The sequence below is a fragment of the Vibrio sp. 704 genome (assembly GCF_033339295.1).
In genome coordinates this window covers 576,713-634,383 of sequence record NZ_JAWOUH010000001.1, presented here as the reverse complement: position 1 = coordinate 634,383, position 57,671 = coordinate 576,713, and the positions used below count along the sequence as shown (strand labels likewise).

Genomic DNA, 57,671 nt, shown 5'->3' with positions numbered 1-57,671 from the left:
ACGTGCACAAGCCTTAGACGCGCTATCTTCGATGGCTAATATCGCTGGTTATCGTGCAGTGGTTGAGGCAGCTCATGAGTTTGGTCGTTTCTTTACAGGTCAAATTACGGCTGCCGGTAAAGTACCTCCAGCGAAAGTATTGGTTGCGGGTGCTGGCGTCGCTGGCTTGGCGGCTATCGGTGCTGCAGGTAGCTTAGGTGCCATTGTCCGTGCGTTTGACGTCCGCCCAGAAGTAAAAGAGCAAGTTGAATCGATGGGCGCTGAGTTCCTGACCGTTGACTTTCAAGAAGAGTCAGGCTCTGGGGATGGCTACGCAAAAGAAATGTCTGATGACTTCAACAAAAAAGCGGCAGAGTTATACGCAGAGCAAGCTAAAGATGTTGATATCATTATTACGACCGCGCTCATCCCTGGTAAACCTGCGCCGAAGTTGATCACCAAAGAAATGGTCGACAGCATGAAAGCGGGCAGTGTAATTGTCGACTTGGCAGCTGCTAATGGCGGTAACTGTGAATATACAGTGAAAGACCAAGTTATCATGACGGATAACGGCGTAAAAATTGTTGGTTACACTGACATGGTTGGTCGTTTGCCAACACAATCTTCTCAGCTTTACGCGACAAACCTTGTCAACCTTCTAAAACTGCTGTGTAAAGAGAAAGATGGCAACATCAATATTGATTTTGAAGATGTTGTTATCCGTGGCGTTACCGTGGTGAAAGCAGGTGAAGTTACTTGGCCAGCGCCACCAATTCAGGTTTCAGCTCAGCCGCAAGTGAAACAAGAACAGCCTGTAAAGCCAGAGCCTAAAGTAGAAGAACCTACGTCTCCAACGAAGAAAATTATTGGTGTGGCAGCGGCTGTTGGAGCCTTTGCATGGGTTGCATCGGTTGCTCCAGCAGCGTTTCTTTCTCACTTTACTGTATTTGTTCTAGCGTGTGTTGTCGGATACTACGTAGTATGGAATGTTACCCATGCACTTCATACTCCACTAATGTCAGTAACGAATGCCATCTCTGGCATTATTGTCGTTGGTGCATTACTGCAAATTGGACAAGGTAATGGCGTCGTTTCATTCCTATCTTTTATTGCCGTATTGATCGCGAGTATCAATATCTTCGGTGGTTTCACCGTCACCAAGCGTATGCTTGAAATGTTCCGCAAAGATAAATAGGAGTCACAATGTCTGCAGGATTAGTACAAGCAGCTTACATTGTTGCTGCATTATTTTTCATCATGAGTTTGGCGGGGCTTTCAAAGCAAGAGTCTGCTCGTAATGGTAACTACTACGGTATCGCTGGTATGACGATCGCGCTGATAGCGACGATCTTTAGCCCAGATGCGCAAGGTTTTGGTTGGATCATTATCGCGATGGCGATAGGTGGTGCGATCGGTATTTTCTATGCGAAGAAAGTAGAAATGACCGAGATGCCAGAACTGGTTGCGATTCTACACAGCTTTGTAGGTTTAGCTGCGGTTTTAGTTGGCTACAACAGCTACCTAGATGCGCCAGAAGCAGCAACACATGCTGAGCATGTTATCCACCTTGTAGAAGTATTCTTGGGTGTGTTCATCGGTGCCGTAACTTTCACCGGTTCAATTGTCGCATTTGGTAAGCTGCGTGGTGTGATTTCTTCGTCGCCACTTAACCTGCCTCATAAGCACAAAATGAACCTCGCAGCGGTTGTTATTTCTACGCTTCTTATGATCTACTTCGTAAAAGCAGATGGCAGCATGTTCGCTCTTATTTTGATGACTTTGATCGCGTTCGCATTCGGCTACCATTTAGTCGCTTCAATCGGTGGTGCAGATATGCCAGTTGTTGTCTCTATGTTGAACTCATACTCAGGTTGGGCAGCAGCGGCAGCAGGTTTCATGCTAGCAAATGATCTATTGATTGTAACAGGTGCTTTGGTAGGTTCATCAGGTGCGATTCTTTCTTACATCATGTGTAAAGCAATGAACCGTTCGTTTATCAGTGTTATTGCCGGTGGTTTTGGTCAAGAGATAGTGATTTCAGGTGACGAAGAGCAGGGCGAATATCGTGAAACAACGGCTGAAGAAGTTGCAGAGATGTTGAAGAACTCAAAATCAGTAATCATCACTCCAGGATATGGCATGGCAGTAGCTCAGGCACAATACCCTGTTCATGAAATTACTGATGTACTTCGTTCACAAGGTATTGAAGTTCGCTTTGGGATTCACCCAGTAGCGGGTCGTCTACCGGGGCATATGAATGTGTTACTCGCTGAAGCAAAAGTACCGTATGATATCGTTCTTGAAATGGATGAAATCAATGATGACTTTGCAGAAACCGATACCGTATTGGTTATCGGTGCTAACGATACGGTCAACCCAGCCGCACTGGAAGATCCGAACAGCCCAATCGCTGGTATGCCCGTATTGGAGGTATGGAACGCGAAAAACGTAGTGGTATTCAAGCGCTCAATGAATACTGGTTACGCAGGAGTACAGAACCCACTGTTCTTCAAAGAAAATACATTAATGCTATTTGGTGATGCGAAAGAAAGTGTTGAGTCTATTTTTAAAGCACTTTAACCATTCTTGATTTAAAACTATACAGGGTCAGCAATCGCTGGCCCTTTTTTGTTCCGTTTCAATGTTATAGTAATGCAAATCCTTCTGTTAGCAGATGTCAATTGCTTGTAGATTGATGTATAGTTTTGGCTAATGTAACAAGTGACGGTAACAGTTTGATTAAAAAGTTTTTGCTCGGTTTTGCAACTGTATTGCCGCTTTTTTCGGCACCTGCATTTTCCGATTCACTACCAGAAAGAATAGATACGTTTACAGAGCTATTTAACTATGAAGTAGCTCTTAAGTCGTACGATATTCGTATTCTGCAATCAAATTATCCTACCAAGTTACTTGCGCCAGATTCGCTTCTGCCGCAAACGTCTGACTATCCGTTAAAAGATATCCAACAGCTTTACAGCTTGGCGAATACTTGTCGTGGCAAATTACCATTAAGTCCTTTAATTACTGAGCCTTTAGTATTTACAAGGGCGATTTGTAAAGGGACGCAGCTGACACCTCGTTGGTTCTCGCGTAGTGGTCTCATTCACCCTGGTGGTGGGACGTATGCGGCACGTTATGTGGATAAGTATCCAGAACTCAAACCCAAACTATCTCAGTACATGCATATAAAAGAGCGTGATAACGAGGAAGGGGATGAGTTGCTAGAAAGCTTGAAAAACATGGATGACGACGCCATTAATGCTTTGATTGCAGGCGCGAGCATGTTTATTGAAGGTAACGAACTTTGGTTAAGACGTGGTGACCGTTACTTTGTTTTCGAGAAAGATATCTGGCAAGAGAACGTAGCGAATGCGGGTCTGTCATACGCTCTAGCGTCTCAAAGCAAAAGTTGCTTTGTTAAACGAGGCAATATTTGTTGGGATGTAGAAGATCACTCGCAAGTTTTGCGGATCAGTATGATCATACTGGTAATCGCCAATATTCTTTTGGTGATTGGTTGGGCGGTGTACCGTTGGAATAGCAAGCGAGAAGAACTACGTAGTAGAATGCTCGTGTTGCAAATTTTAACGCATGAGCTCAGAACACCGATTGCATCTCTGTCACTAACGGTTGAGGGCTTTCGTCGAGAGTTCGAGCATTTGCCTGAAAGTGTGTATGACGAATTCCGCAGATTGTGTGAAGATACGCGCCGCCTGCGTCAATTGGCAGAAGCGAGTAAAGATTATTTGCAATCTGATAACCAAATGCTTGCAACAGACTGGGTACCATCCGTTGCAGATTGGTTAGAATTTAAGATCGAAGAAGAATTTGATAGTGCCGTGCTTTTTAACATCAATGAAGATGTGGCTGCTAAAGTTAATGTGTACTGGTTAGGAACTTGTATCGATAACTTGCTTCGTAATGCGCTTAAGTACGGTGTCGCACCGGTTGAATTGGATGTCTCAACTAGTGAAGAAAAAATAGTATTCCAAGTCCGAGATGCAGGAGGCCTAACGGCTAAAGATTGGGCAAATTTGAAGAAACCGTTCGTAAGTAAGAGCGGGTTAGGACTTGGATTAACAATCGTTGAATCTATGGTAGGCCGCATGGGCGGAAAAATGTCCTTAATGGGACCACCTACAACTTTTATATTGGAGATACCTTGTGAAACAGACACTGCTTCTCGTTGAGGACGATAAAAACTTGGCTGACGGCCTGTTAGTAAGCCTGGAACAAGCAGGATATGAGTGTTTACATGTGGAGCGTATTGCAGACGTAGAGCCACAATGGAAAAAAGCTGACTTGGTAATTCTCGATCGCCAACTCCCAGATGGTGACTCTGTACAATGTCTCCCAGAATGGAAACAGATTAAAGACGTACCAGTTATCTTGTTAACGGCACTTGTTACCGTAAAAGATAAAGTTGCAGGCCTTGATTCCGGCGCGAACGACTACTTAACAAAGCCTTTTGCTGAAGCGGAGCTTTTTGCGAGAATCCGTGCACAGCTACGAGCACCGGATTCAGCAGAACAAAGCAACGCTGATAAAGTGATTACAAAAGACTTAGAGATTGACCGCTCGACTCGTGAAGTGACTTATAAAGACGAGCTAATTACGCTTACTCGAACAGAGTTTGATTTGCTGCTATTTTTGGCGTCAAACTTAGGTCGCGTGTTTACTCGTGATGAGCTACTTGACCACGTTTGGGGTTACAATCATTTCCCGACAACACGTACGGTTGATACACATGTACTACAGCTTCGTCAAAAACTGCCAGGACTGGAAATTGAAACACTTCGTGGTGTTGGCTACAAGATGAAAGCATAAGTCGTAATGAAAATACTACTCCCTGTAGTTGTCTCATTAGCGTTAGTGAAACCAGTCCATGCGATGGACTGGTTTCAAACTAACACGCCTTTAACACAGGCACATCAACACTTACTTGAAGATGATCTTGCGGGTATGTTCAACTCTCTTGTTGAACTCTGGCAAACGGAACCAAGTAAAGATTTGACTCCTCACCTTAATGATCTTCTTGGTCAGTCACTATCTAAAAATTGTGGCAAGGCTCTCACTGGTGTAACGCTGCCTGATTGGATAAGTGGTGTGAACGTTATTCGTCAGACTATTCAAAGCCCTGGGCGAGATACATTTAGATTGGTAATCAAGCTAAGAGCTACAACTGACATCGAAAATATTTCATTTAATCGATGGGTGGATGATTCTATATCCGCGGACAGTTCATTCAGCTATGAACAACAGCCGAGCGGGACAGAACTTGCCAACGAGCGTAGCTACTCGAAACGCTATAACTTAACAGGTAAACTTGAAGCTGGTTTATATCACTTAACCGTTGTTTCTACTGATAAACAAGAGTATCGAACTTGGGTAATACTTGGAGATTCAAACTCTTCTCAATATGTTCGTTGGACATCTAAAGAGAATTGGAAAGTAGAAAAGAGCGCACTTCGTAATCCCCATTGTCCATTACCGCAACTTGAAGTCGGTTTGTATGACTACATTGATGGCCAGTACGAGCAAATGTGGAAAAAGACTTACGAGTCTAACTATCCAAATTCATTGGAGCTAGCGGGTGTCCCAAACGATAGATACGTATTGGCGGTAAGTATCAATAGTCGCCGTTGGCAGGGCGATATAATTGTTGAGCAGGCTCAAACTATTAGCCGAACCTATGATCTTTCCCAGGAAGAATAGTTAAAGAAATACTACTTGTGCCGATAAAGGTTCAGGACGAACTAAAATCACAAGTGTAGTATGAAAAACAAATATAAAATTCTTGCCACTTCTGTTGCTACTATTCTTTTCGCTAATGCTGCTTCTGCTGCTACTTATGCGATAGAGGCTCGTAGTGATGCAATGGGGGGCGTTGGTACCGTATCAGCAACTTATCTAACTGCGCCTTTTTTCAACCCCGCTCTTACTGCGATTTATCGCCGAAATGACGATGCAGGAATGATCGTGCCAAGTTTTGGTGGCAGCTACGATGATCAATATGATCTAGTTGATGAAATCGAACGCATCAGCAAATTGACAGACGTCGATGAAATCAAAAAATCGATGGATGCTATCGATGGGAAAAAGACAGACTTTGATCTTGGTGGTGTCGTTGCCATTGGTATCCCCAACAAATTCTTATCTGCAACTGCATACGGTAAGCTATACACTGAATCATTCGTACAACCAAATGTTGATACCTCAGGTACTAATCCATTAGATGATAGCTATGTACAAGGTGTTTCTATTGGCGTGGCTGAAGCTGGTATTTCACTTGCTAAATACACTAATTTCATGAACCAACACCTTTCTTTTGGTGTTACTCCTAAACTTCAGCGTATATACACATACTCATACGCCACGAGTTTTCAGAATTTTGATACTAAAGACTTACGTGAAAATGAGACCGCGGAAACGATGTTTAACTTAGACGCAGGCGCACTTTGGTTCTTTGGCCCATATCGTCTCGGTATTTCAGCGAAAAATTTGATCGGAAGAGACGTTAAAACAAAATCATTCCAATATGGCAGCGATACGATAAAATCATACGAATATAGCATGCGTCCTGTATACACCGTTGGGGCAGGGATTGTTGCCGATTACTTTACGATGAGTGTTGACTACGATCTTAACGAAGAAAAACGTTTTTCATCCTTTGATGATAATACGCAAATGATTCGAGCTGGTATTGAATTTGATATTTTGCGTCAAATGGCATTACGAGCAGGGTATATGAAGAACTTAGCTCGAAGTAAGGACGAAGGAACCATTACTGCTGGTATCGGGTTGTCTCCACTTAAGTTGTTCGAATTGGATATCGCAGCTCAGTACACAAACGAGAACGCTATGGGTGCATCCATTAATTTCCTTGCTACCTATTAATTGAATCGTTATAGTCAGCTCCTCAAAATGAGGAGCTTTTTATGTTTGACGATTTACCCCCTCTATCTCACCAAGAGCAACAACAAGCTGTAGAGAGAATTCAAGAATTGATGGCGAAGGGCACAAGTACTGCAGAAGCTATCAAAATTGTTGCCGAACGGATTCGTTCTGAGTACGCAGAAAAACAACAGCAACAAAACTAATCAATTCATGGACAGGGCATACGCCCTGTTTTTTTTGCCTTTCTATTTTCAATTCCTTTACATTCCCAAACACCACCCTAGTTACGCTGTAACTACAATTTACTAAACCTCTATGATTTTAATCTTGTTCAATTGCCTTTAAGACTAAATAGCGAGTTAGTAAAATTTTACCTAATCGTGTTAACCTTAGTTTTCGTAGCACAGGTAATTAGGCATTTTTTAAAGAACTCATAAATTAAACTCAATAATATCAATTCTTTACCTCGGGCATTTAATCTGCCGACCATATTGGTTGCGATTAATCTTGTAATTTAATTACAAAGTGCGAGAGGACTTCGTTCCCAGGTAGAGGATTATGCTGAAAAAAGAAAAAAGATACACCGTAACTTATAACGGTAATTAAACTAGACTTATTAAATACGCGATATAAGAACAGTAAGCACTCGCAGACATATGTAATAGATGAATCGGAAGTTCATCTTATTTAGCTGCTTTTTTAGCCGAAATACGTCTCCTGGATTTGAGCGGAGCATTACATATTGAACACGCTTAACCTAAAGTAGTTTTACTAAACTAGACGACGTTGAAGTGGGTAATATGAAACCTCAAGAGTAGTAGAAATCAAGAGCAGTAACGCCTATTACAACGTAACGTTTCCTGACGTCCTTCCTGTTAAATAGTCCGATAATTAGAGAAGAAATTGGAAAAACATCGTTGATCTTTGGATGAGAGGAAGCAACAAGGTTGCAATGAAAACTATTTGCCTGTTTTACACTAAACTCCTTTAACTATCATGTAGCAGTAGTTTTGATGTTGTGTTCGCTCTATGTGGACTAGACTTAATATGAGAACAAAAACTAACCAAGGGAGGAATGATGGGTTACAAGCACGTTTTGGTTGCTGTCGACTTATCTAAATCTAGCCAAGCCGTTATCGAAAAAGCAATAATGCAAGCGGATAACTCAAGCAGCAAACTCTCATTTGTTTACGTAGATGTTGATCGCATAGTCATGGAAGCGAAGGAAGAGCAAGAATTGGAAAGAAGGCTGCAAGAGCTCGCTGATAAATGCTTATGCCCAGTAAACGAGACCATGGTAGTAATCGGCGATCTTCATATAAAACTATCGGGAATCGTCAAAAAAGAGGGGATAGATTTAGTTGTCTGTGGTCATCATCACAACTTATTGAGTCGCTTTTTTTCATCGATACCAAAGGTTGTGAACGAAGTTGAAGCTGATTTATTAATCGTCTATTTAGACGAGTGATCGACAACTCTTGTTCGCACTCATCATTTTTTGTCACTAAAAAGCCGAACTTTTATGTTCGGCTTGGTGTATCGGTGATAATAAAAGTTTTTAGCCAGGAATGATTGATGCCTCATGAGATAAAACAGATGCAGACTCCGCGTTTGACTGCAGATCAAAATGTACGTTAACTTGCACGCCTTCTCGCTCAAAAGTGACATCATCAAAATCGGTCATAGCGATTTTGAATCCATTTCTAGCAAAAAAGCCAGTCACCATAGTTCGCTGCTTAATTTCTAATGCAGACGCGAGTAGCTTATCCATGGCATTCTCCTTGGTTATTGTGGGGATATGGGTAGAAGATACACACAGATTGGTATGAAATCAATTTTATATAAAGTTGCTTTTGATGAAAATTTTAATGTAAGTCAATCTATCGTTTACCCCACGTGATTTATTCCACGCAAAACCTTGATAACAAGACGGCAGAGCATCTCACATTGTGATAGCAAGCATAAAGATGGGGGTGTTAATAAATACCGCTGAAACAATATGTTACAAAGATTAGCGTTAGGCCTAGTTGAGTAGACAACGCAAAATTCTAAATCTGAACAACCGCCCTAAAATGACTCACTCTTCAATACTTGTGATAACTCAGACCTAATAAAAGTAGATATCTCGGCTAGCTTTCTTGGCAAAGGGTTTTGATAAGGGTAGGCAATATACATGGAACGTTCTATATCAAAAGTTTGCGATATTCGGATGTTTTTGTCTATATAGTTACTTTTAACAAGATAGTTTGGAATGACACCAACCCCAACTCCCTCAGAAACAAAGTTTATTAAAATAGAGGTGTTATCAACTTCGATAACATCAGTATATTGACTTTTAATTGATTCCTTATTCGAATGATGTTTGTAGATTAATAGTGTTTTGTGGTTGGCATTACTTACCCTAGATATCAAAACATCACTATAATCACCAAGTTTATGTGCAATAAGAGTGTCATCAATAACATTATTAAGCCTAATCGCTAAATCTACATTGCTTTCTAATAAATTTTCTACATTGTTACTTGACGATATTTCAAAATCAACTTTTGGATATCGTTCTTTTAAGTCTTTAAGAACAGAACCAAAAATAGAAGAGGCTATAGAGTTGGGCATTGTGATTTTAAACTTTCCATCAATGCATTCACTCAACGAGCTAGCTCTGTAATTTAACTCGTGCAAACTCTCTAGCGTCTTGATAGCAAGCTCTCTAATGCTTTCGCCATGATCAGTTAAAACGAGTTTCCTTGTTGTTCTGTGGACGAGTGTTACGCCAAGTTGTTTATCTAATGCTGCTAGCTGCCTGCTGACTTGAGCTTTAGACTTTCCAAGTTCTTTTGATGCATCTGTAAGAGAGAGGCGTTTACAAATGGCTGCAAAGCAGATCAGCTCATTGTTCATCAATTCCATGATTGTTACCTTTTTGCAACTCTGAGTCACATTGTCTTTTAACTGGTGGGAAAGTATAACTTGCATCATCGGAGGGGGACAATGATATTTAAAAGCCGCCATGAAATAATGGCAGACTACTATCTTAATAAAACCATATTGGATATTAAGTTAAACCGATATCCTGAAGGAATTAACTCAATCGGATTAAATATAGAAAATAAAGATTTAAAAATAGAAAGTTTGTCTCGTGAAATTACTAAGTTGGATTCGGGTGATTTAATTGTTGATTGTGCATCATTGATAATGACTCATTACATATCGGAAAAAGTAATAATAAAAGTTGAAATTGATTTTTTAAATTATAAAGTTAAGCGTGTAAGGATATTAAAATATGAAGACTGCAATACAAAATTCGAAAAGATCTGTTTATCAGAAAGATACATTGTATAGAATAATAAATAATATTAGTACTTTGTATACCAAATCACTAGTAAAATTATTTGGTGAAGAGCTGAGAATCCATCATTGCAAACATAAGATTAATGTAAGAACCACTAACGAGTTGAGTGAGCATATGAAGAAAGATCTAGGTATAGATTGAAAAGTAGAGAGTTTACACCTGTTAGATTCCTTGTTCCTATAAAGATAATCTAGTACTTACACGTTAGGGTCAAGCAAACGCGTATCCATGTTGATTTATATTGAATGAGCAAGATGCAAAACCAACGTGCATGGTGTCGGACGTAACCAAAGATACAGTTCAAGTTGTCGCTGTGGTGAAATCGAAGTTCACGGTCCATACAAGACAGCTGATGAGGCTTGCAAAGCAGCAACAGCCAAATACGGTGTAACTAAACTGACTTCACCAATGCTAATCTTCTAACTCTTAAGTTCGTATTATGTATATTATGTTAAATCACATATAGCCGTACGCTAAATGTTGTCTGAGTATGCTCCTATTCCCCTGCAGATTTTAAATTTAAGGGCCTTACGGTGAGCATTAAACATAATGGTTATTTACCATAAAATAGCTAATATCGATCTATCAATCTACGATTGCTTGCTCTTCAATTAGCAACTTATAAAAAATGGCGTCTATTTCTTTAGACGCCATTTTTGTTTACTGGAAATATTAAATTAGCCACCGGCTAATTTGACTGTCATGCCTTTCTTTTCAAGATGTGCCTTGATCTTGTCTCTAGCATCACCTTGAATCTCGATATTGCCATCTTTTACAGAGCCACCACAGCCACAGACTTTTTTGAGTTCTGCCGCTAATAACTTTAAAGGTGCATCATCCAAGTCTAAACCTGTAACAATGCATACGCCTTTACCTTTACGGCCTTTCGTTTGGCGCTGAATCCGAACAACACCATCGCCTTTAGGGCGAGATACTTTTTCTTCTTCCGGTTTAATTCGACCGGTTTCTGTTGAATATACCAGAGTCATTCTATTGTTTCTTTTGTTGTTGAGCTTGCATCGCTTTTTGCTTTGCAACCAAATAAGCTTCGATATGGCGTTGAATAGCGGCTTTACTGCCCTTAATCAGTTTACCATTAAACATACAGTACCAAGAGTTAGGTTGGCCTGTATCATTTTGAATAGTATAGCCGTTAAAGACCTCTGATTTTGCAACACCTGTTTGCTGCACTCTCTGTCCGAGTGAAGCAAACTCTTTGGGATCAATAATCGATGCGGTGTCACACCACCAATCAATGCTTTTCTTTACCGCCGTCAAACTTCCCTGTAAGACGTGGTTCTTGATTTTAACCTTCCAAACACTGCCATCTGATCCGACTGACTGCAGGTTAAAACCTCTATAATTTGAAATCGCCATACCACTGAGTCATCTGTTTAATGCGTTGATATAATCATAATTGCTACTGAGCAATATTCAAATACGGCTTGAATAAACCTTGCTCTAGAAAACAACTTGTATCATAAAACGCGTCTCGATAACGTTAATCACTTTGCACTGTTTATACAATCTTCCAAGAACTCATGAAATTTGTGCCCGTTGTTTTGAAGCATTTTAGGGAACATTGAGATCGGAGTCATTCCTGGAAATGTGTTTACTTCGTTTAAGTAAATCTCATCATCTTCCGTTAGGAAAAAGTCGATACGAGATAAATGACGAAGATTCATTTGTTTAAATACCGTCTCAGACGCGTGTTGGATGGAATCTAATTGTATTTGAGTTAGATTCTTCGCCTCAACTTCTGTGAGCGAGTGACTTGAACTGCTGTACTTTTCATCGTACGAGTAAAAAGCACCATCAGGCGCGATGACCTCGCCTGGCTTAGTGATATGTAGTTGGCCATTCATCTCATATGCAGCAACTTCAAGTTCTCGAGGTTTTACTGCTTTCTCAACCAACACTTGGTCAGAAAACCCAAAAGCATCATTTACTGCATTAGAAAGCTTGTCTTTTTCTGTGACACTGTAACAGCCAACGGAAGAGCCTTGGCGAGCGGCTTTAACAAAAACTTTTCCCCACTTTTCAAAGGCTTTATGAGCTTGAACGTGAGCTTCTTCATCGTTTCGCGTTAAGAATAAGTATGGCGTATTGGGTATGCCGATAGCGTCGTACCAAAGCTTAGATGTGATTTTATTGAAACTATTGCTACTCGCTTCTGGCCCGCAGCCAAGATAAGGAATACCTGCGATTTCAAACAGAGATTGAATGTCGCCTGTTTCGCCAGGAAAACCATGTATACAAGGCACGATGAAATCAATGGTTTGATTAGATTCACTTGAGCACAACTGCTTGGTATTGAGATCCAAGTAAACCAACTCACCTTGGTTGGTCATCCAACCTTCGTTTTTTATTTCTACGCGTGTAACGTGAACGTCTTCAATAAGATTTAGTTGTTGTTCGACAAAATTTGCAGACAATAATGAAATCTCGTGCTCAGAAGAGCCACCGCCGCATAGTAAAAGAATATTTTTAATCATGAATCCATCTTTCCGTGACCTACAAAAGATACTATTTATTATGATAAACCTTTGAAGTGTGACGTACAGTAATTTTAATGTGAGGAATGTTGTTCGAATAGGATTTGAGCAAATAAATAAGGGAGCTATTCGCTCCCTTATTTGATATGTTAATTTAATTTGTTAAGCGTTGGGTAAGCTGAGTTTTTGATTGCATCAATGCTTTTAACAAATGGCCTTAACTGCTGAAATTGAGCTGGCAAAGTCGAAATCGCTTGCTTGGCTTCTGCGCTTGTTGCGTAGTCTCCGTACAAAACTGAGAACCACTTAGTACCGTTTACAACTTTGTAGTTTTCCCAAATTGGCTGACCGTTCTGTGGCAGCTTATTTGCAAACTGATCGACTTTCGCTTGGCTACCCACAGCTGCGACTTGAATGGTATAGCCGAATCGTTGAATGCCAGCTTGCTTTTTACTTGGTGGTACGATCTTAACTGGCTTCGCCTGCTCTTTTGGCGTTAGCTTGACTACTTTCTTCTCTTCAGGCTTTGCCGTCATTTTCACAACAGTTGGTTGTACGTCTTTTTCTACTACAGCGTTTTCAGACGCCATAATTGGTTTAGAGATACGATCTGATTTGTAGTCCTCTCGGTAACTTTCTGAGGTCACATCCGTGATGTAAGTTTCAGATGCACAAGCAGAAAGCAGAACTGACAAGCCGATGATTGCGATTTTTTTCATGAAGTAACAAATGCTCTGGATAAATATTACGATAAATCATGCCGATAGCAGGGCCGTTTATCAAGCATCAAATACAATAATCTGTGATTTTGATGTGATGAATAACACAAACTCCATAAGCATCGTACACATTTTCTGCAATGTCTGGTCTGAAGATGTTTTATCAGTAAATTATTCGTTTATGATTGATATGAAACCGAGAAGCCAACGTGACTTACAAACGGCCAGGAGTCAGCATGAATAAATTACATAAACTCTTTAAACCCAACTCTGTGGCCGTTATTGGGGCATCTCAAAAAGCATTGCGAGCAGGACATGTTGTGATACGCAACCTTCTACAAAGTGGATTTGGTGGCGCGATTATGCCAGTAACGCCGCGATATAAAGCCGTATCTGGCGTGATCGCTTACCCTGATGTAGCTTCCCTGCCCTATACGCCAGATATTGCAATTTTGTGTACGAACGTTTCACGTAACGAGCAATTGCTTAAAGAGCTAGATGAGAGAGGCACACCGTTTGCGATTGTTATCTCTGATGACCCTAATCCTTTAGATATCTCATCATTGAACATTCGAGTCTTAGGCCCAAACAGCTTAGGTATCATCCTTCCTTGGCACAATTTTAACTGCACGTTTTCCCCTGTTGCAGCTAAACCCGGAAAAATTGCTTTCATCTCACAATCCGCGGCGGTTTGTACCACGGTTTTAGACTGGGCAAATGATAAGAACATTGGTTTTTCTTCGTTCATTTCGATTGGGCGCGGACAAGATATCGATTTTGCAGATTTGCTCGACTATTTGAGTATGGATGGAAACACTGAAGCTATTCTGCTTTATGTTGATAATATCCAAGACGCTCGCCGATTTATGTCTGCTGCGCGCGCCGCTTCACGTAACCGACGTATATTGGTGCTAAAAGCGGGCCGCTCTAAAGAGATGAATACTTTTGAGCAGCAAGACGGAGATACACTTGACGTAATTTACGATTCTGCTATTCGCAGAACTGGTATGTTACGAGTCAGCAATACGCATGAGCTTTTTGCCGCGGTAGAAACACTCACGCATTCTGTGCCACTTCGTGGAGAGCGTTTAGCGATCATCACCAATGGCGGCGGCCCTGCTGTTATGTCCGTTGATACTTTGATTGAACGTGGTGGCCAACTCGCAACGCTTGATGACGCTTCCATTGAGCAATTACAAGCAGTACTTCCATCCAACTGGCGTGCTCGAAATCCAATTGATCTGTCTGGTGACGCAACCCAAAAACGCTATATTGATACCATTAACGCACTGATGAATAACGACTGTGCAGATGCGATATTGATTATGCATAGTCCTTCTGCTGTTTCTGATCCTCTTGAAACTGCTCAAGTCGTTATTAATGCCATCAAATCTCACCCTCGGCATAAGCATTTTAATATCTTGACCAACTGGTCAGGAGAACAAACGTCGAGAGAAGCGCGACTGGCCTTTACTCAAGCAGGCATTCCAACCTATAGAACACCTGAAAGTGCGGTTGTAGCATACATGCACTTGGTCGAATACAGACGAAACCAGAAACAACTAATGGAAACGCCAACGACGGCAGAGCCATTACATTCTGGAAGTGTGAGTTCAGCAAAAGAATGGGTAAACGAACGACTACTGGATAAAAACACAGTTACCTTGGATACGCATCAAACCAGCCCATTATTTAAGCTGTTCGGGTTTAACGTTTTGCCTACGTGGATTGCATCTGACGACATTGAAGCCGTTCATATGGCAGAAAATATTGGATATCCTGTTGCGGTTAAATTGCGTTCTCCAGACATTCCTCATAAATCGGATGTTCACGGTGTCGCTCTAAATTTAAGAAACAGTCGAGAAGTTTCCAACGCAGCGCTATCCATTTTAGATACCGTAAAGCTCAGCTACCCTTCCGCCAATGTACATGGGCTGTTGGTACAAGGGATGGCAAAGCTCGGCAGCGCTGAAGAGCTACGGATTAGTATTGCAGTAGATAAAGTCTTTGGACCAGTGATCTTGCTTGGTCAAGGCGGCTCTGAGTGGAATATCGCCCAAGATGCCGTCGCTGCACTTCCTCCTTTGAACATGACGCTTGCGCGCTACCTTGTCGTTGTTGCCCTAAAGTCTGGAAAGATTCGCCTGCAGAAACACAAAGATGCGCTCGATATTACTGAGTTGTCGAAGTTCTTGGTTCGTATCTCCCAAATGGCAGTTGAGTTACCAGAAATACAAAAACTGGATATCCATCCAGTGCTAGTGTCCGGAAGCGATTTAACTATCCTTGATGCAGATGTCACACTGTGTAAATACGAAGGAGACGCCCAAAAACGGCTAGCGATTCGCCCTTTCCCGGCAGAGTTTGTCGAAACTGTAACGCTTCGAGATGGCCAACCTATCCTGCTTCGCCCTATCTTGCCTGAGGATGAGCCGCTGCATGCTCAATTCATTAATAGCGTATCGAAAGAAGATCTCTATAAACGTTTCTTTTCTGAAGTTGGAGAGTTCAACCATGAGGCTTTGGCAAACTTTACTCAAATCGACTACGACCGCGAAATGGCGTTTGTTGCGGTAGCGTTTAATACTGACGGACCGTCTATCATAGGGGTAGCCCGCGCATTGATTACACCAGACAATAGTGACGCTGAGTTTGCTATTTTGGTTCGTTCAGATTTGAAAGGAAAAGGTTTAGGCAAAGTGCTGATGCAGAAAATAATCAGCTATTGCAAAATTAAAGGCACAAAGCAAATGTCTGGAATGACCATGCCAACAAACAGAGGAATGTTGATGTTGGCTCAGAACTTGGGGTTTGAGATCGATGTCCAGTTTGCAGACGGTACGGCAGATATGGTGCTCCCTTTAAATTGAAAAGCGCAGCATTAGCGATGACTTTTACTTCTTACATTCGATAATCAATGGGAATCTAAGAAGTAAAAGTTACGTTGTTACTTTAGTTTCCAATTCTTTTTTAAGTACTGAATACACCAGGATTTTGCCTCACCCATAGTGTTCCGGCGCCATGCCAAAATAATATCCATCGGCTGTTCTTCAGTGCCTTCGATTCGTTTCAATACACCACTATCAATAAGAGGTTGTGCAATTTGGCTTGGTAATGTACCAATGCCTAAACCTGCAGTTAGCGCTTCTACTTTTGCCGTAAAGTTGGTGACGGTCAAGCGAGGCTGTTTTTGAATAATATTAATTGAGAGCGCGGGTTGCTCACGTGCGGTATCTGCAATAGCAATGATCCGATACTTTTCTCGCGCTGCTTCATCAAACTTACCACTACGCTTGTGAACATAGTGATCAGCGGAAGCTACCCAATACATACTCATTTTACCAATTTTTTCTGACTTAACTTCTTGAGGAAGCGTATCCAGTGATGGGCAAATCAGTAAATCAGCTCTCCCCGTATTCAACGACTCCCAGCTACCAGCCAGAATCTCCTCTTGCAGCCTGACTCGAGTTGAGCTGACCTCGGCCAGCGCATCAACCATCGGGAAAAAGTTGGATATAGGAATAATGCCATCGAAGGCAATGGTAATATCCAGTTCCCAGCCATTCGCCAATAACGTTGCATCGTTCACTAACTTTTCACTGGCTTGTAAAATGGCTCTTCCTCTTTCAAGAATAAGCTTACCTGCTTCAGTAAAATGGGCTTTGTGACCAGAGCGATCGAAGATAATAATGTCTAAGTCTTGCTCGAGTTTCTGGATTTGATAGCTCAGCGATGACGGGGCTCTGTCTAACTCATTCGCAGCAGCAGCAAAACTCCCTCTTCGATCAATAGCATCTAGAATATGGAGTGCTTCTAACGTAATTGGACTCTGCACATGGCCTCTCTTAATGTGACATTTATCACATTCGTTGTATTTGGATGAACTTATCAAGAACTAACGACAAATTATATAACATATTGATAACTAAAGACTAGGAATGCTAATAGCCTAAGAAGAAGATTCAATACAAATCAATAAATGACAATGGTAATGATAGTAATTACCATTTAGATCCATTAATATCCGCGTGTTGTTACCTATTATGGATCTAAGGTATTGAAGCCAATGTATAAAAAATCAATTTTGTCAGCCTCCATTTTAGTTGCCCTTTCCCATACTGCTTATGCGGAAGAAGCTTCTAAGTTTGAAGAAGTCGTTGTGTCGGCCACCCGTACCAACCAAACCATAAACACTGTTGCTGCTTCTGTTGCTGTTGTATCAGAGAAAGACATCGAAGAAAACATGGTAAAGGACTTGAATGATCTATTCGAGTATACGCCAGGTGTTACTGTTAATGGCACTCAACGCCAAGGCGTCCAAAGTATTAACATTCGCGGGATGGAAGGTAAACGAGTTAAAATCTTAATAGACGGTGCATCTCAACCAGGTGTATTCAGCGGTGGACCATATTCGTTTATCAATTCTAGTGCCGTTACTGTCGACCCCGATATGCTAAAGAGTGTCGAAATTGTTAAAGGAGCAGCTTCTAGCCTACATGGTAGTGATGCAATTGGCGGTGTTGTCGCATTCGAAACAAAAGATCCGAAGGATTTCCTCAAAGATGGCAAAGACTTTGGTGGTCAAGCTAAACTCTCTTATTCATCGGAAGATAACTCTTTTAGTGAGCATGTAGCTTTAGCAAAGCGTTTCGGTAGTACAGAAGCACTTGTAGCCTTTACACGCCGTGATGGTGCAGAGCTACAAAATTTCTCTAAGGCGCCTTACGATAACTATTCTGTGGACAACCAAGATTATTACAAAAACGATCTATTGGTAAAACTTCAATCTCAATTGAATGACGCTCATCGCTTGGAGTTCTTGGGAGAAGTTATTTACAACGAGACTGACTCAGAGATAGCACATAAAAGTTACAAAAACTTCAACGCTGAAGACATAACCAAGCAAAATCGCATTGGGCTCAAGCACATTTGGTTTGCAGATGCAGCTATCTCGGATACGATCACGTCCAAGCTTACATGGATTGGTAAAGAAGAAAACGGCGTCTCTAATCGCTTTATCGAAGCCAGCCCTGGTTACCCACCTTACGTACCGCCTAGTGGTGACAACCAACAGAAAAAAGATTACGAATATACTGAAGACAAATTTGAATTCGAAACTCAGTTAGATAAAGAGATTCAAAATCACTATATTGTTTACGGAATATCGTACAAACATAGTGACATCAGTAATACCAATCGCGAGTTTAATTCCGATCCTGGCACGCCAGATACTGTTTACGTTTACACACCGGATGCAAAAGAAGAAAGCTTTGGTTTATTCTTGCAAGATGAAATTTCGCTTCTTAATGACAAGCTAATTCTGACTCCAGGTGTGCGTTACGATTACTTCTCTACTAATCCTTCAAATACTTCTGAAGAGTCATTCGAGAAGTTTAGCGACTCTGCATTAACTGGTCGTTTAGGAGCAACTTACTCTATATCGCAACCAGGCACGATCTTCGCGCAAGTGAGCCAAGGGTTCCGAGCGCCATCGTTCGACGAGCTTTACTACACCTACGATAATCCGGCTCATGGCTATACCAACCGCCCTAACCCAAATTTGGGATCTGAAAAGAGTTTGTCTTATGAGCTTGGTTACCGTCATAACACTGCAGCGTCGGCAACTGAAGTAGCGTTCTACTACAGTGATTACAGTGACTTTATTGAGCAAACGTCATCAAACAATGGTGGTTTAACTGAATTCACAAATATCAATATTAGTGAAGCAAACATTAAAGGGGTTGAGCTCTCTAACCGTCTTGATTGGCATGCTATTGCCGGTCTTCCATCAGGCGTAACAACTCGCTTTGTTGCAGCATACACAGAAGGTGAAGATGGTGATGGTAATCCTTTGAACAGTGTAAACCCATGGAATGCCGTGGCTGCTGTAAATTACGATTCACCAAATGCACTTTGGGGGACAAGCCTAAAAGTAAACTACACAGCTAAGAAATCGAACAGTGATATCAACTCTGATGGTGATAAAGGCGGAATCAAAGACCAAGTTGCTTTGCCGTCTGCGACAATCGTTGACTTAACGGCGTACTACAAACCAATGAAAGATATAACCATTCGTGCTGGTGTTATGAATCTAACGAATGAAGAATACCATCTTTGGAACGATGTTCGCGGTAAGACTGAGTTAAGTCGAGACAAAACGCAAGCTGAGCGTAATTACAACATTAGTGTTAAATACGAGTTCTAAACCTTAAAAACACAAAAGCCAGCGTAATGCTGGCTTTGCTTTTATGGCTTTCATTTCAAAAATGTAAAGAAAAGTATGAAAAATGAAAGTTTACTGTTTTGCCATCTCTTTTTTCACCATTACTGCTGCTGCAATGATGAAAGTGATGATCAGACCGAGTTCCATGAACTACCCCAATAGCTATGAGAAAATTTATAACCCAAATTAAGAGTCGGGCATAGTTTAACAGCTCTATATATACTTGCTACCTTTTAACCAGTAATTTACGATTTTTTCCGATTTGGATCAAAAAAGACGCAATCACGCGCCTTTTTGTTACTATTATGTAAATTAAAGATTAGGCGTCTGGATAACCTTGAGGGTTAGTAGACTGCCAGCGCCATGTATCGCCAGTCATTTCTTCTAGAGTGCGAGTTGCTTTCCAACCTAACTCATTCATCGCTTTTGATGGATCCGCCCAACACTCTGCAATATCACCTGGACGACGCTCAACAAGTTGGTATGGGACATCTTTACCACTTGCGGCTTCAAATGCTTTCACCATGTCCAGTACACTGTAGCCGTTACCAGTACCGAGGTTATAGATATGAAGGCCAGCTTTGCTACCTACTTTTTCTAATGCAGCAACGTGACCATCGGATAAGTCCATTACATGAATATAATCACGTACGCCTGTGCCATCTTTGGTCGGATAATCACTACCAAACACAGAAAGGAACTCTCTTCGCCCTACCGCAACTTGAGAAACAAACGGCATTAAGTTGTTTGGAATACCTTGAGGATCTTCACCTAGCTCGCCTGTTGGATGTGAACCTACCGGGTTAAAGTAACGAAGAAGTGTAATGCTCCAGTCAGGGTTCGCATTTTGGAAGTCGGTTAAACACTCTTCCACCATTAACTTGCTGCGACCATATGGGTTAGTTGCGCTAGTTGGAAAGTCCTCAGTGATGGGTACAGATGCAGGATCACCGTATACAGTCGCTGATGAACTAAATACCAACGATTTAACTCCGGCTTCGCGCATTGCATCAACCAATACTAAAGTGCCATTAACGTTGTTGTCGTAATACTCTAGAGGTTTTGCTACAGACTCACCGACGGCCTTTAAACCTGCAAAATGGATAACAGCTTCAATATTGTGCGACTTTAGTGCTTCTACCATCGCTAATTTGTCTCTGATATCGGCTTGAATGAAGGTTGGCTTTACACCACATACCTTTTCAATTCGATCTAATACCGTAGATTTACTGTTGTACAGGTTGTCTAGAATTACTGGCGTCATGCCAGCTTCGATCATTTGAATACACGTATGACTACCGATATAACCCATACCACCCGTAACGAGTACTTTCATTTTATTATTCCTTCTGACGCGAATCGGGTTAGTTTAAAGCTTTGACGTTACGATTTAAACTGTCTCTTGTAATTCGCATCCCATTAATATTGCTTGGCCTTTCCCGGCTTTCTTTGCTTGATACATTGCCGTATCCGCACTTTTTAAAACTCGAGTAGCATCGCGCTCATTTACGCCGACTAATTTTACGCCGATACTAACGCCAACTTTGAGTAAGTGACCTTTGTACTCAATTGGAGCACATATGCTCTCGAGCAACTGTTCTGCTATTCGGGTGACCACTTTTTGATTGGCGGGATTAACCAACATGACAAATTCATCACCAGAAAGTCTTGCGATTAAATCACTATGTCTCGTCGCAGATGTTAGACGCTCGGAAACTTTTTTCAAAACTTCATCACCTGCATCATGACCGTAGGTATCGTTAACTTCTTTAAATCCATCCAGATCGAGGTACAAAACTGCAAATTCGTCACGCAAGTATCCAGAGCGTTGTACTAGTTGTTCCAACTCTAAATGGAACTTAGATCGATTTGCTAACCCCGTTAAAGCATCGTGATGAGCTAAATGCTCCAATCGTTCCATCTCTTTTGCGCCGGAAAGGTCGGTAAGAACAATAACCAGATCATAGAAACCATAGTCTTCACACTTAACGATACGATTGACTCGAGCAAACATCGGTACAAACTGACCAATATGGTTCTTCTCGATAACTTCACCTTGCCAAACGCCATAATTTTCTATCGACTCGATGATACTAGGCATCATTTCCTGTAACTTGCGCCACTTTAGCGTTTGGATGAATGACTTCCCAATAAGCTGATCCACCTCTAAGCCGACTAACTTAGTGACGGCAGGGTTTGCCATCGTAATGACACCGCGATGATTAAGAACAATGAGACCATCTTGGCTGCTTTCAAAAACACGTCCCGCAACACGTTGCCGGTTTATGGCTTCTTCAATTTCGGTGATATCTTGAATCGAAAACAGTAAGTATTCATGTGTCGAGAGGCGACGACTGGTTAGGCTCAACTGCTGTTCGTTATCTGCATTTTTGAGGTGAATATCATCGCACTCTAGGCCTCGACTCAGGATCTGACTCAGCTCATTCGGTGTTTTGGTTTTAATTAGATCACGAATATTGGCGTATTTAAGCTCATCTAATTTTTTTTGAAATATTTGCTGGGTCGCCGTATTACAATGAATAACACGTCCGGAATTGTCGGTAATAACTAATGCATGCTGAACAGATTCGATAACCTCTTCTGAAAATGCGCGCTTTTGTTCTAGTGTGTCTAGTGAATGTTGCCGCTGCTTCTCACGTACTGTTAACCTGTTCATCATTTGATTGAAAGATCTCGCGAGCTCTCCAATTTCATCGTTGGCGTAATAGCGTGCTTGATTTTCCGTGCTTCGTCCGTGTGTCACATTCTCTATTACGCGGCTAAGCTCCATAACGGGCTTGAGAACAAGCCTCTCGATACTTATGTAAAAAACAGTGCCACCAGCGATCAGAAACAGAAGAAGTAAAGCGCCATCTTGAAGTAAAGATTGTATGGCTTCTACAATTGGGCGATGAGAAAGCGTAACTCTCATGCTACCAATGACATAGCCATCATGGATAATCGGCTCTAGAACATAAAGAAATTTGGTTGATAAGGCATAGCCTAGAGCGTGCAACCTACTTCTTTCGGTTTGACTTGGAACGGGTGCTAGTGCCCCACTTATCTCCATAACAGCGAATGGTTGGTCATCTTGGTCATAAAGTTTGACCCGCGTTACATTTGGCTGGTTTAAAAAGTTGGCGAGAATAGTTTGAGCTTTTTGCTTGTCCTTTGTTGTCAGCGCATCTTTAATTGAGAAAGAAACATTGTTAATCAGCTTTCTTGTCTGCTCGACCAGTTCATGCTTAGACGATTGGTATACAGTATACGAGGTGCAACCTTTTGAGATAACAAAGATAGCCGTTAAAAAGACCAGAAGAGGCCAAATAAGCTTCGCTCGTAATGACATATATATTCCTGTCGCAGACAACCACAAAAATGACAGAAGAACCATTATGCAATCTATCACCCATGAAGGGCGACAAGATTAACACGATGCTAATGCAAAATAACCTTAAATTCTCAAAAATTGGATGGAAAAGAAACGAAATACCTTAAAATTCGGATCAACTCAAATAACGGCAACATCTTTATGGACTAACGTGATCTTTTTCGTCAGCTATCTGCTCAAAAAGCTTCGTTTTCATGATAGAAGAATGAAGTGAGTCACTGAACCTAGATGCATTTTCCTGCATCGTAAACCCATTGCTTGTGTAGAAATAAAACGTATGACATTGAATAAACAGCAACTTACATTGAACTGTGATATGGGCGAGAGCTTTGGCTCTTGGAGTATGGGCGCAGATGAAGACGTGATGCCCCATGTTGATATGGCGAACATCGCGTGTGGTTTTCATGCCTCCGACCCTAATGTCATGCACGACACTATCACCCTAGCGAATGACAACGATGTTGATATTGGCGCACATCCAGGTTACGCCGACCTACAAGGCTTTGGCAGACGAAGCATAAGCATGACGGGTGATGAAATTACGAACATGGTTATATATCAGGTTGGTGCTTTACAAGCATTATGCCGGGCGCAATACACAGACATCAGTTACATAAAACCTCATGGCGCTCTATACAACGACATGATGAAAAGTGATGCGATATTTAGAGCGGTAGTAAAGGCGGCAGCACTGTTCAAAGTACCGTTAATGATCCTAGCTTCACAGGAAAACGAAAAATACTTAGAAATCGCAGACGATTATGATGTTCCCTTGCTATTTGAAGCATTTGCAGATCGTTTATACCAAGATGACGGCTTACTGACTCCTAGAACACAGCACAATGCCGTGTTAAAAAGCGAGCACGCGATACTTGAGCAAGTCCGGACCTTAGCTGACTCAGGGCGTGTCAAAACCGCTTCAGGCGGTTACATATTATTGGAAGCCGACACAATTTGTGTTCATGGTGACAATGAAGAGTCGATCGCGCTGATCCAAAAGATCCGCCAAAGCCTATACGCTGGAGGAAATTAATGCATAAAGAGAAATTTAATATCTCTTTGATCTCCGAGTGCAGTATTTTCATTAAGTTTGATGAGAGTATTTCTGAAAATGCAGTCGGAGAGCTTGCTCGCAGCATAAGAGAAACTTTCGCTTCAATTGTTATGAACGTTGTCCCCTCCTATCAAACTATTCTCATTGATTACTTACCTTTTCGAATCAACGAAAAGAACTTAGCCAATGAGCTGCAACAAATCGTGAGCCAGTTTGATACTCAATCACTTAAGCTTTCCCAGCCGAATCACATTACTATCCCTGTATATTACTCTGAAGAAACCGCGTTAGATCTATCTCGTTTTAAAAAGCGAGGTCTGTCATTAGACGATCTTATTACCCTGCATACGAAAACCGAGTACGCGGTTTCTGCAATTGGCTTTGCTCCAGGCTTTGCATTTCTCTCGGACGTTGATACTCAATTGCACATGGCAAGGCTTGCCACACCAAGAACTCAAGTGCCGGCCGGAAGTGTAGGAATCGCAGACTCTAAAACGGCCGTCTATCCATCAGATAGTCCTGGCGGATGGAACATTATTGGTAAAAGCCCGCTTGCGCTCTTCTCCGACTCTCCTCCTTTTATACCGTTTGAAGTGGGTGACAAGGTCACCTTTAATGCTATTTCAAAACAAGAGTTTATCGATTTAGGAGGCGTACTATGAGTTACGGTGGATTACTGGTGGAAAAGCCAGGACCGCTCTCTTTAGTTCAAGACTTTGGTCGTTTTGGCTTAGCGCATGTCGGTGTGACTCAAGGTGGCCCGGTCGACGACTATGCTTACAGTTGGGCCAACCATTTGCTTGGTAACGTAGTCAATTGCGTTGCGATTGAAATTACTCTGGGTAACGCTTGTTTTATTGCATTGCATAACTGCCACCTTGCTATATGTGGCGGTGATTTAAATGCAAAAATAGATGGTGAACCTATTTCAAATTGGTCTGACTTTACGTTGAAAAAAGGACAGAAGCTTCAGTTCGGAGTCGCAAGGAATGGACTTCGCTCCTACCTAGCGGTTAAAGGTGGATTCAATGTTGCTCAGCACTTAGGAAGCGCATCGACCGTCTTGCGAGAATCTCTAGGTGGTTATGATTCAAATGGTGGCGCTTTGAAAGCTGGTGATATTCTTCCCTTTGTCCCTCATAACTTACCGAAACGTAAACCAAGGCAAATGACGTTTCGCTTTAAGCCAGATTACAACTTACCCATTAAGCTGAGAGTGATTGAAGGCTATCAGAACGAGGACTTTGATGAAGACGCTCGCCAAGCATTTTATAACAAAGCATTCATCATCTCCCCCAATTCGAATCGCATGGGCTACCGTCTTGAGGGCAATAACATTCGTCCACCTTACGAAGGCGTACTATCAGAGGGAATTGCGTTAGGTTCAATTCAAATACCTAGCGATGGTAACCCTATTGTGCTGCTCAACGATCACCAGACTATTGGCGGGTATCCTAAATTTGGCTGCGTAGCTCGTATTGACTTACCTAGACTGGCACAGGCGAAACCCGGACAAAAAGTCAATTTTGTGAAAGGAGATAGAATAGGCTTGCAAGAAGTATGGTGCCAATGGGCTCAGTTTTTTGGGTATTAATACAACCACTGAGCCCAAACACAGCCGATTATGCAGGCATACCATAACGCACTGCTAAAGCTTGTGGATAGCCTCGCTCTTGAGTGAGTTTAATCGCGTACTGCTCGACCTCTTGTTCAGACCACTTTACAGCGACCGGATGCTGTGTTTCCACATTTTGGTTAGGATCGATGTCAAACCAGAATTGAAGCATTTTTTGCGCTGCGAGTAGTGTCGATGACGCTTTTACCACCTCTATTCTCGCGTAGTGGTTATCTTCAAAAGTCACATCTGCCGCTCTGAGTACTGGATCTGTGCCGGGAATTTGCTGAGCGCCAAATAATGCTTTTCCTCCTTTTACAGCAGAGTGATAGTCGGGAATGAACTGTGCCATGTGTTTGATGGCGTTGTTCGTTCGCTCTTCTAACACTTCTTCTCTCCAGCCGTTACGGATCTTCGAGAGTAAAGGCATAGGCAGTTCAGGTTGAGCAGATGAGTTCGTGCTCTCCACTAAACCATCTTCAAACAGCGTGATTCCTTTTGTCATACCATGAAGTTGAAAGTAACCATCGCCATAAGGCGTCAATTGAGCCATTCCTTTATCGGTTCCACGCGGGCCATGAAAAATAACTTCTGGCCATTGTTGTTGACAGTCTGCCCACCTCGTAACGTAAGCGGCTTTAAACTCCACCAACCTGTCTCGCTTGGCACCAACTGTGTTGTCAATTGAGCCTGTTTCAAAGCCACACGCGTTAACCAAGTAGTCGCATGTCATAAGGTAATCGATACCTTCACGTTCATAGCCAAGTTGCCAGTGTTCCCCCATCCAATCGGCTTGCTTAAACGTTGCTTGTGTGAAGACCGAAGCATTAGGAAGCGTATCTAGTGTTAAGTTGGCAATTGCAGCGAGGCGAAAAACACTCCAACCATATTCTTGAACTGCGACAACAGGATACTTTAGCGCTTCAAGATCAGCATGTTGAGCAAAAGGAATACACCACTCATCGAAGTTTGTAGGATGACTTGGTTGAGTACGTTGCGCGAGAGCTTCTAGCTCCGCTTTTGAATACAGTTTGTAGTATTCGCTTGGTTCGCCGAGCACTTTATTACTCTCATCTTTATCAACGAGCGTTTGATAAGCACTTTTCACAACCTCTAATCGCGGAATTAGTGTGGATGGGTCTCCACCATCGGAATGAGGAACCGCGATGATTGTCGGACGAATATTCAGTGAAAGCGGATACAGGCGAACAGTATCAATAGATTGTGCTAACAAGTCTAAGCATTGTCGCTCGGAAATCTCTCGATATAAATTACCACCAGCATGCAAATGACAAATGGGTGGACCATTTACTAGTGATACGCCCTTCTCTATTACGGAAACTTTAAAACCCAGCTCCGCAAAATGAATTGCTGCTGTTGCACCTGCTACACCGCCACCAACAACAGCGATATGCTTATCTTTATAACTTGGAAACTCAGACTTCATTGCTTCACTAAAAATTTTATAAGGAAAATTCTTTACTAACGGTGAATTCTACTCGTGTTTGGACTTGATTAAAATCACAAAAAGTTCATGGGTTTGCGAAATATCCAACAGCGCCTGTAAAGTGCATTAAAGTAGAAAAAATTTGCGAAAAAGTACTTGACGACATGGTTAAGAAGACACTTTTTTGTGTCTATGTGAATAAGAATTTCACTGTAAGACCCATGGCGCAAAGCCTGCAGAAACACCCCACTTTTTACCCCATTTAGTTATCCCAAAAGTTATCCACTGTTTTTGTGGATAACTAAAATAAAAGTGTCATGGAGTGTTCCAAACTTGATAACACTCGCTGCGATTAAGTGTTTACTGGCGTTAACAATCTTTTCAACAAACTCATCACTACAAGTGCCAACGTAACAAATGTTGCAAGCGGTAAAGCTATCCACAATTCGGGGTGAATTTGTACATTGAGATCGAATCCATATGTCATGACTGCGGCCACACAAACTTCCGCAGCGAATACCGCAACACCACTAGCAATCAACGCCATAATTCCGTACTCGGCCCACAGGGTTGTGTTGATCCGTTTCTTACTTGAACCTAATGTGCGATACAAACGAATCTCTTGTTGGCGTTGGGACAAGCTTAACCTCAGTAGCGTAAAGATGAGCAGCAGACCAGCAACAACGCCTAAAAGAGCAAGGATGGTGATTGCTGATACGATTTGCTGAATCAAAGCCTGAATTTTCTCGCCCATAGTTCGGATATCTAAAACAGAGACCGTTGGGTGAGCACGTGACATTGACGTCAACAACGCTTCATTTCCTTCTTCAATCCTATAACTGATGAGGTAAGAACCAGGTAAATTAGCCATCACGTCAGATGAGAAAATAAAATAAAAGTTAGGCTTCATGTCACGCCATTCGACATAACGGATGGTATCTACTACTGCATCGTAATTCTGACTGTTTATTACAAAGCGCAGCGTATCACCGAGTTTGATGCCTAAGTCATTTGCTACATCCGCTTCTACAGATACACTCCCTTTGTTTGTCCATTCACCCGAAAGCACATCATTATATTCTGGTAGGCTATCTCCCCATGTCAGGTTTAGCTCTCGACGTATCGCGTCAGAACCTTCTCCTTCGTAATCAATCTCCTTGACGTTTTGACCGTTGATCTCTGTTAGTCGTCCACGAATTATTGGATAAGCTTGTGACCGCGTAACTCCATTTTTATCTAGGGTTTCTAGGTAGTTATCGAGTTCATAATCACCAATGTTCAATGCGAACACATTTGGCGCATCTGCAGGTAAGGTTCTCTCCCAATCAGCGAGAATATCGCTGCGCACAAGCCAAATGATAGACAGCAACATTAAAGATAATGCCAAAGCACCAAACTGTAGACCGCTGGTTACTGGCGTCCGGTTGATACGACTCAACGCAAGCTTCATTGCAGGATGGGTTGAAACACGTGCAAACAGCTTTGTGAGTATGACGCTAACTGCTGCGAGTACCACAAACAGTACCGCTATACCAGTGAGCACGATCCAAACTAAGGTGTTATCTGCATACAGTAAAAGCAGTGGAACAACGGGAACTAGAACAAGTAACATTCGCTTCCAAGAACGTTGCGCTTTACCCTGCTGTAGCACTTCTAACGCGGGAGTTTTAATCAAGCCTAACAATGGTATACCGAGAGCAGGCACCGTAATCAAGACTGCTGAGATAAATGCCACCAAAAATGGTGTGACACCGTAACCAGGGAGTGGATCGGGTAATAAGTCTTTGAGTGGAATGCGTAATAAATATTCCAGCCCGCTCCCTAACAATAGACCGACGACACTGGCACTAATGAGAAGGATTGTGACTTGAATAAATAACCACTTTTCAATCCATCGGCGGCTCGCACCAAGACTTTTCAACATCGCAATAGTTTGTGTCCGGCTGTTCACGTAATTTTGACAAGTAAGAACCAATGTTGTCGCCGCCATAATGATGACAATCGCTACGGTCAAAGACAGATACTGCGTCGTGCGTTCAAAAACCTCATTACTACGACTGGCAGTATCTTGCGTGCGCCAGCGATCGCTCGGAGAAAGCTGCGTATCATCTTGTAAGCTCTTTAGTATTTTATCATCGGCTTGTAAAAACAGACGGTATTGAACTCGGCTCCCAACTTGAATTGCTCCTGTTTTATCTACGTCACTTTGATGAATGTATGCAGAAGGCATTTGCCGAAATGGATTAAAGCTCAAGCCAGGTTCCATCAATACTGCGCCTGATACAGTAAACTCGGCATCGCCTATCGTGACACTGTCACCTGGCTTTACGTTTAGTTGAGTCATAATCCGCTCATCAAGCCAGAGTTGGTTCTCTTTAACGCGACCGGCCGGATTATTTTCGAGAACGAGCTCTCCCATTAAAGGGTAATTATCATCCACCGCCCTTACCGAAATAAGCTGCATACCATTATCGCTAAATGCCATAGTGGCAAATCGCGTCATCATCGAACGTTCAAGGCTTTCAGTCGAGGCTAACAACGTGTCCGGAATGGGATTAGCAGACACAAACACCGCATCTGCCGTTAATGCGTCCTTCCCTTGCTTGACGATCACCTGCTCCATTCGTTCTGCTAATGCAGAAAGCGCAAAGATACTCGCAATCACGAGAATAAGAGCAACGCTAATAGGCCAAAGGTTCCCCTGCCTTATTTCGCCGAAACTCCAACGTATCAAACTTTTATTCGGCGAGTGCTGTGTTGTACTGTTTTGTTCTGTGGATGTTGCTTCACTTGATGATACTGCAGACATTATATCTCCTCCTTAAGCTCACCCGCCTCCATACGATAGATACGGTCACATCGGCTTGCTAGATGACCATCGTGTGTTACTAAAATCAGAGTTGTCCCGTGCTGTTCATTAAGATCGAATAGCAGCTCAATCACTTTGTCTGCGGTTTGATGGTCAAGATTGCCGGTAGGCTCGTCTGCGAACAACAGCTCAGGCTGTGTCATAAATGCACGCGCTAGCGCAACTCGCTGTTGTTCACCACCAGATAACTGGCTTGGTAGATGGTCGACACGTTTTTCTAACCCAACAGCAGCTAACAATTCCGCTGCTCTTGCTTCATCTTCGGCTTCACCACGTAAAAGACAAGGAAGCGTGACATTACGTAATGCACTCAAACTCGGGATTAACAGGAAACTTTGGAAAACGAAACCTAAAGAGTCAGCCCGAATTTTCGCACGTGCTTCATCGTCCAGTTTTGATAATTCATGACCTAATAAAGTAATTTCGCCTGATGTCGGCGTATCAAGACCAGCTAGCAACGTCATCAATGTTGACTTACCTGCACCGGAAGTTCCGACGATGGCGATTTTTTCTCCTTTTCGGATGTCAACATTTACGTCTTTGAGGATTGTTAATTGTTCTTGATTAGTAGAGACTTGTTTAGAAACCAAATTGGCTTGAACAATAGGTGCATTAAGTACAGGTGTTTGCATGATTCGTATACTTTCCTTAGTTCTATTTTTTTGTTTTTCCGCTACTTCACATGCGAGCGAAAAGCTACTTGTCTTGGGTGATAGCTTGAGTGCAGGCTATCAGATGCCGATCGAAGAGAGTTGGCCTAGCTTACTCCCTGATGCGTTGTCAGAACATGGTCAAGATGTAACAGTTATTAATGCCAGCATTTCTGGCGATACAACCGGCAATGGCTTAGCACGGTTACCTCAGTTGCTAACTCAGCATAGCCCTGACATGGTACTTATTGAGTTAGGTGCCAACGATGGCCTAAGAGGCTTCCCTCCTAAACTTATTACGTCGAATCTTTCAAAAATGATTACCATGATAAAAGATTCTGGTGCGGACGTTGTCATGATGCAAATTCGGGTTCCACCTAATTATGGTAAGCGCTATAGCGATATGTTTTACGATATCTACCCTAAGCTTGCACAGCATCAACAAGTTGCCTTGATGCCATTCTTCTTAGAGCATGTTGTCACCAAACCAGAATGGATGATGGATGATGGCCTTCACCCAAAACCAGATGCACAACCTTGGATCGCTGATTTCGTTGCTCAAGAATTAATTAAACATCTCTAATTTTAATGGTCTAGCTCAATAAGTTTTACGTAACTTTACGTTAATCTATTTTCAATTCCACTCATCGAGGATAGATAACAACATGCGAATAGAACCGTTAATTCAAGGTGTTGTTGCTCGCTCTGCGCACCCCAAAGGGTGTCATGCATCTATTAAAGAGCAAATTGAATACGTAAAGCACGCCCCACAGATCAAAAAAGGCCCAAAACGGGTTTTGATTATTGGTGCCTCCTCTGGTTTCGGCCTAGCGGCACGAATAGCCCTAACGTTCGGTGGCGCTAACGCCGATACCATTGGCGTCTCATTTGAGCGTGGCCCTTCAGAGAAAGGGGTTGGGAGTGCGGGTTGGTATAACAACGTCTTTTTTAAGCAAGAAGCAAATCAAGCCGGGCGTACCGCAATAAATATTGTTGGCGATGCATTCTCTGGTTCGGTGCGCAATCAAGTGATTGAAGCCATTGAAACGTACTTTGAGGGTGAAGTTGACTTAGTCATCTATAGCTTGGCAACCGGTGTTCGACCTAAACCTGAATCTGATGAGTTTTGGCGCAGTGTCATTAAACCTATTGGTGAACCTGTCACTGGCGCTTCTATCATGCTGGAGAACGATAAGTGGATAGAAACCACCTTAACGCCTGCAACAGAAGAGGAAGCCAATGCCACCATTAAAGTAATGGGAGGCGAAGACTGGGAAAGCTGGATTGACACACTCATCAATAACGACTCTATCGCAAACGGCTGCAAAACCATCGCCTTTTCTTACATGGGCCCTGACATTACGCACCCAATTTATCTCGATGGTACGTTAGGTCGAGCGAAAATCGATTTACACCAAACCAGTCATTCATTAAACCTCAAACTCGCCAACTTTGACGGCGGTGCTTACGCAACCGTGTGTAAGGCGTTGGTGACGAAAGCCAGTGTATTCATCCCTGCGCTAAGTCCCTACCTGTTAGCGCTTTATAGAGTGATGAAGGAAAAAGGTACTCACGAACGCTGTATTGAACAAATGCAGCGGCTGTTTACTACGAAGTTATACGATCAAGAGAAAGTGCCAGTTGACGGCGAACGCTTGATTCGAATAGATGACTTGGAACTTGAACCGCAAGTTCAACAAGAAGTCCACGCTCTTTTAGAACAGATGAATGCTGAAAACTTTAAAGAGATTGGTGATTACCAAGGTTTTAAAGATGAGTTTATGAAGCTCAATGGCTTTAACTTTGAAGATGTCGACTATTCGCAAGACATTTCTATTGAATCGTTAATGTCGCTTAAGCCTTGATACTTGTTACCTGTTTCAAGGATGAGATATGTGACAACTATTCCTAGTCCTGAACACTTTTCAGGACTTTTTTTTGTTTCGAGCCCTAGCCACCCTATACTTAATTAAAAAGCGAGAACAAAATAGAGCAGTCTGCATTTTTAATTCACAGGAAGTGAAACCACGTAAAGGATGACCTATATGGGGAGATTGCAAACATTAGACTACGAAATCCCTGAGTCTATGCGAAGAAGTTGGCAGGAAATCGTCAACTTACTGGCTCAAATAACACACGTACCCACCACATTAATTATGCGTATCCATCCGGATCGCATAGAAGTAAATACATCTAGCGAAACTCTAGGTAATCCTTATCGTACTGGCGATGCAGAGCTGCTTGGTAACGGTTTGTATTGCGAGCAAGTTATAGAACAGAAAGGCGAGCTTGTAATCCCCAATGCGCTTGAAGATGAAGAATGGCAAAATAACCCAGACATCAAACTAGGCATGATTTCTTATTGCGGCTTACCGCTATTCTGGCCAAATGGGGAGACATTTGGAACAATCTGTATGCTTGACTCTGAGAGAAACGAGTACAACGATAGTTACCGTCAGTTGCTTGAAACTTTCAAAGATTCAATCGAAGCACAGCTTTCAGTTGTGTACCAACAACATAAACTTCAGCGACTTAACACCGAGCTAAAGAGTCGAATTGAAAATCGTACCACGGATTTAGCCCAGTTAAGTTACTCCTTAACACAAGAAATTGATCGCCGTAAAGCCGCGGAAAAACAAGTGAGCTACCAAAAAACACATGATCAGGGGACTGGGTTTCTAAATCGCTCTGCACTTGAGAACATTGTCCAATACACCTTACAGTCCCTTGATAGTGATCAGCAATCGCTTGTGGTCATCAACATTGGTTTTAGTAACGCTCGCAGTATTCAGACCAGGCACGGGTTCGAGGTCTTTGACAACATTTTAAAAGAATTTCACTCCAGATTAACCAGACACGGTGCTAGCGGATTTATCACTGGTAGACCAAGTTCGAATGACATGGTTTTATTGATTTGGGGAGAGGATATTGAAGCTCGGTTAAATCAACTATTAGATGATATCACTAAAATTAGCGTAGATGGATTTGTCTTCAACAAAACAGAAATACATTTGCACACGTATATCGGTATAGTTCAAGCTTACAAAGATTGCAGCAATGCTAAGCGTATCCTTCAACATGCATGTTACGCGATGCTTCTATGTAAAGAATCCGGCGAACCTTTTAGTTATTTTAGAGAAAATCATTCGGCGGATCTCAATAGTCACAATGAACTGGAAAGTTACCTTTTACAAGCAGTGCGTAACGACGATTTAGTGTTGTACTTTCAACCTCAAGTAGACTCCAAAACACGTAAATGGATTGGCGCAGAAGCCTTGCTTCGCTGGAGACATCCAATACTTGGCGACGTTTCCAACGAAGCATTGATACATATGGCCGAACAAAACGGGCTTATCTTTGAAGTTGGCTCTTTTGTTCTGCGTACCGCGATAGACAAAGCGAAACAATGGTCTGAGTTAATCGATAACTTCAAAATTGCCGTCAACGTTTCTCCCATTCAATTACAAAACGTAAATTTTGCAGAACAAGTGCAACACCTACTCGACACTTTCCATTTGCCAGCACACTTTCTCGAACTCGAAGTAACCGAGAGCGCTCTAATTGCCGATGAAATAGTAGCACGCACAACGTTAAATAAGTTGCACAAACTAGGTGTGACATTGTCACTTGATGATTTTGGTACAGGATATGCCTCGTTCAGCTATTTAAAGAAATATCCGTTTGATGCCATCAAAATTGATAAAAGCTTCGTCCAGCAAATGGAAAAGTCAGATGATGATCGCGAGATCATTTGTTCAATCATACACATTGCAAAAAAACTGGAACTCCAAGTAGTGATCGAGGGCATTGAATCCCACCAACAAGAGCAGTTTCTTATTGGTGAGGGTTGTGATATCGGACAAGGTTTTCTTTATGGTAAACCTATGCCTTGTAATGAATTTGAGCAAAGTTTGTTTAATCAGCGCCTTTCTGGCGGGCAATACGCCTACTCTTCCTAAGCATTCTCTTTACTATGAGGGCGGTGGTTTCTATAATCGCCGCCCGCTTCTATTAAAAGGCCAATATCTTCATGGATCAGTTGACTGCCACGCTTAAGAAAATTGAAAAGCAGAACTACCGAGCTTATCAGCAAATCAAAGGTCAATACGACTTCACTGATTTCACTTTGTTTATCGATCATGTACAGGGTGACCCTTATGCATCGGCGTCACGTTTTCGTGCGACTCGCGCATGGTCTTTGACTGGTCTTGAGTGGCTAAGAGACGAGTCTCCTGCATTTCAAAGAGCTGCACGTGATTTTATTGCGCGTAGTTTTGAACAGTTTGCTAAACAAGAAAACTCAGTATCAATTTCACTGACAGGCCAAACTGTACTGGATAGCACCGCGGTGTTGTTTACTGAAGAAGGTATTGAACTGCGTTTTCGAGTTAACTTACCAGCCGAAGGTCGTTCAGTATTGGGGAAAAAAGCCAACAACATACTGACTTTCCACCTGCCTAAGTTTATCCGTCGAGCAACTTTAGAGCGTGAACTCGACAAAGCCGCTTTAATTAAGCACTGCCAAGTTGTTGAAGACCAAGATGCCCTACGAGAACAGTTAGAGGCCAATAACTTAGTCGCGTTTGTCGCAAACGGCAGTATTCTTCCTCGAATTGCAGGTAATTGCGACCTTCCAATGAAAGAAGCCGTTGAGTTTAAAGCCCCTGAATCTCTACAAGTCACTTTACATGCGCCAAACAAGGGCCATGTCACAGGATTAGGAATTCCAAAAGGTATCACACTGATTGTAGGTGGTGGCTTCCACGGTAAATCTACCTTATTAAATGCAATAGAGCGTTCAATTTACGATCATATTCCAGGAGATGGTCGCGAATACATTGTTGCCGATAACAAGGCTATGAAGATTCGTGCCGAAGATGGCCGATGCGTACACCACTTGAACCTGTCAAACTACATCAACCATTTACCGATGGGTAAAGATACGGCGGACTTTTCTACTCAAGACGCATCAGGCTCAACGTCGCAAGCCGCTTGGCTTCAAGAGTCTATTGAAGCGGGTGCAAGCACATTATTGATTGATGAAGATACTTCTGCTACCAACTTCATGATTAGAGATGAGCGTATGCAGGCATTGGTGGCAAAAGGTGATGAGCCAATTACTCCTCTCGTCGACCGCATTGGTCAATTACGAGATGATCTTGATATCTCTACCATTATCGTTATGGGTGGGTCGGGCGACTACTTAGACGTTGCCGATACCGTCATTCAAATGCACGACTACCAAGCCGTTGATGTGACTGAAAAAGCGAAAGAAGTTATCGCTCAGCACCCTACTCAACGCCATAACGAGTCAGAAGAACGTTTACAGACCTTCCCACCTCGAGCACTGAACCGCGTTGCGTTGATGAATATTCTGACTGACGGCAAGTTCCGTGTGAATGCGAAAGGCAAAGAGTCACTTCGATTTGGTAAAGAGTTTACTGATCTTAGCGCTTTGGAACAGATAGAGTCAGCCGATGAAGTCAACACAATTGGCTGGTTATGGTTCCAAATTGCTCAACTTCCAGGTTGGTGTAATCATCCGGCGAAGGAGATTGAAGAAATGCTGTCTGGTGAGTGGCATGCCGCTCTTCCTAAACAAGGCGACTTAGCCAAACCACGCACACTAGACGTTATAGCTGCCCTCAACCGCATGCGAAAATCTCAGTTTAAGTCATCATGCTAGTTTTGATACGCTGACAGAGACAGTTCAATCAAAAGGCAGCTATAGTTAGCTGCCTTCCTTTATCTTTATTCTTAGCGAATCATTCGTTTCTCAGTACATTCCACGCTTCACAAAGAACTCTAAATCTTTCTGCATCGCCATTTTCTCGATCAGGATGCCAACGAAGCGCGAGTTTTCGCCATTGTTTTCTAATTTCCGCAGGCGTAGCGTCAGTGTTAAGTTCAAATAGTGACAGTGCCTTTGTCTTATCTACGCTGGCTACTGACGAACCACCGATGAACTTTTGATAAGTTGTCCAAAATTCATTCAACAGTCGACGCACTTCATCTTCGTCCGCTTCGTAATTGCGCCAATCTAAGTAATACTCACGCAAAGGATCATGAATATCGATCTTATGCCTCAAAGCTTCCATCGAAGACATGAGCTGAATATCCATGGCTTCGACTTGAAGCCAGCTATCCGGATACAGAGTGTCTTGCAGTTGATATAATGCATTCATGATCAGGAAGTTTCTTTTGAATAAATCCTTATCGGGAGAGTCGTCCAGCTTTGAAATATAACCTTGTTCACCCAACGAGCTTGCCAAGGTGTGCACTTTCCAATTAGAGGGCTGTTTTCTCAGAATTTCTAACATTGGCCAAAGCAGCGGATTTTCTATTGCATGAGGCTCAATACTATTGACAGTACGTTGTCCTTCCATTCATCCTCTCTGACACGAGTTTAGGGCCCCATTCACGGCACAAAAAACATAGTTTCCACTTTGTAGCATAAATGCAAAAAGGCCGATAGTCATTCACCATCGGCCTTTGTAAGGAGATCACGTAAAGGTTAAATAACCCCTAGCTCACGTAAACGTTCCATAAGGTAGCTATGTGCAGTGTAGCGCTCAGATAACACCACTTCCGGCTTTGGATGCAGGAACAACGGTAATGAGATACGTGACTTTTCTTGACGGCCACCCGTAGGGTTGATTACACGGTGAGTCGTTGAAGGGAAATAACCACCTGACGCTTCTTGAAGCATATCACCAATGTTGATGATTAAGTTCCCGAAGTCACATGGTACATCGATCCAATCACCCTCTTTACTCTTTACTTGCAGTCCAGGTTCATTAGCAGCAGGCAAAACCGTTAACAGGTTAATGTCTTCATGCGCAGCAGCACGAATAGCGCCTGGCTCTTCTTCGCCTGTCATCGGTGGGTAGTGAAGCACGCGTAGTAATGTTTTGTCACTGTTATTGATCATTTCTGACAACGCGATAGAGAACTTCTCTTGAACGTCCTTAGGTGCGTACGCTTCAACCCAACCTAATAGCTCTTGAGCAAATGCATTGGCACGCTCGTAGTACTCTAAGATTTCAGCTTTAAGCTGCTCTGGGATCTGCCCCCAAGGGTAAACATGAAAGTACTCTTTGATGTCTTTCACTTTGTGCCCTTTCGCCACTTCAGACACAGAAGGTGGGAAGTAGCCATCTTGGGTGTCTACGTTAAAGTGAAAATCATTCTTTTGATCTGAACAGAAAAACTCATGCCAGTTTTTGTAAATTGACTCTACAAGCTCTTGTGGAATCGGGTGGTTTTTCAACACACCAAACCCCGTTTCTCGTAGAGAGGTAACGAACTGTTGAGCAGCATCGTCAGCAAGATAATCGACAGTTTCCAGTTTCATGGCTTTACTTCTTTTTTATTAGACTGAATCATGGATTCTATGGATGGGCATGTTGTAAATCAAACTTTAATGAAAAGTGCACGCGCAAACGTTTTAATGTTGAGCAGTTTGCCAATAAATCAACATTTTCAGTGATCAAAAAACCCATTAAAATATCAATTGCACACCGTTCAATTAAGTGCAATCATTAACACAATCTATGGAGTCCCACTGTAAGATAAATTGAAGGATCAAATAACTCTATGAAAAGCACCTCGACACTCTTAGGATTAACGATTTTTTATGCCATCGTGTTTTTATTTTCTGCGTTGGAACCTAACTCACGTGCAGTTTGGTTTGCGGAGATTATCCCGGCGATTGGTATTCTTGTTGCTATTTGGGCGATTTCGATTCGCTATCAGTTCAGTAATACGGCTTACTTTTTAATGTTCATCTGGCTCTGTTTGCACACTATCGGTGCGAAATATACGTTCTCCGAAGTGCCGTTTGACTGGTTTAACGACATGATTGGTTCAGAGCGAAATAATTTTGATCGCGTTGCGCACTTTTCAATTGGCCTTTACGCATATCCGATCGCTGAATACTTGATAAACAAAAAACGGTTCAACAAAGCGTTCTCTTGCTGGTTTGCTTTGTTTGCTATCATGTCACTTGCTGCTGGCTATGAGATTATCGAATGGTGGTATGCGGAGTTGGCTAGTGGCGATGAGGGAATTGCCTTTCTGGGCTCGCAAGGTGACATATGGGACGCCCAGAAAGATATGTTGTGCGATACCGTTGGTGCAGTGTTGTCGTTATTCTTAATGTCGGCTCAACGTCGATTCTCTCAACCATTCTAAATAAGGGTTAAACCCATCAACAATTGGAACCTGTACGATTTGAGCTACCTCGTATTCGTGCAGGTTTTCTATTTTCTCTTCCACCAATTCATAAAGTTCTCGACGAGTTTTGATCACCAGCAACCATTCGTTGTCAGTACAAATCTCCCCTTTCCACACATAGTGACTTTCAATAGGCATCGTTTGAATACACGCGGCTAATTGAGCATCTAGCAAACCTTTAATGATCTGATCTCGATTTTTTTCATTACTGGTTGTACTTAAAACCATGCAATAGTCATGTTTCATACTCATTTTCTAGCCCTTTATTATTTCATCGTCACTTTGCCGCCAATCATTTTGTAAGCGGGGGTTCCTCTTACTAAAGTGTCTCTTGCAAACTCTTGTCCGCAAGCGGGGCAAATACATGGGGTTTGTGTGAAATCGTCAACAATGCGCTCTTTGAAGCATTTAACCAGTGCGCCTTTCCCGCCTTTACGGTACTTAAATAGTTGAGTTTTACATTTAGAGCAAAAGATATCGACGGTTTTCGTCGGTTGTTTTTTATTCGGTTTCGCCATGGTTACTTTCTATATCCGGTTTGACCCATACATTATTAAAATCAAACCAACCTAAGGCATTACACTTTGCATTTTGTAACGCACCGCTGTGGTCTTTATTCACGCCTAGCCAGCAGTGAAACATAGGAATCACCTGACAGCTTTTTACTAATTGTCGTCCTAGCTCACGCGCAGGAAAGTCTGTGTGCATGCCGGCACGCCATTGATCGACAAGTTTAGCCCATTCACTAAAATCGTAACCTGAACTGAACTTCTCAATATCACTGTAATCCAGGAGCCAGCCCGCCAACGCGTCATTTCGGTTCGTTGCAATGCCCATAGCTTTCACCCAGATATCCACTTCCTCCGGTGCGGGCGGTTGAGAATCATAACGAATAAACTCAACCTCTATACCGTGCGGTTTTAAGAGTGTCTTGATGGCCTTGGCAACTACTGGAAACATCGGATGCTTTTTCTGATACGCTACGGAAATTACCTTATTAGCCTGTGGTACGCTGCCCGCTTCCGCTGGCCTGAGATCAATCCAACCGGGCTTAAGGCCAAAGGCTTGCAATACTCCCAGTTCCATCACTTTATCTTGTGGAACATGCGCGTAAATCTGGTGACTGTTGAGGGTTTGCGAGAGGAACTCTGCCCAACGTGGATCTTTTGCAATCCCAGTGTTTTTGTTTAGTAATAGGAATGTACAGCCAGGGTCCAGCTCGACTTCATCGGATGAACCTTGTTTATCCATCTTCGGCTTTGACAGGCTTGGATAAACCATTGAAGAATAGGCTTCATCGATTACCCACACCTCCACTTGGTCAAGTAAAGGGCGAAAACCAAAGTAGCCATCAAAAGCAGTCAAAATAAGACGCTTATCATCATTCATTTTAACTTGGAACGGCCCTGTCCCTATCGGTTGTCTATCGAAGCTTTCAGAACGCAAAGCACTCGGTAGCAAAATTTTTGCTTGCGACTCACTCAGAGCCAGAGGCAGGTAGCGATCAGGACGGACGAGCTCAATATCAACGGTCCACTTTTGTGGCGAAGACACCCGCTTTATGTGAGAAAACAAGTTCAAGCTATTTAACGCAAGCACACTTTCAAGAACACAACTGGTTGTTAACGGTTCACCGTTATGAAAGCGTACTCCACGACGAAGATAAAAACGCCAATGTGTATCAGAAATTGCTTCCCACGTGTGGGCTAAATCTGGTTGAAGTTGTTCATTTTCATCAAGGCGAGTGAGTCCGCTAAAAATTTGTCTGGCGATGTGCTGTTCAGAACGCCGCATCGGTTTCTGCGGGTTTAACATCGACAATGGTCGATAATAAGGCAAACGCACGACCTGCTCGCCCTGTCGATGCTGAAGCCCTAAATAACCTTGGATAACCTGCGTCAATCGTGCCGCATCGTTATCAAGCGCATCTAGAGCCTGACCGATTTTCCCTTCATCGAGATAACGCCTGGCGAGGTTTTCGCTGACATCGCTTCGATTACGTTTAAAAACGAGTTTCGAAAGTTTTCCTCGACCCGCTGCCGGATGCCACTCAATCCAGCCCTCTTCTTCAAGTTTATTTAGAACAATACGAGCATTACGACGTGTACAAAACAACGCTTCGGTGATGTCTTCGAGCTGAACGTCCGTATCGTGACCGGAAAATTTTTCAAACAGTGTTTCGAACTGAACACGTAAACGAGGGCTACTCATAAAGAGGAAATTCTTATCTTGTTGTCGATAAGCTAAGTTTCCTCATTTTTACCAAAAAGTGCAAACATCACACTATAGATTATTGAATATCGATACCAATTTCTCGCGAAAGTTCAGCCAGTTGTTCCTCGTTGTCCAGCTTGATAGACCATTTGCACTCTGCTCCATGAGATAAAACAACGTTCGCTCCTCTACCCAGCAACTGAATTGCATCGGTTTGCGCTTGCAAGGTTACCATTGCACTACCGGAGAGCTTAATCACTATTTCACGCTGGGTTGCAATGATTTTTCCTAATGAAAACTCAATCACCATCTTAGTTTATACCGACTTTGTTTTGTGTTGTTTCACAGCGATGGTCAAGCGACTGGTACACACTAAACGGCCTCGCTCATCAGTGATATCGATTTGCCACACTTGCGTTGAAATACCCAGATGAAGCGGTTTTGCCGTACCAATCACATGACCACTTCGCATGGCTCGCACATGGTTCGCGTTAATATCTAAACCGACGCAGTAGCTGCCTTCATCGACAGAGAAGTTTGCAGCCAATGAGCCTAATGTTTCTGCGAGCACGACTGATGCACCACCGTGAAGCATTCCTAAAGGTTGATGAGTAAAGCTGCATACGGGCATGGTTGCTGTAAGGGAGTCGTCAGTGAAATCTGTATATTTAATTTGTAGGTGCTCGATCAGGGTATTTTTTGACGTGGCATTCAGAATCTCTATGCTTACGGGCTTTTTCCATATACTCATTGTTTTACTCTTAGTTTCACAAACTGGTTTGTTAGGTTGTAACGATGTGCTAGGAAGCTAGCATAGACGCTACTTGGGCATAACTTCAAGACGTAACATCTCACCCTCTTTATTAATCAGATGAATAACTTGATCCATGCATCATGTTACTATTTGGGTATATACTATTGCTTCAAAACAAAAAATTAAATGGAGCCTGTTATGAAGGTATGGATGAAAGCCTCTGCTCTTTTAACTATCGCGGGTTTAACAGCGTGTAGCGCATCACCGACGGGTCGCAACCAGATCCTGATGTTTTCAGATCAGGAAATGTCATCGCTTGGCGCTAAATCTTTCGAACAAATGAAGAAAGATATCCCAATCAGCAAAGATCGCAAAACGAATGCCTACGTTCAATGCGTTGCCAAACACATCACTGACACCATTCCCGCTCAATCTGGATTTAAAGACTGGGAAGTCGTTGTTTTTGATAGTGAACAAGTCAATGCGTTTGCTCTACCAGGTGGGAAGATCGGCGTGTATACCGGGCTTTTAGATGTCGCGAAAAACCAAGATCAGTTGGCAACAGTTATTGGTCACGAAGTCGCTCACGTCCTCGCTGACCACAGTAATGAACGTCTTTCACAAAGTCAGTTAGCAAATGCAGGGTTGTCTCTAGCAAACGTTGCCATTGGCGCTTCCGAGTACAAACAGTATCAACAAATGACGATGGCGGCACTTGGTGTCGGTGTCCAATACGGTGTTATTTTGCCATACGGTCGTACTCAGGAATCTGAGGCTGATATTGTCGGGCTGGAATTCATGGCAAAAGCAGGTTTCGACCCACGTCAAAGTGTCGATTTATGGAAAAATATGAGTGCTGCATCAGGTGGTTCTCAACCACCTGAATTCTTCTCAACCCACCCATCGCACAGTACGCGCATTAAAGATTTACAAGCAACCATAAATAAGCTGCCTGCGTATAACGCGAAAGCACCAAGATGCGGCTAATTGATTGCTACTATCGTCTACCTACTTACTTGCCAAATAACAAAAAGCTCCCTAGGGAGCTTTTTAATGATTCTAATCAAGTGCCCAATATCTGTAGCGGCAGACTTAACAAACTATCTCCGAGAGTGGCAAAATACCAGATGATAGAAACAAAACCTCCGACAGAGACCAAGTACCAAGCCAGTGAGAATAGCTGCCCATAACGGGTTAATGGCAATAAATGGCTTTGATGTCGAGCTCTCCATTCCATCACCACTTCTAACATTCCCATTAACAATAAAAATCCTAGCAACGTCAGACCGAAATAGTAACTGATAAAAATGCCTAATAAAGCGGTCGCAATACTGCCAGCTAACCCGACCCAAGTATTCATTGAGAAGGTAATACTTTTGAGCACATGGCCACCATCTAATGGTAAAATAGGCAGCAGATTAAATAGGTTTAGCAAGGCGTTAAACACAGCAAGCCCAGCGAAGATCACCTCACCAGTCATCCAATAAAACAAAGTAAAAACAACACTAAGTACTAAACCGAAAAATGGTCCCATGATTGAGATAACCACATCCTGCCAGCGCGTGTTTATCTTTTCGTCACTTAGCGCCAAACCACCTAGGAATGGAATCAAATAGATCCCTTTGGTCTTCATTCCAAAATACTTCATCGCTCTAATGTGACCATATTCATGAAAAACCAAACAAGCGATCAACGCTAGCGCGAACTCGATGGAAAATAGCCAAGAATATGCAGCGAGACTTGCAGACGCTAACGCCACTTTAATAACTTTCGCACTTTTAAGTGCTTTCATCCCAAGAGATACGAGGCCTATTACACTTAAACGCTTTTCGGATGGTGGCGTAACTTCTGGCACTTGGCGCTCGATGTCTTTTTCATTTCGACAACCTTCGTTGACGAGCTCACCGTTAATTGTGACCTTGTAACTCAATTCAAACGGTTGCCATGTTAAAGAACACTCTAAATGACAGTTCAGGATTTCCTCACCCGCAGAGAGCCTAAACTGGTGTAGACAAGTCTCTGCGGTATTGTCACTGGCATCGATTTGAGACACCAACGTATTATCCCAATATAACTGCTGCCACCCAGCCATCGATCCTTCGAGCCTTAGCGAACGACCTAAAAATTCAACATTCAGTAATTCCAATGCGGTTCCTATTGCGTCTATTGAATAACTACATAGCGAGCGCGAATTATGCCTGTGAAGTGAAGAAACAGCAAAGCGAGCTATCTCTTGATTTGATCGTTATTTAACTATAAAGCTCGCAAAACAATTCTGGTCGTACCATTCTCTTCAAAAATATAAAGATAATACATGCCCTTACAAGCCATCGTTTGACCTATGCATCATATTTAAAACGCAAAATACGCTCAAACTTTGACAAGTTATTAAACATACAATTAACATTACATTTACATCATCGTTGTATTTCGCGTATTAACAATTGGTGTAAGTACCACACAACAATTACAAGGACTTCGGTCCAGCATTATGACACCCTAGGAGGGTCAAGGATGAACAAGAAGCACTGCTCTCTGCTTACAATTTCAATATTGTTTGCGTGTAATGCCCACTCAGCGGGCTTCCAGGTAGCTGAACATTCGGCATCTGGTCTTGGTCGAGCATTTTCAGGTGAAGGGGCTGTTGCAGATAATGCCAGCGTCCTTGCTCGTAACCCTGCAGCAATGACACTTTTCAAAGAAGCTCAATTTTCGGGCGCGTTATCTATCATCGACCCTGAAGTCGATGTGTACGACACTGTAAACAATGAACACGCGAAAGATGTCGCCCCTTTACAGATCGTGCCAGCAGGTTATTACATCAGCCCTATCAATGATAACTGGGCCTGGGGCATCGGTATGTTCACAACATACGGTGTTGCCACTGACTATCCAAATGATATTTCCGCAGGTGATATGGCGGGTGACACTTCCCTACTTTCAGTAAACATCAACCCTAATGTCGCTTACCGTATCAACGAGTCTTTCAGTGTCGGTGGTGGTATCAACCTAGTATACGCTGAAGCAGAGCTGACTCGTCACAAAGGCGCACTCGCCGGTATTTTAGGTGGTAATAAGTCCGATAACCTTGTCGGCATGGAAGGTGAAACTTTCGCTTGGGGTTGGAATGTCGGCGCTTTATTTGAGCTAAATGAAAACAACCGTTTTGGCTTTGGCTACCGCTCTAAGGTTGATCTAGATTTTGATGACGGTGAGTTTAGTAGTTACGACTCTGGTCGAGCTTCATCACCAAAAGTTGATGGCCGTTTAAAAATCTCTCTCCCTTCAATTATCGAATTATCGGCTTTCCATCAACTGAATGAACAATGGGCTGTACATTACGGCTGGCAACAAACCGACTGGAGCACATTTAAAGAACTAAAAGCGACCAGTAACGAATGTAATGACGGAGTATGTTTCTTTAAACCTGAGAAATATGAAGACAACAATCGCTACTCCGTTGGTGCAACTTACATACTTAATACAGACTGGACATTCCGTGCAGGCTTTGCGTACGACGAACAAGCAGGTGAAGCGACATTGAGTATCCCTGACAGTGACCGTTTTTGGTACAGCGCGGGCCTAACTTACGCAATGAGTGAGAATTTAACTTTCGATGCAGGCTTTGCACTTGTTAAGAGTAAATCAGGCTCTTTCACTGAGACAAATGCTCTGGGTGAAGAGATTAAGTTTGACTCAGAAGGTACTGCTTACATCAGCGCGGTACAGATGAACTACACCTTCAAATAATGGGATTACGGAGTAAACCAATGAAACACACGTTTAAATTATCAATGCTTTGTTCTGCAATCCTTCTTGCTGGTTGTGGTGATGATACCTCCAGCTCTGGTACTTCCGACAAAGTTCAATTTGAAGATGAAGTCCAAGCATTGCTTGATCGCGAAACATCCATCAGTTTTACGCTTCAAGGAGCGAACGCAGATGTACCGGCACCGTCTTACTTATTAATGGACACAAGCGATGGTACGCTTGGTCTGCCAACTGATGGCGATGATGCTTTAACCAACCCTAGAGCCTCAATGAACACGATGGATGGATGGTCAACGTCTATGCCAATCGTTCTTAACTTCAACGGCGACGGTTTTGCAACGGGCATGCTGTCGTCTGGTGTTAAAGTCATCAAGATTAACCAACGCTTAACCGAGTGGGACGGTAAATCTAACCCAATCGAAGAGGTACTCGTTCAGAATCAGGACTACGTAGTTCAAGCAAAAGGTAGCTCTCTATACATCCAGTTCTTGGCTGCACTTGATGAGTCAAGCGAGTACATTTTTGCGGTTACACAAGATGTTACTGACGTGAATGGTGAGCCAATTGGTACATCAGCAAGTTATGCGACTGGTAAATCGAAAGAAATCGTTTATGAAACTGGCGACCTTGCTTCTGTTCAAGCAGTCACTCAGGCGGTTGAAGGCATTTTTGGTCTAGCTCAAGTTGACCCTAACGACATCGTTTACTCCTCATGGTTCAGTACCCAGTCTGTAGGTGATACGTTAGCGGCAGTCAAAGGAGTAACCGCTACTGGTTTTTCTACTGGCGCAAACACACTAAATACCGTTTACAAAAATGACTCAAACGAAGGTTCAGTAGACTTATCAACGGCCTACACAATAACGCTCGGTGAAACCCAAGACTTTAGCACTGCGCTAGACTCTGACGATGACTTTAGTAAATACATTAGCGATCTAGACGCAGCTAAAACGGCAATTAAAGGCCTTTACATGCAATCAGGTGCCGATGTAAGCGTGACACAAGGTGTGGTAAGACTGCCTCATTACTTGGAAAAAGGCGCAAGCTGGAACATGCAACCAATGGTATCTGCGATGCCAAGCCTAGCGAAGCTAAGCGCAGCATTAGCGGATCCGAACGAGCAAGCAAACATGGTTCAGCAGCTATCAACAGGCGTTTTTGCAAATGATCCTGTTGATGTGACAAAGCTTGCTACAGATCCTACAGAGCAGCTAAAACTTGTTGGAGCTAAGCTTACTCTTACCGATGGTACCCAGCTTGATAGTGAGCGTATTATTACTCGCTACTCGCCTGTTCCCGTAGTGAAATCGGTTGAAGATGTCGAAGTACTGGTCTTCACACCTAAATCTGGCGTCGCGACAGACGTTGTGATTTATCAACACGGCATCACCTCTGCGAAAGAGAATGCGTACGCGTTCGCGTTCAATATGGTAAAAGCAGGTGTGGCAGTTATCGCTATTGACTTACCTATTCATGGTACGCGCAGCTTAGATGAACAACGTTCCGCAAATGCGAATGTACTGGCTTATCTAAATCTTTCCAACTTAGCCGTTGCGCGTGACAACCTACGTCAAAGTGTTCTGGATGTGTTAGGTTTGCGCGCTAGCTTGGTAGTATCTGCTCAAGGCGGTCTTTTAGCTGGAGGTCCTCTGCAAGGCTTCAACCCAATGACGGGTTCAAAAGTCAAAATGCTAGGTCATTCACTTGGCGGTATTGTCGCTACATCTGCCGTCGCAGCAGCAAACAATACATTGGGCAGCTCTACTGCGGATGCGCTGTACACCTTTAGTTCTGCATCAGTACAGAACTCTGGTGGACAAATTGGTAATTTGTTACTGGGTTCAGACAATTACGGCCCTCAGATCAAACATAACCTCGCTTATGCAGCATCAAAAGACTATGCGAATTACGCTGATGCATCATGTGCGGATCTAGAAGATAAAACATGTTACGAAGCATTTGAGGCTGCGGCAACGGAAGCTCAAGTAGCAGCGCTAGAAGCAGGTTTCTCACAATTTATCTATGCAGCACAGACTACACTAGACACTGTCGATCCGTTCACAAACGCTTCAGATTTAGTGGCATCTGGTTCGCTAACGACACCATTCTTTATGACAGAAGTGGATGGCGATAGCACAGTACCAAACAGCGTTCCAAATGCACCATTCGCGGGTACTGAACCGCTTGCTAATAAGCTAGGGTTGAAGACTGTGAACAGTACGGACACTACTGTGAATGCAACTGCGAGCTTTGTACAGTTTAATGCTACTGCATCGCACAGTACTTTTGCTTCGCCAAATGGCACTTTGTCTGATATTGATCATCATGTAGAGATGCAGATGGAAAACACTGACTTCTTAATGGATGACGCACTAACAGGTGTCACTAACACTTCTGTTTTGAAGTAATCGCAACGCCCTTCCTACCAAAGCCCAGTTTCTACTGGGCTTTTTCATTTCAATTGTATTCAAACCCACTCATATTTCCTCTGCTATAGTTAAAACGATGTCTTTGCCTAACTCACTTGTTTAAAAGGAAATCTCTATGCGCGTATTGACTGTTATTGCCACTGTATTACTTCTTGCTGCATGCGGAAGTAGCCAATATCTGATGTCGACAAATGAAGGGAAAATTATTACCTCTTACGGTAAACCAGACCTGAACGAGGAAACGGGTATGTACGAGTATGAAGACATGGATGGTAAAGAAATGAGTATTTCAAAAGAGCAAATTGTCCAGATTGTCGAACGTTAACGACAGGCCCTCTGTAAATTAGAGGGCTATGTTCTAGCCACCCTCTCTCTACATTTACCTCTTTTAGGTTTGTAATCGTTGTAGAAATTGACACAACCAATTCATAAACCAAAACAATTAATAGTGTCTTTTATACTTCCGTATTATTTATTTAGCGAATATTTTACATCTTCACCTTAATCAGGTTGGAGTATTGTAAAATCTAATCTTTAATTCGCTAACACCCTTTTATTTCTCAGGATAAAGTGGATAATACCGCCACAAAATAACATTACTAAGGTGAGTCCTTATGTCTATTGAAGCTACTCTGCTTGCGCGCTGCGAGTCAAAATGTGAACTGTGTTCTTCTGAATCTCAACTAACTGCATACGCTGTCCCACCTCACGGTAATGTGACGGTTGATACTGCCATCATGGTTTGTGATAAGTGTCTGGGTGAGATCGATGAGCCAAAAGACATTAACCACTGGCGTTGTCTAAACGAAAGCATGTGGAGCCAGGTTCCTGCTGTACAAGTGACTGCATGGCGCCAACTCACTCGCCTAAACACAGAAAGCTGGGCTCAAGATGCTCTTGACATGATGTACATGGAAGAAGAGCAAATGAACTGGGCAATGAAAGGGATGTCTGCTGACGATAAAACGGTTGACTGTAACGGCACTGAACTTAAGAAAGGTGACGATGTAACAGTAATTAAAGACCTACCAGTAAAAGGCACTAACCAAGTAATCAAACAAGGTACAGTGATTCGTGGTATTAGCCTTGGCGATGATCCAAAGCTAGTTTCGGGTAAGGCAAATGGTGGTCAGTCGATGTACGTGATCGCAGAATACTGCCGCAAGAAGTAATATCGCACTTCAGTCATGTCAAAACGGGGCACCAATGGTGCCCCGTTTTTCTATACAACACTTAATCTACTATCATGTCTACCTCCTCTAGAGTGTTTCTTTTCTAGGGCGTAGGTTGAGTAGGCATGTTTTACAAATAAAAAAATACCGGCTCATAGGCCGGTATTTCTTACACTATTTCAATATTAACGGTACATACCGATGTCTTTTTGAATATGTGCTGACAAGTCTTCTGCGTAGTAACTGCGTGGCGCAGTGTTATCTACAAATAGAATGTCCAGTAAGTGAGCAATCAGTCCTTTGAAGTTAACCGCGTAGGTTTTCTTATCCATAGAGGTTGGTAAAGCTACATTTGTCATTTGCATTGCTTGTGCCATGATTGCCTCTCTTTAAAAGCAGTAGTCTGTTTAGTTGGTTGTATATTAGTCAGTTTCTTATTGTTTAAGAAATGACAAATTTTACCCATTCAAATTAGAATTTCTAATAAAACAAACTCATTACAAAACTCAAAAATACAAATGAATAATAACGGCATAAATAATCACAATTGCTGTAATTACATTGAATAACTGAACATTACCTGCATAATCGCCCCTTAAACAACAACATATATTTAACAATATTTTTCGTTATTTCTTTTGATTTTAGTGCTTACTTTATATTTTTTGATTAGTAATATTAACGCTAGTTTGACGCTTCGCTTTATTTTTTAGGAGTGATGCCACCACTGCCGATGTCATCACAACAACTAAAAATGTGAGAGACCATGCTGTCGGAATCTCATATTCTGTTCCAACCAATAGCATTTTCACCCCGATAAACATCATGATTACTGATAATGCTGGTTTTAAGTACACAAACTTATCTAACATTGCTTGAAGAACAAAGTACAGCGATCGCAAACCCAATAATGCAAATACGTTCGCGGCTAAGACTAAAAATGGCTCTCGCGTTACCGCGAATATAGCTGGTATAGAATCCAACGCAAACATAACGTCCATTACTGCAATGACACCAACAACGATCAGCATCGGTGTTGCCACCCACTTACCAGCTTGCTTTAAGATTAAGTGATTTCCTTGGTAGTCATCTGTAACTGGCAATACCTTTCGAATCAACTGCTCCGGATATGGATTAACCTCTTCTGCTTCGCCTTTGTCGCGAGCTAGCTTAACACCCGTCCAAATAAGGAAAGCAGCAAATAAGTACAATACCCAGTGATACTGTGAAAGTAACTGAGCACCAACCGCAATCATGACAGCGCGTAAAACTAGCGCACCTATCACCCCCCAAAGCAATGCTCTCGGACGAAAATGCTCCGGCACACTGTATTGTGCAAAGATGATGGCAAACACAAACAAGTTATCAACGCTTAACGACTTCTCTAGTAAGTAACCAGTTAAGAATGAAATCGTTGCTTTGTCGTTCGTATAAGCGCTATGTGGCGCGTAAAAGTCCCAGAATAAATAAATAGAACCTGCAAAAACAAAGGCAAGCAAGAACCAAAAAACACTCCAAACGATGGCTTTTTTCATCGTGATAACGCCACCACGTGTTTGATAGATATCAAGCGTAACAAGAACAAGGGTAAATAAACCAAAAGCACCATACATCGCTAATGATTCTTGAAGAGGCACCGATTGGCTCAATTGGGTGGTATTTTCGATAAGAGACATATTTCCTCCCATGGCGGAAGGACTTCGTTTGGTGACCTTCCGCAGACAATAACAACCAACAGCCACATAACGATTATGTGCTGCTAGTCAATGAATGCGTTGGTCTCGTTGAAGTGTTGACGTGAATGAACCACGTAACACCTTTACTTACCGGATAAGCTGATGCTTAACGAGATGACGATAAGTAAACTTGCGCTAACTACTCCCCAAACGCCGACATAATAACGCCGAGCGTCAGGCTTTCCAACAAAAAAGCCTTGTCTTATCGAAATAAAATTCTTATCAAAAATCAGGAAGCACTATAAAAAGAAAGAAATGGATTCAACCACCTGAACTTTAGTAAACAGACAAAAAGCAGCAAATGGCTCAAGACAAACTCTTCATTGGTTAGAGCCCTAACGGGGAAGATAGATACAAAAAAGGAGCATTACTGCTCCCTTTTGTAACATCCACATTCTTAGCAATTCAAAAGCCGCTTAGAGGCACAAAGTAGACCAGTGTTGACCAAATTGCGATCCAGGCAACCACGACTGCCGTATCTGCCCAATCTTTATTCCACATACTGCCATCCTCATCAACCCATGTAGTAAGTGGAGAGCAGCAAAATCAATACCAGTATCTATTATCGACGTCGCTTTGTGTAAAGTTTGTGACTTTGATTCAAACAGTTTGGCTCATCGGTCAGGAGTTCAATAAAACAATCAGCCATGGACAAACTGGTCACACGCCCTTCTCCTTTCATCTCCTGCAATGCGTCGTACCCCTCTTTCCCTTTCATCGTATAGGCAGAAGAAGTCCCTCGATACCAAACATCATCTTGAACACCTACCCATTGTTTACCATCAAAAATCACTAATGATTGAACTCTTTCACCTTTTGGGGCATCTGCGTGGTACTCGAAGTTTAAATTGTAAGTGTACGGATAACTGCCAGATCCAGTGCCTTCTACGCCATTGTTGAGTGCATTATTTATCGCGCCTTCAAGTGCACGGCGAATAGCACTGCCTTTTACATCGTAAAAGCCGATAGGAACGGCAAAAGGCAACAGCCGTCCGGCAATGTCTGCCACTGTAATGTTGCCAGGGTTCAAAGAGGTTCGCACGCCACCCGCATTATGAATTGCAAATTGAACGTCATATCCACGTTTGTTTAAACAGTGCAGAAATGATCGGGCAACGGAGGAAGCCAACTCACTCTCACCAAATTCATCGGGAATTCTCACATGACGCTTTTTGGTGTCAACACTAGCAATGACTTGTGACTGTAACTGCCTAACCTGAGGAATATATTTATCGCTCAGGATAGCTTGAGTTTCCGGGTGTTTCTTACAAACCACGACATTCGGTTGACCATGGATGAAGTCGCACGCGGTTTCGAATACACCTTGGTCGAGCTGTTGGTTTAGCGTCGAGTCCCAAAAAATACGTCGGCCAAGCAACAGTTCATTTTGTCCACTCAACATCGTTGCTTTGCCATGTTCATCAAACTCAATGACGCAGTGCCCCATTGTCAAAGCATGGAAACCCGCTTGCACCACATAGGTATCATTAATTTTGATACCGTAGGGATCGTCTTGTCCTAACCCTATTGATGAAAAATCACCTTGCAACCGGTGGCTGTGTCCACCAACAATTATACCAATACCTGCGACTTGCTCAGCTAACTCTAAATCACCTTCATAACCTAAGTGGCTCAGAAGAATAATATTTTTTATACCTGATGAATGGATTTGTTTTACGGTCGCCTTGGCGGTTTCAATTGCTGAGTGAAAAGGCGTGTCTGCATCAGGGTTTGCGATGTCGCTCATTTTATCTATGGATAATCCGAAAATCGCGATCCGCTCACCATGGAATTCTTTAACAATGTATTGAGCGCTCTGTGTATCCGGTTGGTAACTATATACATCCTTGCAATCACTGATACGGTGAGGTTTTTTAAGTGATTCATTGGATAAATCCCAGTTGCCAGCAAGCAATGGGAACTGAGTACGTTGGCAAAACAATGCAACTGGCTCGTTCCCCATATCTAATTCATGGTTACCTAACGCCATTGCATCAATCTTTAATGCGTTCAATAAGTCGGCATTGGCTTTGCCTTTAAATAGTGAGAAATACAGCGTGCCTTGGAAGCAATCTCCGGCATGGAGGAACAACATCCCATGACCTTGGCGCTGAGCATCATCTCTTAACTGCTCGACTCGGGTTGCGATACGAGAAAAGCCGCCAGCACTGACATAGGGCTCTAGCGTGAGTTCATTGTTTATCTTAAGCTTTAACTGTAATGACGTTGGTTCAAAGTAGGAATGTGTGTCATTGATGTGTGCCAGTTTGATTCTCACTGGCTTATGATTGTTATTCATCTTCATCTTCTCTTTTTTCATTCCTTATAATAATAAGAAGTGAATCATGACAGAATCATGAATTTTATGAAACTGCGATTTAGGATTTCATGTTTAAGTGATCACGATGCTGTCCCCCGGCTTTGAAAGCAAGCCTCGCTTGTAACGGTCTCTATTCAGTAAGAGGCTCTCGTAATTTTGTGAACTGAGCTTAACTCAAAAATTCCGAATTCATATATGCTTAGGAGTAGCAAAATAACTCTCGATAATTCAAATAATTGCAAGGAGGATTGAGATGAGACTAGAACGCATCGAAATCTCCGGGTTTAGAGGCATCAAACGCCTTTCACTCTCTTTTGACGAACTCACCACGCTCATCGGTGAAAACACGTGGGGCAAATCATCATTGCTCGATGCCCTTTCCATCGCACTACCTGCCAATGGCTCATTGTATCAATTCAAACTGAAAGATTTTCACGTTGACTACTCAATTTCTCATCCACAAACACAACACTTACAGATCATTGTTTGTTTTAAAGCACAGGATAAAAACGAAGTAAAAGCGGGACGCTACAGACGCATAAAGCCTACATGGTGCACCAACGAAGATGGTGAGCAAGTCATTTACTATCGTATTAGTGCGTCTCGCGATGTGCACGGCATTAATACAGAGTACGCGTTTTTGGATCATAACGGCAAACCCAAAAAACTTCACCACTCAGAGAAACTCGCTATTGAGTTAATGACACTTCATCCTGTAATCCGACTACGTGACTCCCGACGCTTCCCAGATTTAAACCATGTCAACGGCGATGGTAAAAATGCTCGGATTGAAAAACGAATCAACAACACCTGTCGACGCTTATTGGCTATGCCTGGCCATGTGAATAAAGGTGAGATTCGTAGTAGCCTCGACTCAATGCAAACGCTTGTTGAACACTATTTCGCGTTCAGAAGTGTCAGTAAAGGCAACCCACGCAAACCTCGTGATGGTCTTTTCTATACAAGCCCTTCCTCTGATAAAGGTTTGAGTCAGTTCTTGAAAGAAACCAATGACAAACAAAGCCGCTTGCTCTTAATGGGGTTACTCAATGCCTATCTTCAAGCTAAGGGCCCCACTGATTTAAGGCGCTGTGCGAGACCAATACTGATCATTGAAGATCCAGAAGGTCGACTGCATCCAACTCATCTAGCGAGAGCGTGGTCCTTATTGCAATTATTGCCAATGCAAAAGATATTAACCACCAACAGTGGCACGTTACTCGGTTCTGTTCCACTGTATTCAATTCGACGTTTAATTCGGCTATCAGACAGAACCATCGCTAAGAGTTTAAACTCAACAAAGTTTGGTCGAGATGAGTTGCGCCGAATTGGTTTCCATATTCGTTTTCATCGTTCAGGAGCATTATTTGCGCGGTGCTGGTTACTTGTTGAGGGCGAAACCGAAGTTTGGCTTTTTCATGAACTGGCTCGTCAATGCGGGTATGACTTGGCTGCCGAAGGGGTTCAAATCGTTGAGTTTGCTCAATCAGGTCTAAAATCACTCATCAAAGTAGCAAAAGAGTTTGGTATTGATTGGCATGTCGTTACCGATGGCGACCCAGCAGGGAAAAAGTACGCGCATGCAGTACGAGCACAGCTCGACCATGATCAGCAAAGGCATCGACTTACGGAATTACCCGACCGAGACATCGAGCACTTTCTGTACAACAATGGGTTTGAACTTTTCTTTAAGGACATCATCAAAGTTCCTCATGACCACCCTATCCCTGCTAAAAAAGTCGTAAATCGTGTTTTGAAAAAACATGCAAAACCGGACTTAGCTTTGGCTATTGTTTCTCATTGTGAAGAGAAAGGCATGGAGTGTATTCCTGTTCTTCTGCGCTGGACACTTAAACGCGTTGTTACCATGGCCAACGGCAATACATGAGTTAGGCGTATTTTACACTCAGCGTATTGTCTTGTAATACAAAAAAAGCACACCAATTTGGTGTGCTTGTATCAAACATCATTAATTTTGATTAAGGGTATTGAGAGGGATAAAACTCAATACACAGTGGATACCAATAAGATCGGGGGTTCACTACTGTGCTTGCTCAGCAAGCGAAGATGAAGTAGCGGTTGATTTCGTATGCAACCATAGCCCTGTCGCTTTCATTAGATAGCCAAACACACCACCTAGCAACAACGATGGAATAACAAGTTGCCAGTTTCCGTCAGCCGCAAATGTTGCGCATGAACCAATAAAAGTACCAGGGATGTACGCGAGCCAAGCCTGTTTAGCTTGAATACACATGAAGAATGCCACAATAGCGGTAATCACATAGCCAATAATTTCCAACCCCACGTAAGTGGAACCGTGAATAATTACCATTGCCCAGAATACGCCTGTCATATTGGTGATTAAGCTGATGCCTAGTCCTTTCAATCCGCTCGTTGGCGCTGCAAAGTAGCTCGTGCAACCTAAAAAACCAGCCCAAGAAAGCAAACCTAAAGAGATGGCGATCCAACCCCATACGCCAGATAAAATTCCAGTAGTGATAGAAATAGCTAAAAGTGTCGTCATGGTAGTCATACCTGCTCGGCTATTATCGTACCTATATGGTTCAATAACTGCCTTCATACATTGAAATCAAGGACACATGTTAGATACATCAGATCAGCTTATCGGTGATATTGATCACAATAAGATATTATTATTTTCACAATTTACATTAAAAGTTTGACGCAACCGATAAATCAACAGATTTAGGGAATAAACCCAACTCATCTCGTAGGCATGTTTAATCAACCTTTAAAGAACTGAAGGCTTCCCTTTCATCATTCGCAGTCCCTCTCTTTTAATGCAGTCGACTAATGGGTTTTCTGCCATATCTGAACGCCATATAAATGAAAGCGTCCTTTCCATTTTTAACTCAGGTACATTTAATGCCACAAGATGACCTGCTTCTATATATCGCTCTACATCTAAATACGGTAAGCAAGTAAGGTACTGACCATTAGCAACTAAACTACGTAATACCGGAACATGTTCATATTCGCGCCACACATCCAAATCTTCAATAAGGTGGTGAATAGAACTATCAAATGTTTTTCGTGTGCCAGAGCCATGCTCTCTTAGTACCCACTTCGCTTGCTCTAACTGCGCAAGGCTAACAGACTGATTACGAGCAAAAGGATGATGAGAAGCTGCGACAACAGTAAGATGATCACGACACCATACTTCTTGGTGTAAACGGTTATCATCACAGCGCCCTTCAATAATCCCTAAGTCATACTTGTAATCTAATACCCCATCAATCACCCCTTTTGTACTTTGTACACCGAGGGAAATACGCATTTCTGGAAAGTCATTATCAATGATACTAATAAGGTCGGGAACTAAGTGCTCTGCTGGTGTTTGACTCGCTCCCATACGAATCTCACCACTCAATAAATGTTGCTCATAGAAGCCCATTTCAATCTGCAATGCGTCTTGTAGCAAGCGTTTTGCTTTTGGTCGTAACCACATCCCCCAATGGGTTAACGCCATTTGCTTGCCTTGCCTCTCAAACAACGGCCTGCCAAGCATCTTCTCTAATTGCGCAAGCGACATACTCGTCGCTGATTGTGTCAAAGCCAATTTTTCTGCGGCTTGGCTTACACTGCCGGTATCTGCAACTGCGTCGAAAACCGCTAATTGCTTAAGTGAGTAGCGCAAAGTGTCCTCCATTATTAGTGGGTATTTCCCAATCCCCACAATTGTTAAAGCATGCCCCAATAAGCAATAGAGTTCATTTTACCTAGCCCCGTAAAGTTATCAATTAATTTGATGAGGTTTCTAAATATTATCAATTTTACCTTACTAACCGTTCTCCCTATTCTGAGTACGCGGTTCGGGAACACCGCAAGCCTCAATGGTTTTGAAACCGAAGTCATTGAGGCTCTTAATAAAAACAACAATTTCATTTTTGAGTTAATAACCAAGGATTTTTTATGCGATTACAAATTAAGGAGTCAATATGGCGGTGACCAGTTCTCAAAATCACCAGTATTTTTCTCCAAAAGAGATGATGGTTGAAGCGGAAAAATTTGCGTTAAGTAAGGCAAACAAAACCAGCAGTATGACATTAAGCCTCGCCATTATGGCCGGCGCGTTCATCGGGTTAGCATTCTTGTTTTACATCACGGTGACCACCGGTAGTACGGGCGCTGGTTGGGGCTTGAGCCGCCTAGCTGGTGGACTCGCATTTAGCATGGGATTGATCCTCATAGTGATCTGCGGTGGTGAATTATTTACCAGCTCCGTCCTATCCAGTATTTCTTGGGCCAATAAGCAAATATCGTTCGGTAAGATGCTTTCGATCTGGGGCAAAGTTTACGTTGGTAACTTTATTGGTGCGATGTTCCTACTT

At 42.6% G+C, this 57,671-nt stretch carries 51 protein-coding genes (2 of these 51 running past the window's edge); 26 read left to right on the top strand and 25 right to left on the bottom strand.

The window, feature by feature from the left end:
• The 8 genes from R7R24_RS02615 to R7R24_RS02580 form a co-directional block, all read left to right on the top strand.
• A protein-coding gene (locus tag R7R24_RS02615) for a Re/Si-specific NAD(P)(+) transhydrogenase subunit alpha (RefSeq protein WP_054579595.1) crosses the window boundary here: on the top strand, positions 1-1,174 show its 3' portion. Its footprint begins 383 nt before the window's first position; 1,174 of the gene's 1,557 nt are visible here — the last part of the coding sequence; the start codon falls outside the window, past its left edge; its stop codon occupies positions 1,172-1,174.
• Between the two features lie 8 nt (positions 1,175-1,182).
• Positions 1,183-2,559 (top strand): Re/Si-specific NAD(P)(+) transhydrogenase subunit beta, encoded by a 1,377-nt coding sequence (pntB, locus tag R7R24_RS02610; RefSeq protein ID WP_054579596.1) that lies wholly within the window; start codon positions 1,183-1,185, stop codon positions 2,557-2,559.
• Positions 2,560-2,714: 155 nt separating this feature from the next.
• Complete coding sequence (gene vxrA, locus R7R24_RS02605; RefSeq protein WP_025767766.1) at positions 2,715-4,169, top strand: sensor histidine kinase VxrA; 1,455 nt, start codon at positions 2,715-2,717, stop codon at positions 4,167-4,169.
• Positions 4,144-4,806, top strand: coding sequence for a response regulator transcription factor VxrB (gene vxrB / locus R7R24_RS02600; protein WP_005376251.1), 663 nt, complete (start codon positions 4,144-4,146; stop codon positions 4,804-4,806). The genes vxrA and vxrB overlap by 26 nt, the downstream gene beginning before the upstream one ends.
• Before the next feature lie 6 nt (positions 4,807-4,812).
• A complete protein-coding gene (locus tag R7R24_RS02595; RefSeq protein ID WP_033907061.1) occupies positions 4,813-5,694 on the top strand; it encodes a DUF2861 family protein in 882 nt (293 codons plus the stop codon).
• 60 nt (positions 5,695-5,754) lie between these two features.
• Positions 5,755-6,876, top strand: coding sequence for a conjugal transfer protein TraF (locus R7R24_RS02590; RefSeq protein WP_053349901.1), 1,122 nt, complete (start codon positions 5,755-5,757; stop codon positions 6,874-6,876).
• Positions 6,877-6,917: 41 nt separating this feature from the next.
• A complete protein-coding gene (locus tag R7R24_RS02585; protein ID WP_005376257.1) occupies positions 6,918-7,079 on the top strand; it encodes a YoaH family protein in 162 nt (53 codons plus the stop codon).
• Between the two features lie 875 nt (positions 7,080-7,954).
• On the top strand, positions 7,955-8,344 hold the full coding sequence (locus R7R24_RS02580; RefSeq protein WP_005376258.1) for a universal stress protein: 390 nt from the start codon (positions 7,955-7,957) through the stop codon (positions 8,342-8,344).
• Positions 8,345-8,434: 90 nt separating this feature from the next.
• Here R7R24_RS02580 and R7R24_RS02575 read toward each other — a convergent pair whose 3' ends face one another.
• Positions 8,435-8,647 (bottom strand): hypothetical protein, encoded by a 213-nt coding sequence (locus R7R24_RS02575; RefSeq protein ID WP_005376260.1) that lies wholly within the window; start codon positions 8,645-8,647, stop codon positions 8,435-8,437.
• Positions 8,648-8,943: 296 nt separating this feature from the next.
• Positions 8,944-9,783: a LysR family transcriptional regulator gene (locus R7R24_RS02570; RefSeq protein WP_054579598.1), complete on the bottom strand. Its 840-nt coding sequence runs from the start codon at positions 9,781-9,783 to the stop codon at positions 8,944-8,946.
• 81 nt (positions 9,784-9,864) lie between these two features.
• Here R7R24_RS02570 and R7R24_RS02565 point away from each other — a divergent pair, with 81 nt between their 5' ends.
• Positions 9,865-10,215 carry a hypothetical protein gene (locus tag R7R24_RS02565; protein WP_054579599.1) on the top strand — a complete coding sequence of 117 codons (351 nt, stop codon included), beginning with the start codon at positions 9,865-9,867 and terminating at the stop codon, positions 10,213-10,215.
• Positions 10,216-10,902: 687 nt separating this feature from the next.
• Here the strand turns inward: R7R24_RS02565 and yciH are convergent.
• From yciH to R7R24_RS02545, 4 genes are all read right to left on the bottom strand, one after another.
• A complete protein-coding gene (gene yciH, locus R7R24_RS02560) occupies positions 10,903-11,214 on the bottom strand; it encodes a stress response translation initiation inhibitor YciH (protein WP_005376292.1) in 312 nt (103 codons plus the stop codon).
• A 1-nt stretch (position 11,215) separates the two neighbouring features.
• Complete coding sequence (locus R7R24_RS02555; RefSeq protein ID WP_005376294.1) at positions 11,216-11,602, bottom strand: DUF3319 domain-containing protein; 387 nt, start codon at positions 11,600-11,602, stop codon at positions 11,216-11,218.
• Positions 11,603-11,730: 128 nt separating this feature from the next.
• Positions 11,731-12,720: a D-alanine--D-alanine ligase gene (locus R7R24_RS02550; protein WP_033907069.1), complete on the bottom strand. Its 990-nt coding sequence runs from the start codon at positions 12,718-12,720 to the stop codon at positions 11,731-11,733.
• Between the two features lie 149 nt (positions 12,721-12,869).
• On the bottom strand, positions 12,870-13,439 hold the full coding sequence (locus R7R24_RS02545; RefSeq protein WP_005390018.1) for an SPOR domain-containing protein: 570 nt from the start codon (positions 13,437-13,439) through the stop codon (positions 12,870-12,872).
• 236 nt (positions 13,440-13,675) lie between these two features.
• Here R7R24_RS02545 and R7R24_RS02540 point away from each other — a divergent pair, with 236 nt between their 5' ends.
• Positions 13,676-16,309 carry a bifunctional acetate--CoA ligase family protein/GNAT family N-acetyltransferase gene (locus R7R24_RS02540; protein WP_025767773.1) on the top strand — a complete coding sequence of 878 codons (2,634 nt, stop codon included), beginning with the start codon at positions 13,676-13,678 and terminating at the stop codon, positions 16,307-16,309.
• 77 nt (positions 16,310-16,386) lie between these two features.
• On the opposite strand, the gene R7R24_RS02535 is transcribed toward R7R24_RS02540, so the two are convergent.
• Positions 16,387-17,274 (bottom strand): LysR family transcriptional regulator, encoded by an 888-nt coding sequence (locus tag R7R24_RS02535; protein ID WP_017634152.1) that lies wholly within the window; start codon positions 17,272-17,274, stop codon positions 16,387-16,389.
• Between the two features lie 231 nt (positions 17,275-17,505).
• Here R7R24_RS02535 and R7R24_RS02530 point away from each other — a divergent pair, with 231 nt between their 5' ends.
• Entirely contained in the window at positions 17,506-19,644 is a 2,139-nt protein-coding gene (locus tag R7R24_RS02530) for a TonB-dependent hemoglobin/transferrin/lactoferrin family receptor (RefSeq protein WP_318119413.1), read from the top strand.
• 337 nt (positions 19,645-19,981) lie between these two features.
• On the opposite strand, the gene galE is transcribed toward R7R24_RS02530, so the two are convergent.
• Together galE and R7R24_RS02520 are read right to left on the bottom strand one after the other, a co-directional pair.
• Complete coding sequence (gene galE / locus R7R24_RS02525) at positions 19,982-20,998, bottom strand: UDP-glucose 4-epimerase GalE (RefSeq protein ID WP_005386320.1); 1,017 nt, start codon at positions 20,996-20,998, stop codon at positions 19,982-19,984.
• 54 nt (positions 20,999-21,052) lie between these two features.
• A complete protein-coding gene (locus R7R24_RS02520) occupies positions 21,053-23,011 on the bottom strand; it encodes a diguanylate cyclase domain-containing protein (protein ID WP_054579602.1) in 1,959 nt (652 codons plus the stop codon).
• Positions 23,012-23,330: 319 nt separating this feature from the next.
• On the opposite strand from R7R24_RS02520, the gene R7R24_RS02515 reads away from it, so the two are divergent.
• Genes R7R24_RS02515 through R7R24_RS02505 form a run of 3 tightly spaced genes read left to right on the top strand, consistent with a single transcriptional unit; the run spans position 23,331 to position 25,701 of the window.
• Positions 23,331-24,086: a 5-oxoprolinase subunit PxpA gene (locus R7R24_RS02515; RefSeq protein WP_054579603.1), complete on the top strand. Its 756-nt coding sequence runs from the start codon at positions 23,331-23,333 to the stop codon at positions 24,084-24,086.
• Positions 24,086-24,769, top strand: a complete 684-nt coding sequence (locus tag R7R24_RS02510; RefSeq protein WP_005376314.1) for a 5-oxoprolinase subunit B family protein — start codon at positions 24,086-24,088, stop codon at positions 24,767-24,769. Before R7R24_RS02515 ends, R7R24_RS02510 begins: the two co-directional genes overlap by 1 nt.
• Complete coding sequence (locus tag R7R24_RS02505) at positions 24,766-25,701, top strand: biotin-dependent carboxyltransferase family protein (RefSeq protein ID WP_053349879.1); 936 nt, start codon at positions 24,766-24,768, stop codon at positions 25,699-25,701. Before R7R24_RS02510 ends, R7R24_RS02505 begins: the two co-directional genes overlap by 4 nt.
• 28 nt (positions 25,702-25,729) lie before the next feature.
• Here the strand turns inward: R7R24_RS02505 and R7R24_RS02500 are convergent, their stop codons facing one another.
• The 3 genes from R7R24_RS02500 to R7R24_RS02490 form a co-directional block, all read right to left on the bottom strand.
• Positions 25,730-27,169, bottom strand: coding sequence for an FAD-dependent oxidoreductase (locus tag R7R24_RS02500; RefSeq protein ID WP_186585312.1), 1,440 nt, complete (start codon positions 27,167-27,169; stop codon positions 25,730-25,732).
• 352 nt (positions 27,170-27,521) lie between these two features.
• Entirely contained in the window at positions 27,522-29,978 is a 2,457-nt protein-coding gene (locus tag R7R24_RS02495; protein ID WP_054579604.1) for an ABC transporter permease, read from the bottom strand.
• Positions 29,978-30,670, bottom strand: a complete 693-nt coding sequence (locus R7R24_RS02490) for an ABC transporter ATP-binding protein (protein ID WP_005376323.1) — start codon at positions 30,668-30,670, stop codon at positions 29,978-29,980. The genes R7R24_RS02495 and R7R24_RS02490 overlap by 1 nt, the downstream gene beginning before the upstream one ends.
• Between R7R24_RS02490 and tesA the strand changes: the two genes are divergently transcribed.
• The 4 genes from tesA (at position 30,669) to R7R24_RS02470 (ending at position 36,374) form a co-directional block, all read left to right on the top strand.
• On the top strand, positions 30,669-31,271 hold the full coding sequence (gene tesA, locus R7R24_RS02485; protein WP_054575991.1) for a multifunctional acyl-CoA thioesterase I/protease I/lysophospholipase L1: 603 nt from the start codon (positions 30,669-30,671) through the stop codon (positions 31,269-31,271). The genes R7R24_RS02490 and tesA overlap by 2 nt on opposite strands.
• 82 nt (positions 31,272-31,353) lie before the next feature.
• The gene (fabV, locus tag R7R24_RS02480) at positions 31,354-32,553 is read left to right on the top strand and encodes an enoyl-ACP reductase FabV (protein WP_064354774.1); all 1,200 of its coding nucleotides are present in this window, start codon (positions 31,354-31,356) and stop codon (positions 32,551-32,553) included.
• Positions 32,554-32,733: 180 nt separating this feature from the next.
• Positions 32,734-34,647 (top strand): sensor domain-containing phosphodiesterase, encoded by a 1,914-nt coding sequence (locus R7R24_RS02475; protein ID WP_017634164.1) that lies wholly within the window; start codon positions 32,734-32,736, stop codon positions 34,645-34,647.
• A 71-nt stretch (positions 34,648-34,718) separates the two neighbouring features.
• Positions 34,719-36,374, top strand: a complete 1,656-nt coding sequence (locus R7R24_RS02470; protein WP_054579606.1) for an ABC-ATPase domain-containing protein — start codon at positions 34,719-34,721, stop codon at positions 36,372-36,374.
• A gap of 79 nt (positions 36,375-36,453) precedes the next feature.
• Here R7R24_RS02470 and R7R24_RS02465 read toward each other — a convergent pair whose 3' ends face one another.
• Together R7R24_RS02465 and R7R24_RS02460 are read right to left on the bottom strand one after the other, a co-directional pair.
• Entirely contained in the window at positions 36,454-37,074 is a 621-nt protein-coding gene (locus tag R7R24_RS02465) for a DNA-J related domain-containing protein (RefSeq protein WP_005376328.1), read from the bottom strand.
• 128 nt (positions 37,075-37,202) lie between these two features.
• Positions 37,203-38,042 (bottom strand): isopenicillin N synthase family dioxygenase, encoded by an 840-nt coding sequence (locus R7R24_RS02460; RefSeq protein ID WP_005376329.1) that lies wholly within the window; start codon positions 38,040-38,042, stop codon positions 37,203-37,205.
• A 242-nt stretch (positions 38,043-38,284) separates the two neighbouring features.
• Here R7R24_RS02460 and R7R24_RS02455 point away from each other — a divergent pair, with 242 nt between their 5' ends.
• Positions 38,285-38,881 carry a DUF2238 domain-containing protein gene (locus tag R7R24_RS02455; RefSeq protein ID WP_047101144.1) on the top strand — a complete coding sequence of 199 codons (597 nt, stop codon included), beginning with the start codon at positions 38,285-38,287 and terminating at the stop codon, positions 38,879-38,881.
• On the opposite strand, the gene cutA is transcribed toward R7R24_RS02455, so the two are convergent.
• From cutA to R7R24_RS02430, 5 genes are all read right to left on the bottom strand, one after another.
• A complete protein-coding gene (gene cutA / locus R7R24_RS02450; protein WP_005376332.1) occupies positions 38,843-39,175 on the bottom strand; it encodes a divalent-cation tolerance protein CutA in 333 nt (110 codons plus the stop codon). The genes R7R24_RS02455 and cutA overlap by 39 nt on opposite strands.
• A 14-nt stretch (positions 39,176-39,189) precedes the next feature.
• Complete coding sequence (locus tag R7R24_RS02445) at positions 39,190-39,441, bottom strand: hypothetical protein (RefSeq protein ID WP_005376334.1); 252 nt, start codon at positions 39,439-39,441, stop codon at positions 39,190-39,192.
• Positions 39,425-41,134, bottom strand: a complete 1,710-nt coding sequence (locus tag R7R24_RS02440; protein WP_054579607.1) for an SgrR family transcriptional regulator — start codon at positions 41,132-41,134, stop codon at positions 39,425-39,427. Before R7R24_RS02440 ends, R7R24_RS02445 begins: the two co-directional genes overlap by 17 nt.
• A 79-nt stretch (positions 41,135-41,213) precedes the next feature.
• Positions 41,214-41,447 (bottom strand): DUF3389 domain-containing protein, encoded by a 234-nt coding sequence (locus R7R24_RS02435; protein ID WP_005376338.1) that lies wholly within the window; start codon positions 41,445-41,447, stop codon positions 41,214-41,216.
• 6 nt (positions 41,448-41,453) lie between these two features.
• Positions 41,454-41,888 (bottom strand): hotdog fold thioesterase, encoded by a 435-nt coding sequence (locus tag R7R24_RS02430; protein WP_005376340.1) that lies wholly within the window; start codon positions 41,886-41,888, stop codon positions 41,454-41,456.
• A gap of 201 nt (positions 41,889-42,089) precedes the next feature.
• Between R7R24_RS02430 and R7R24_RS02425 the strand changes: the two genes are divergently transcribed.
• Positions 42,090-42,878: a M48 family metallopeptidase gene (locus R7R24_RS02425; RefSeq protein WP_017634168.1), complete on the top strand. Its 789-nt coding sequence runs from the start codon at positions 42,090-42,092 to the stop codon at positions 42,876-42,878.
• Between the two features lie 76 nt (positions 42,879-42,954).
• Here the strand turns inward: R7R24_RS02425 and R7R24_RS02420 are convergent, their stop codons facing one another.
• The gene (locus R7R24_RS02420; protein WP_054577874.1) at positions 42,955-43,983 is read right to left on the bottom strand and encodes a site-2 protease family protein; all 1,029 of its coding nucleotides are present in this window, start codon (positions 43,981-43,983) and stop codon (positions 42,955-42,957) included.
• Positions 43,984-44,405: 422 nt separating this feature from the next.
• Here R7R24_RS02420 and R7R24_RS02415 point away from each other — a divergent pair, with 422 nt between their 5' ends.
• The 4 genes from R7R24_RS02415 to R7R24_RS02400 all read left to right on the top strand — a co-directional run bounded on the left by R7R24_RS02415 (position 44,406) and on the right by R7R24_RS02400 (position 49,263).
• The gene (locus tag R7R24_RS02415) at positions 44,406-45,641 is read left to right on the top strand and encodes an outer membrane protein transport protein (RefSeq protein WP_017821929.1); all 1,236 of its coding nucleotides are present in this window, start codon (positions 44,406-44,408) and stop codon (positions 45,639-45,641) included.
• 20 nt (positions 45,642-45,661) lie between these two features.
• The gene (locus tag R7R24_RS02410) at positions 45,662-48,070 is read left to right on the top strand and encodes a VolA/Pla-1 family phospholipase (protein ID WP_054577873.1); all 2,409 of its coding nucleotides are present in this window, start codon (positions 45,662-45,664) and stop codon (positions 48,068-48,070) included.
• 136 nt (positions 48,071-48,206) lie between these two features.
• Positions 48,207-48,416: a YgdI/YgdR family lipoprotein gene (locus R7R24_RS02405; RefSeq protein WP_005376349.1), complete on the top strand. Its 210-nt coding sequence runs from the start codon at positions 48,207-48,209 to the stop codon at positions 48,414-48,416.
• A 289-nt stretch (positions 48,417-48,705) separates the two neighbouring features.
• Positions 48,706-49,263: a PhnA domain-containing protein gene (locus R7R24_RS02400; protein ID WP_005376350.1), complete on the top strand. Its 558-nt coding sequence runs from the start codon at positions 48,706-48,708 to the stop codon at positions 49,261-49,263.
• A 185-nt stretch (positions 49,264-49,448) separates the two neighbouring features.
• Here R7R24_RS02400 and R7R24_RS02395 read toward each other — a convergent pair whose 3' ends face one another.
• The 3 genes from R7R24_RS02395 to R7R24_RS02385 form a co-directional block, all read right to left on the bottom strand.
• Entirely contained in the window at positions 49,449-49,640 is a 192-nt protein-coding gene (locus R7R24_RS02395) for a hypothetical protein (protein WP_005376351.1), read from the bottom strand.
• 279 nt (positions 49,641-49,919) lie between these two features.
• Positions 49,920-50,939, bottom strand: a complete 1,020-nt coding sequence (locus R7R24_RS02390) for a TerC/Alx family metal homeostasis membrane protein (protein WP_213883440.1) — start codon at positions 50,937-50,939, stop codon at positions 49,920-49,922.
• A 622-nt stretch (positions 50,940-51,561) separates the two neighbouring features.
• Complete coding sequence (locus R7R24_RS02385) at positions 51,562-53,304, bottom strand: bifunctional metallophosphatase/5'-nucleotidase (RefSeq protein ID WP_155486317.1); 1,743 nt, start codon at positions 53,302-53,304, stop codon at positions 51,562-51,564.
• Between the two features lie 268 nt (positions 53,305-53,572).
• Here R7R24_RS02385 and R7R24_RS02380 point away from each other — a divergent pair, with 268 nt between their 5' ends.
• A complete protein-coding gene (locus R7R24_RS02380) occupies positions 53,573-55,207 on the top strand; it encodes an ATP-dependent endonuclease (RefSeq protein ID WP_054577871.1) in 1,635 nt (544 codons plus the stop codon).
• Between the two features lie 153 nt (positions 55,208-55,360).
• Here the strand turns inward: R7R24_RS02380 and R7R24_RS02375 are convergent, their stop codons facing one another.
• Positions 55,361-55,843 (bottom strand): DUF1097 domain-containing protein, encoded by a 483-nt coding sequence (locus R7R24_RS02375; RefSeq protein ID WP_017634175.1) that lies wholly within the window; start codon positions 55,841-55,843, stop codon positions 55,361-55,363.
• 228 nt (positions 55,844-56,071) lie between these two features.
• Positions 56,072-56,977, bottom strand: a complete 906-nt coding sequence (locus tag R7R24_RS02370) for a LysR substrate-binding domain-containing protein (RefSeq protein WP_005376369.1) — start codon at positions 56,975-56,977, stop codon at positions 56,072-56,074.
• Positions 56,978-57,278: 301 nt separating this feature from the next.
• On the opposite strand from R7R24_RS02370, the gene focA reads away from it, so the two are divergent.
• Positions 57,279-57,671: the beginning of a formate transporter FocA gene (gene focA, locus R7R24_RS02365; RefSeq protein WP_005376371.1), read on the top strand. The gene runs 1,059 nt beyond the window's last position; the window shows 393 of its 1,452 coding nt (coding positions 1-393); the start codon lies at positions 57,279-57,281; the stop codon falls past the right edge of the window.

Coding starts and splice junctions, on each gene's coding strand:
- R7R24_RS02540 (WP_025767773.1), top strand. CDS start 13,676: ATGAATAAATTACATAAACTCTTTAAACCCAACTCTGTGGCCGTTATT.
- R7R24_RS02470 (WP_054579606.1), top strand. CDS start 34,719: ATGGATCAGTTGACTGCCACGCTTAAGAAAATTGAAAAGCAGAACTAC.
- R7R24_RS02495 (WP_054579604.1), bottom strand. CDS start 29,978: ATGTCTGCAGTATCATCAAGTGAAGCAACATCCACAGAACAAAACAGT.
- R7R24_RS02580 (WP_005376258.1), top strand. CDS start 7,955: ATGGGTTACAAGCACGTTTTGGTTGCTGTCGACTTATCTAAATCTAGC.
- R7R24_RS02390 (WP_213883440.1), bottom strand. CDS start 50,939: ATGTCTCTTATCGAAAATACCACCCAATTGAGCCAATCGGTGCCTCTT.
- R7R24_RS02590 (WP_053349901.1), top strand. CDS start 5,755: ATGAAAAACAAATATAAAATTCTTGCCACTTCTGTTGCTACTATTCTT.
- R7R24_RS02385 (WP_155486317.1), bottom strand. CDS start 53,304: ATGAAGATGAATAACAATCATAAGCCAGTGAGAATCAAACTGGCACAC.
- R7R24_RS02565 (WP_054579599.1), top strand. CDS start 9,865: ATGATATTTAAAAGCCGCCATGAAATAATGGCAGACTACTATCTTAAT.
- R7R24_RS02510 (WP_005376314.1), top strand. CDS start 24,086: ATGCATAAAGAGAAATTTAATATCTCTTTGATCTCCGAGTGCAGTATT.
- yciH (WP_005376292.1), bottom strand. CDS start 11,214: ATGACTCTGGTATATTCAACAGAAACCGGTCGAATTAAACCGGAAGAA.
- R7R24_RS02425 (WP_017634168.1), top strand. CDS start 42,090: ATGAAGGTATGGATGAAAGCCTCTGCTCTTTTAACTATCGCGGGTTTA.
- R7R24_RS02445 (WP_005376334.1), bottom strand. CDS start 39,441: ATGGCGAAACCGAATAAAAAACAACCGACGAAAACCGTCGATATCTTT.
- R7R24_RS02520 (WP_054579602.1), bottom strand. CDS start 23,011: ATGTCATTACGAGCGAAGCTTATTTGGCCTCTTCTGGTCTTTTTAACG.
- R7R24_RS02375 (WP_017634175.1), bottom strand. CDS start 55,843: ATGACGACACTTTTAGCTATTTCTATCACTACTGGAATTTTATCTGGC.
- R7R24_RS02515 (WP_054579603.1), top strand. CDS start 23,331: ATGACATTGAATAAACAGCAACTTACATTGAACTGTGATATGGGCGAG.
- pntB (WP_054579596.1), top strand. CDS start 1,183: ATGTCTGCAGGATTAGTACAAGCAGCTTACATTGTTGCTGCATTATTT.
- R7R24_RS02455 (WP_047101144.1), top strand. CDS start 38,285: ATGAAAAGCACCTCGACACTCTTAGGATTAACGATTTTTTATGCCATC.
- R7R24_RS02435 (WP_005376338.1), bottom strand. CDS start 41,447: ATGGTGATTGAGTTTTCATTAGGAAAAATCATTGCAACCCAGCGTGAA.
- cutA (WP_005376332.1), bottom strand. CDS start 39,175: ATGAGTATGAAACATGACTATTGCATGGTTTTAAGTACAACCAGTAAT.
- R7R24_RS02555 (WP_005376294.1), bottom strand. CDS start 11,602: ATGGCGATTTCAAATTATAGAGGTTTTAACCTGCAGTCAGTCGGATCA.
- R7R24_RS02585 (WP_005376257.1), top strand. CDS start 6,918: ATGTTTGACGATTTACCCCCTCTATCTCACCAAGAGCAACAACAAGCT.
- R7R24_RS02570 (WP_054579598.1), bottom strand. CDS start 9,783: ATGGAATTGATGAACAATGAGCTGATCTGCTTTGCAGCCATTTGTAAA.
- R7R24_RS02415 (WP_017821929.1), top strand. CDS start 44,406: ATGAACAAGAAGCACTGCTCTCTGCTTACAATTTCAATATTGTTTGCG.
- R7R24_RS02460 (WP_005376329.1), bottom strand. CDS start 38,042: ATGAAACTGGAAACTGTCGATTATCTTGCTGACGATGCTGCTCAACAG.
- R7R24_RS02595 (WP_033907061.1), top strand. CDS start 4,813: ATGAAAATACTACTCCCTGTAGTTGTCTCATTAGCGTTAGTGAAACCA.
- R7R24_RS02550 (WP_033907069.1), bottom strand. CDS start 12,720: ATGATTAAAAATATTCTTTTACTATGCGGCGGTGGCTCTTCTGAGCAC.
- R7R24_RS02400 (WP_005376350.1), top strand. CDS start 48,706: ATGTCTATTGAAGCTACTCTGCTTGCGCGCTGCGAGTCAAAATGTGAA.
- R7R24_RS02440 (WP_054579607.1), bottom strand. CDS start 41,134: ATGAGTAGCCCTCGTTTACGTGTTCAGTTCGAAACACTGTTTGAAAAA.
- R7R24_RS02420 (WP_054577874.1), bottom strand. CDS start 43,983: ATGGCTGGGTGGCAGCAGTTATATTGGGATAATACGTTGGTGTCTCAA.
- R7R24_RS02395 (WP_005376351.1), bottom strand. CDS start 49,640: ATGGCACAAGCAATGCAAATGACAAATGTAGCTTTACCAACCTCTATG.
- R7R24_RS02530 (WP_318119413.1), top strand. CDS start 17,506: ATGTATAAAAAATCAATTTTGTCAGCCTCCATTTTAGTTGCCCTTTCC.
- R7R24_RS02410 (WP_054577873.1), top strand. CDS start 45,662: ATGAAACACACGTTTAAATTATCAATGCTTTGTTCTGCAATCCTTCTT.
- R7R24_RS02405 (WP_005376349.1), top strand. CDS start 48,207: ATGCGCGTATTGACTGTTATTGCCACTGTATTACTTCTTGCTGCATGC.
- R7R24_RS02505 (WP_053349879.1), top strand. CDS start 24,766: ATGAGTTACGGTGGATTACTGGTGGAAAAGCCAGGACCGCTCTCTTTA.
- R7R24_RS02490 (WP_005376323.1), bottom strand. CDS start 30,670: ATGCAAACACCTGTACTTAATGCACCTATTGTTCAAGCCAATTTGGTT.
- galE (WP_005386320.1), bottom strand. CDS start 20,998: ATGAAAGTACTCGTTACGGGTGGTATGGGTTATATCGGTAGTCATACG.
- R7R24_RS02500 (WP_186585312.1), bottom strand. CDS start 27,169: ATGAAGTCTGAGTTTCCAAGTTATAAAGATAAGCATATCGCTGTTGTT.
- R7R24_RS02475 (WP_017634164.1), top strand. CDS start 32,734: ATGGGGAGATTGCAAACATTAGACTACGAAATCCCTGAGTCTATGCGA.
- R7R24_RS02380 (WP_054577871.1), top strand. CDS start 53,573: ATGAGACTAGAACGCATCGAAATCTCCGGGTTTAGAGGCATCAAACGC.
- fabV (WP_064354774.1), top strand. CDS start 31,354: ATGCGAATAGAACCGTTAATTCAAGGTGTTGTTGCTCGCTCTGCGCAC.
- R7R24_RS02575 (WP_005376260.1), bottom strand. CDS start 8,647: ATGGATAAGCTACTCGCGTCTGCATTAGAAATTAAGCAGCGAACTATG.
- R7R24_RS02545 (WP_005390018.1), bottom strand. CDS start 13,439: ATGAAAAAAATCGCAATCATCGGCTTGTCAGTTCTGCTTTCTGCTTGT.
- R7R24_RS02465 (WP_005376328.1), bottom strand. CDS start 37,074: ATGGAAGGACAACGTACTGTCAATAGTATTGAGCCTCATGCAATAGAA.
- tesA (WP_054575991.1), top strand. CDS start 30,669: ATGATTCGTATACTTTCCTTAGTTCTATTTTTTTGTTTTTCCGCTACT.
- R7R24_RS02430 (WP_005376340.1), bottom strand. CDS start 41,888: ATGAGTATATGGAAAAAGCCCGTAAGCATAGAGATTCTGAATGCCACG.